Origin of the sequence: Aeromonas sp. MaB10011B (genome assembly GCF_017939325.1) — a bacterium.
GTDB lineage: Bacteria > Pseudomonadota > Gammaproteobacteria > Enterobacterales > Aeromonadaceae > Aeromonas > Aeromonas caviae.
Window position 1 is genome coordinate 1 of the sequence record NZ_JAGKRK010000090.1, and the last position, 43,261, is coordinate 43,261.

The following is a 43,261-nucleotide window of genomic DNA, read 5'->3' on the forward strand; positions in this document are numbered from 1 at the left end:
GGCTGGGACTGACGGAACTTGACCCACGCCAGCCCGGCAGGCAGCTTCACGCGACCCTTTTCAAGGCGGCAATACTTGTCGAAGTTGACGAACCGGATAGCGTCGCGGTTGTCGCTTTTTTTCTTGAATACGGGTGCCTTGGCGGCAAGTTTCTTATCAAAGCAGCGCATCCACGCGCCATGCAAATCCTTGAGCTTCTGCTGGAGGTTGTCGGTATATGCCTCGGCCAGAAAGGCCATTTCTGGGTCTTTCTTCCAACTGGTGAGCATCCTGTTCAGCTCAAAGGCAGAAGGCAGTTTTTCGCCAGCATCCAGAATGCGTTTGGTTTCTGCCAGCCCGTGATTCCAGACATAACGAGCACAACCGCCCAACTGGCGCAGGCGTTGCGCTTGTTGTTCGGTCGGTTCGAGTCGGAATTTGTAGGCTTTCAGAATTTGCATTTAGCGCTCAGTGTGCAGCATTATTGCCATATCTATTAATGCCCGATTGAGTGACAGAATGCAATTCACTAAAATTAATAAATCACGCCATGCGGCCTACGTTTTGCACGTACATTTGGTGTTTATTACCAAGTATCGAAAGCCGATACTGGGGGATCTGCATCACGCTTCATTCGGTCAGTGTGCGGCAGAGGTTTGCAGAGGTTTTGGTGCGGAACTGAAAGAGTGTGACGGAGAGGCTGATCATGTTCACATGCTGATAGAGTACGCGCCAACGGTGCAGCTATCGGTACTGGTGAACTCGTTAAAGGCGGTCACATCAAGGCGACTGCGTAATGAATTTCTGGACTTGAGAGGTGCTTACAGCAAACCCGTACTCTGGTCACGCTCTTACTTTGCGGGCTCTTGCGGCGGAGCACCGTTGGAGGTGATCAAGCAATACATTCAAAACCAGCGGGGCTGACGCCCCGGCGAAATTCCCCTCCCACCTACGTCGGAGGGAGTCCCCTTTCGCATTTAAGATGGCCTGCCACTCGTCCGCCGGCAGCCAGCCGGGTTCGTCCCCGTCCCCCAGGGCGATGAACCCCTCGTAGTCGAGCTCGCCGATCAGCTCCCCTTCCCGGTAGAGGGGATCGTCGATGGCGATCACCAGGGACTGGCTGTCAATGAGAGAGAGCGCCTTTCGCACCACTGCGCCGAACTCCCGGTCCACCAGCACCACCTTGCTCTGGGCGTGCTGGAAGATGAAGGCCATTGCGTCCGCATCGAGCCGGGTGTTGATGGTGTTGAGCACAGCGCCGCTCATGGGTACCCCGAAGTGCGCCTCGAACATGGCCGGCACATTGGGGGCGACGATGGAGACGGTGTCCCCCTCGCCAATGCCGCGACGGCGCAGGGCCGAGGTGAGCTGGCGGCAACGGCGTTCGGTCTGGGCCCAGCTCTGGCGCAAGGGGCCGTGGATCAGCGCCGGATAGTCGGGATAGACCCGGGCGGCCCGCCCCAGAAAGCTCAAGGGGGTCAGCGCCTCGAAATTGGCGGGCGTCTTGCCAAGGCCGGCGTCGTACATGTTCTGCTCTGTCATCGGATCCTTCCTCACAGGGACACAAAACGGGGTGGCACTCGCGGTTCACCACGACCGGCATTGTGCCCTGATGCGGGGCCAGGATGCCGGCTGGAACCGGATGAAAGGGTATCAAGGGGGCCAGATCCCAGGTATTAGCGAAACGTCTTAGGGGCCCTCGGCCCTGCTCCCCCTGTCGCCAATCGCCGACGCTATTTTTGTGCGGTCACTTTTTGCGCAGTCAGCCCCTGTCGCGATCCCGTGGCCCTTGCCTTGAGCCTGCGGCGCAAAATGCCAAGAATGATCCCAAGCCCTCAACGGGTATGAGTACAAGGAGAAGAGTGATGAACAAATCCATGTTGGCAGGTGTCGGGATCGGTGTTGCCTCTGCGCTGGCATTGTCGGCGGTCGCCAGCGGATCCCTGTTTTCATCAGAGCCCCAGTTTGCCGAGGTGCTGGCCAGCAAGCCGGTGACCGAGACCATCAAGACGCCACGTCAGGAGTGCCGCAACGTCACCCTGACCCACCGCAAGCCGGTGCAGGACGAGCACAAGATCCTGGGTACCGTGGTTGGCGCGGCCCTGGGCGGCGTGGTCGGCCACCAGTTTGGCGGTGGCAGCGGCAAGAAGGTGGCCACCGCCGCCGGTGCCGTGGCAGGGGGTTATGCCGGGAATCAGGTGCAGGGCAACATGCAGGCCGGTGATACCTACACCACCACGGAGCAGCGCTGCAAGACGGTGCAGGAGAGCAGCACCCGCACCATCGGCTATGACGTCACCTACCGCCTCGCCGGCCAGGAGGGGGTGGTACGCATGGAGAAGCAACCCGGCCCCACCATTCCGGTCAAGGATGGCAAGCTGGTACTGAGCAACGCGCAGGGTTGATACTCCGTTAGGAGCGCCCTGCCATGAGGAAGGCCCGCCATGACGGTGGGCCTTTTTCATCTTCGCAACCCAACCTGTCTGCAACAAGTCTTCCCAACAAAAGTCTTCCCAACTAAGAAAGGGGCCCGCAGGCCCCTTTTTATATTGAGACGTCATCCTCAGTGGCGACCGAAGGGCCACCAGGACTTGTCGTTGTCCTGGATGTCGACCCGGGTCTGCTGCAGGGCGCCGGGCTGGCCCCCTTCCACCCGATCGAGGCTCACCCTGAACTGCTCGGTGGGCTCCACAAACCAGTCATCGATGATCAGCACCTTGACCGACTTGCTGCCCCCCTCGCCCGCAGCCCAGCTCACGGTCTGGCTGAACCAGGGCAGGAAATCCAGCCCCCAGCGCGCCGTGACTCCGTCAAGGGCCACCCGGGCCCGGGCCGGCTTGCTCAGATCGCCGCTGCGCACCAGGGGGATCTCGGCAAACCACTGCCCCTCGTTCACCGTCATGCTGGCGCGCGCCAGCGAGATGGTGGACGGCGCCAGCTTGTCCTTGATGGTCACCAGGGTCTGGTGCTGATCCCCCAGGGCCGCGCCGCTCGGGTCAAACAGCTCCAGGGTAAAGGTCTCGTCCCCCTCGTGCAGGGTGTCGCTCTTCACCGGAATGCTGATGGTCTGGGGCTCGCTCTGCCCGGCGGCCCAGTGCAGGGTGCCGGTGAGGGGCGCCACGTCGCTTGTGTCCCCGCTGCCGTAGACGATGCGATAGCTGACGCTCGCCTCCCCGTGGCTGCCATCGCTGCGACTGACACTCAGGGACAAGGTATTCCCCTCCTCCACGTTCGCAGCGGCGCTCTCGAGACTCAATACCCCGGCGGGTGGCTGCGGATACTGGATGGCCACCAGCACCGGATCGTGATCCGAGGCGCTGAAGGGCCCTTCGGATTTCGCCAGCTGACCGCTGTACTTAGTGCCGTACTCGAAGAAGTTGCTCTCGGCGGAGTTGATGTGCCAATCCTCGATGCCGATCACCTTGGCCGCGAGGCTCGGGTTTGCCAGGGCGTGATCCAGGTTGCCGAGCTCCCCTTCGTAGCTGTAGGAGTAGGTGTCGGTGCCATGGAAGCGGGTATTGAGGTTCACCAGACCATACCCCTTGCCAAGGGCGCTGCCGCTCTCCTCGAAGGGCTGACCCGCCAGAGTGGTGAAGGAGGCGCTCATGATCTGGCGCGCCTGGGCGGCCGGATCATAGTCGGTCAGCACCCGGATGGGATCCTCCATGCCATAGGCGTTCATGTCGCCGATAAGCAGCAGATCCCCGGCCAGATCCTTGAGGTGCTCCCCCAGCACCTTGGCGGCGGAGACCCGCAGCGCGTTGCAGTGGCCCTGGCCATCCAGCGGATCGGCGCTGGCGTAGTCGGGGTAATCCTCGAAGCAGGCGGAGCCCTTGGACTTGAGGTGGTTGACCACCAGGGTCAGGGGCGCATCCCCCTTGGGCGAGCTGAAACGCTGCACCAGCGACTCGCGCATCCCCTGATTGATGGTCACCGGTTTGCCGCTGGCGTCCACCGCCTCGGCCTGCTGCACCGGCAGCGCGATAAGGCTGGCGGCCCCCTCCGGGGTCACTTTGGCGGGTCGGTAGATGAGCCCCACCGTGATGGCGTCGGTGCCAATGGGCTTGCCATCCGGCGAGGCAATCCAGCGGTAGTGATCCGCCTCGTCCGGCTGGGCGGCGTTGAGGGCCGTAACCAGATTGGCGATGGCGGAGTTGTCGCCATAGCCGTTGTTCTCGATCTCCATCAGCCCCACCACGTCGGCATTGAGGCGGGTGATGGCGCTGACTATCTTGGTGCGCTGCAACTCGAACTCCGCCACCGTCAGGGCGCCCCGGTTGCTGCCGGTGGGGTTGGCATCCCCGCCCACGACCGTGGTGAAGAAGTTGAGCACGTTGAAGCTCGCGACCCGCAGATCCCCCGCCTCGGCGAGCTCGGGGGTTTCCACCCGATCCCAGCCACTGTGATCTATCTGGCTCGCGTCGATGCGATTGCTGGCCACCAGCCTGAACAGGTTGTAGGAGTAACCAAGCGCCCCCTCCAGCCCGTTGAGCTTGTCGCCGATGCGCAGGTAACCGTCCTCGGCGTTGAAGCCGGGGAACCAGGGCAGCACACCGTCCGGCGCCTTGGCGTCGGTCTCCACCACCAGCTGGTTCTGCTGGTTGCGAAGGGCCCAGTCGCTCGCCTCCTGGCTCATGGCGGCAAATTTCTGGGTCGACTTGATGAGCGGCGCGCCATAAGAGAGCACCAGGTTGTTGCGCTTGCCGTCGTAATCGAAGCTGAAGTTGCGGGTCACCACCAGGCTGGAACCGGGCACCAGCCGTACCTGCATCCCCTCGTGACGCTCCAGCAGCTGGCTCAGGCTCTCGCCCGCCACCGGCAGCAGATCCACCGCAGCCGGGATGGCCCCTTGCGGCCGGGTCACCACCAGCTCGTCTGCGTTGATCTGGGTCTGGTTGAAATACTCCTTCACCTTGCCAGACACACACACCTCGGCCCCCGGCACGACGGCAGCGTTGGCCTTGGTGGTGTAGACGAAGAGGCCGTCGGAGGTAGCCGCATTCCCGTCCCCCTGCTCGTCCTGAATGAAGAAGCCCTTGTAGAGGCCGCTCACTACCTGGGTCACCACGCCGCGGGTGGCGTAAGCCTGTTCCGATTCGAACTTGCCGGCTGGCACCAGGGGGCTGCTGGTGCCGGGGCCCTGAATGGCGGGCACCGGCACCAACTGATCCACCGGGCAGACGAAGGCGGGCGGCTGGGTGCCATCGCAGGGACCATCGCCACTGCAACCCAGGCCACTGGCGTCATCTTTCGGGGCGGCCACGTATTCCTGCGCCGGATCAAAAGGCGACGTCGCATCAGTGCGGCCCATGGTGACGGTGGCCTTGCGGCGCAGGGTCATGTCCAGGGTCGAAACGTTGCCGGAGACCCAGGACGTGCCCGGATCCACCCCTACCTGGCCGAAGCTGTCGATTATCTCGCTGCCGCGATAGAGCACCAGGGCATCGTCGCCGTTGAACACCAGGTTGCCGCTGGTCTGATTGGCCTTGGCCAGGATCTCGGCATTTGCGGAGGGGTTGGCCAGCACCAGACTGGCGCCCGGGGCCAGGGTGCCTTGCAGCGCCAGGCTGTTGGTGGGGGATTCGCTGATGGGTTTGCCGTTGGCGTAGAGGGCCAGCCGGTATTGTGAGAGATCGACGGCGTCGCTGCCGAGGTTGCTCAGCTCCACCGCCTTGTTGTTGCCGGACCCTTCCAGGTATTCGGTGATGAGCAGTTGTGCCTGTGCCTGTCCAGCGAGCGCCAGCCCGACGGCCAGCGCCACCAGAGAGTGTCTTCCTGACATGGTCAGTTTCCTTTTTTATTTGCAGATCATGTTATTGGCGCCCCGCACAAGGCGGGCCGCAGCACCTTGGATGCAGCCATCAGCGGGAGGCATGTCAGCCCCCGGCCGAAACTGCGCGCCCACTCTGCCCCGTCGACGCCGGGGCTGCTGCGAGCTGGCTAACAATGACAACAAAATGTTGCGCCAAGGTGACGGGCAATACCCGAATGGGCAGTGTCTGCCATCGCTGCGCAGGAAGTTGTCGCCCCCCAGCCCCTGCTGGCTGCCTCCGTCAGGGAGCGACATCGGCTCCGGGGCAGACGGGGGGAACACTACGGCGGCCTCTGCCCGGTACCATTTCGTGAACAGCGCCACTCACAGACTCCGAATCATGGGCAAATCCATGGGTGCCATACCGGGCGCCACCCCCTTCGTGGCCCGAGAAGGCAGAAAACCGCGGGATGAGACTCTCTCCTGGTGCTCTTGTGGAACCGGTTTCAGTAATGACAGAAATAACAAGAGAGGGGATGACACAAACGTTTGTTGCTTTTGCGCTCGCGAATGGCAATAGTTCTCACTTTCTTTTTTGACCGTCTCTATTCTCGAGGTGCTACAAGATGTTTCGTCACCCCCTGGCAAAGTTGCTGCTGCTCGGCCAGCTCGTCCTGGTGAGCTGGATGGCGCAGGCCGCCCCCCCCGTTGAAGTGGAAGATGTGATGGGCCGCAAGGTCTCCCTCAGCCTTCCGGCAAGCCGCATCGTGCTCGGTTTCTATCCCGAAGATTACCTGGCGGTGGCCGGTGAAGGCGGGGCCGAACGCCTGGTGGGCATGTCCCTGGGCTGGTTCATGAAGTCCCGTCCCGCCATCTGGTCTCTCTACGTGGCCAGCCAGCCACAACTGGCCAAGGTCCCCGACCTTGGCAACGTACAGGATCAGAGCTTCTCCATCGAGAAGACCCTGGCGGTCAAGCCCGACCTGGTGATCCTGGCGAAGTGGCAATATGAGGCCCTGGCCGCCGACCTGCCACGCCTTGAGCAGGCGGGGATCCCGGTGGTGGTCATCGACTACAACGCCCAGACCCTGACACAGCACATGGCGAGCACCCTGCTGCTTGGCAAGCTGACCGGCCAGGAGGCCCGCGCCCGGAAGATGGCCGACGAGTACAAGGCCAAGATTGACACCATCACCTCCCGCATCGCCGCCGCGAAGCGCACGCCGCCCCGGGTCTACATCGAGCTGGGTGACAAGGGTCCGGCCGAGTACAGCTACACCTATGGCAAGGACATGTGGGGCGCCATGGCCCTGCTGGCCGGTGGCGACAACGTGGCCGCCCCCTTCGTCGATCGCTGGGGCCCCATCCACCCGGAACAACTGCTGGCGAGCAAGCCCGAGGTGATCCTGATGGCGGGCTACGAGAGCGTGAGCACTGCCGTCGCCATGCAGGTGGGCCAGGATGTGTCGGCAGAGACCGTGCGCCAGCGTCTGCAAGGCTTTGCTGCCCGTCCGGGCTGGAGCGAGCTGCCTGCGGTGAAGGAGGGTCGCCTCTACGCGGTCTATCACGGCGCCACCCGCAGCATCATGGATGCCGCCCTCATCGAGTTCATGGCTAAGGCCCTCTATCCGGACCTTTTCCAGGATCTCGCTCCCCTGGCCACCTATCAGGCGTTCTACCAGCACTACCTGCCCATCCGTCCCCAGGGCACCTTCATGCTGGGCATCAAGCAGGATGACGCAAGCTAACCCCGGCAATTCGGGTGCGGCCCACCTCGGCCACGCCCTCTTCAGCAACCCTCTTGGATTGTGTGGGCGCCTCTTGCGGCGCCCGTTTCAGGATTGACATCATGAATGATTTGGCTGCCCTGCAGCAGACCCTCGCCCGGCAGCGGCAACGGGAGCGCCGTCGCTGGCACTGGCTCCTGCTGCTCACCCTGGTCCTGTGCATTACCCTGGTGCTCGACATCGCCACCGGCCCCTCCCTGTTGGCCCTGCACGACGTGATCGATGCCCTGGTTTCCCCCGCCCAGGCCGATCCCATGACCCGCACCATCGTCCACGACATGCGCTTGCCTATCGCCCTCATGGCCCTGGTGGTCGGCGCCTCCCTCGGCCTTGGCGGCGTGCAGATGCAGACCCTGCTGGACAACCCCCTCGCCAGTCCCTACACCCTGGGGCTCGCGGCGGCGGCGGGCCTGGGCGCGGCGCTCGCCCTCTACACCGGCGGCCTCGGGCTCTCCCCCCTAGTGGCCATCCCGGCCGGCGCCTTCATTGTGTGCATGTTTGCCGCCTGCCTGCTGTTTGGGCTGGCCATGATGCGCCATGTCAGCAGCCAGACCCTGATCCTGGCGGGCATCGCCCTGCTGTTCCTGTTCCAGTCCCTGCTCTCCCTGCTGCAGTTCCTCTCCTCCCCCGAGCTCAACCAGCAGATCCTGTTCTGGCTGTTTGGCAGCCTGATGCGCACCACTTGGGACTCCCTGATCATCACCGCCGTCGTCACCCTGATCTGCACCCTGCTCATCTACCGGGATGCCTGGGCCCTCACCAGCCTGCGCCTCGGGGAAGCCCGTGCCCGCAGCCTCGGAGTCAACGTCGACAGGCTGCGCATGAAGACCCTGGTGCTGGTCGCCCTGCTCACCGCCACCGCCACCAGCTTCGTCGGCGTGATCGGCTTCGTCGGCCTGGTGGCCCCCCATATCGCCCGCATGCTGGTGGGGGAAGATCAGCGCTTTTTGATCCCCCTCTCCGCCCTGTGCGGGGCCTGCATGCTCTCGGCGGCCTCGGTGCTCTCCAAGTCCATCATTCCGGGAGCCCTCTTCCCCATCGGCATCGTCACCGCGCTCATTGGCGTGCCCTTCTTCATCTGGTTGATCCTCGGCAGGGGGCGTAAACGTGCTTGAAATATCCCGACTCTCCCTCTCCCTCGGCCAGCAGACCCTGCTGCGGGATCTCAGCCTCACTCTGCATCCGGGTCAGGTCCATGTGATCATCGGCCCGAACGGGACCGGCAAGACCTCCTTGATGCGCACCCTCTTCGGCGAGCTGACCCCGGACAGTGGCGACATCCGCCTCGGGGACCAGAGTGCCCGCCAGATGACGCAGGCCAGGTGGCGCCAGCAGTTTGGCTACATGCCCCAGAACATCCAGCTGGAGCTGGATCTCAGCGTCATCGAGGTGGTGGTGCTCGGGCGCCTCGACAGCCTCTCCATGCGCCTCGCGGACGAGGACATACTGGCGGCCGGCCGCGCCCTGCATGCGCTCGGCATCGCCCATCTGGCGGATCGCCCCCTCTACTCCCTGAGCGGCGGCCAGCGGCAGATGGTGCTCTTCGCCCAGGTGCTGCTGCGCGATCCCCGCATCATGATGCTGGACGAGCCGGTCAGCGCCCTGGACCTGCACCACCAGATGCAGCTGATGGAGCACCTGTGCCAGCAGACCCGGGATCAGCAGTGGATCACCCTGGTGGTGCTGCACGATCTCAACCTGGCCGCCCAGTTTGCCGATCAGCTGATCGTGCTGGCAGGGGGGGAGCTCCAAGCCTTCGGCCCCCCCGCCCGGGTGCTCGACGCGGCCCTCATCGAGCGCCTCTACCAGGTGCCGGTGGAGATAAGCCACGATCAGCGCGGCATCCCCTTCCTCAGAACCCTGCGAAAGACGTCATGACACAGTGCTGCGCCACCCCGGCGACCTCCTCCCGACACGGTGGCGGGAGGCGACCATGAACGGCGCCTCCTACTGGCGGGACTGGCAGGGTATGAGCCCGGCCGCCCGCCTGCTCATCACCAATGGGCTCGCCTTCAACCTCGGCTTCTACATGATGATGCCCTTCCTCGCCCAGCACATGGGCAGCGGCCTGGGCCTGGCCGGCTGGGCCTGTGGCCTGGTCATGGGGATGCGGGTCTTCAGCCAGCAGGGGCTGTTCCTGCTAGGGGGGACGCTTGGGGATCGCATCGGCTATCACCCCGCCATCGTCTGGGGTTGCCTGGTGCGATCGGTCGGCTTCCTGCTGCTGGGCTGGGCCGAGTCCCTGCCCATACTGCTGCTGGCGGCGACCCTGACTGGCTTTGCCGGGGCCCTGTTCACCCCCTGCGCCCAGGCCTATCTGGCGAGCGAATGCCACAATCCGAGCCAGCGCCAGCGCGCCTTCGCCCTGCACAATCTCGCCAGCCAGGCGGGCATGCTGCTCGGCCCCCTGGTCGGCCTCACCCTGACCCAGCAGAGCTATGCCCTGACAGGGCTCTTGGCGGCGAGCCTCTTCGCCCTGCTCGGGGTGCTGCAGTATCGGGTGCTGCCCAAACGCCCGGTGGCCAACCAGAGACCGCGCGGCGCCATCTTGCGCCAGTGGGGGGACATCCTGCGCCAGCGCCCCTTCATGGGGTTCACCCTGCTCGCGGGCAGCTACCAGATCCTGTTCCACCAGCTCTATCTGGCCCTGCCCGCCCATATCCAGAGCCTGCCGGACGCCACCCGGCTGCTCGGCGGCGTCTTCACCCTCTCGGCGGTGATCGGCGTCCTGCTCCAGCTGCCGGCATCGCGCCTGGTGGAGCGCCGTCTGGGGGTGCCGCTCGCCATGGGGCTCGGCATAGGGCTGATGGGGCTGAGCTATCTCGCCCTGCCCCTGCTCTCCCCCTGGCCGACGGCAGGCGTGTTGACGCAGGTGGCCCTGCTTTCCCTGGGCTCCATCCTCTGCTTCCCGCTCTTTGCCGCCCAGCTGCCCCGCTACGCTCCCCCTGACCAGCTCGCCAGCTACTACGGCTTCTATGCCAGCGCCGGCGGCTGCATGGCACTCTTTGGCAACCTGCTTATCGGTTTTATGCTGGGGGACGCGGGCACCCGCCCCACCACCGCCATCTGGACACTGCTGGCCCTCGCCGGCCTGCTGGCTGGAGTTGGCCTCTATACCCAGCTGCGCAAGGATGGCCAGGTTCAGCCGGCCACCCATCAATAAACAGGGCGGCCTTGGCCGCCCGGTTTTATTCCCTTTCCTCCCCCTTCCACTTTCTGCCTTATCCGGCTAACCAGAACCTGTTTCAAGACCTTGCCAGATAAGCGAGCAAGCTCGGCTGTGCTCGATGAGCAAAGCAACATCGGACATGCACGATGGCGATAAAAAGGACGCCATCAGGCGTCCTTGCAGGTGAAAATAAGACCGGGTCAACTCCCCAGATGCAGCGCCAACCAGACCGCCAGCGGGATCACCACTATCGAGAGCGCGTTGCCGCCCAGCACTATGCTGGCCACCTTGTCGGGCTGGCACTGGTACTGCTCGCACAGGATGTAATTCAATACCGCCGGGGGCAGTGCCACCGAGAGTGTCAGCAGCGGGATCCAGGCAGGCTCCAGGGGCAGCAGCCAGACGGCGAGCCCAAGGGAGAGGCCCCCCGCCAGCAGATAGAGCAGGTTGCACTTGAGGGCCAGCCCCAGATGGCTCAGATCCCCCTCCATCAGCCTCACCCCCAAGGCAAACAGCATCAGGGGCACCGCTATCTGACCGAGCAGGGCGGCGCTGGTCACCAGGTATTCCGGCAGCGGGATATGCAGGTTGGCCACCAGCAGGCCGGCGAAGGCGGCACAGAGCACGGGGCTTCTCAGCCAGCCCCAGCGGGAGCTACTGGCCGAGAGGATAAACATGCCCACCGTGAAGTGGAGCAGGTTGGAGAGCACGAACAGGATGACGATGGCGCCGAGCTGCTGCTCGCCAAAGGCGAGCACCATCAGCGGAATGCCGAGGTTGCCCGTGTTGCGAAACATGGCGGGCAGGATCAGGGCCGCCCGCGCTATCTCCTTGAGCCTGAGCAGGGCGAGCAGCAGGCCAGGGAGCAAAATCACCAGGGCGCCAGCCGCGACAAGCGGCAGGTGCGCCGCCAGATCCAGCGGGTATTTCACCAGGGCCGAGAAGACCAGCGCCGGGGTAAAGAGCTCGATATTGGCCCGGTTGATGTAACCCAGGTCGCCACCCGGTCGCAGCCGCCCATAGAGGGCGCCGAGGCCCGCCACCGCAAACACCGGGATGACGATATTGAGCAGGGCGCTGAACATGGGGGCTCCCGATCAGAGTTCGCGGGCCGGACGTCCCATCAGCACCACGGGATCCAGGGTGACCTCCTGGCTGCCGTTGCTGACCCAGAGCTGGCCGTCGGAGATGGTGCAGGTGAGCTGCATGGTGCGCTCCACCATGGCCGCCAGCGGCAGGGTCTGGCTGTCGGAGAGCTCGATGACGCTCAGGTTGTCGTGCAGACCGAGCTTGCCCTGGTTCTGCTTCCACCAGACGCTGGTGCCACGGCCGCCGTAAAGGTAGAGCACTACCTGGCGGGAACGGTTGCACGCCTTCTTGAGGCGCTTCTCGTCCGGCTGGCCCAGCTCAATCCAGAGTTCAATCTCGTCGGAGTAGTTCTTGCGCCAGAGCTCGGGTTCGTCGTCGGCAGAGAGCCCCTTGGTGAACTCCAGCCGCTCGGCGGCATGCCAGGCGAAGGCCGCGAGGCGGATCATCATGCGCTCGTCGGTCTCGGAGGGGTGACGGGCCAGGGTGAGGGAGAAGTCCTGATAGAGATTGCGATCCATGTCAGACAAGCTGATCTGGGCCTTGAAGATGGTTGCCTTGAGCGCCATAGAAGTCGTGAACACCTGATAAAAGAGAAAGGGGCGGACATGCCGGGCGTCAGTGTAATCAAAATGGCCGCCGGGTTCGACCGTCTTGCGCTCCCTTTACCCTATCAGGGTCGGGATAAGTGCTTCAGGAGACACAAAAAACAAATGCCAGTCCGAGGACTGGCATTTGGCGGCATGAACGAGAGTGACTCACTTCTCGGCGGACTTGACCCCGAAGGCATTGAGCAGCAGGCAGCAGGTGACTGCCACGGCCACGAAGCCACTCAGAAAGATAAAGGGCATGGCCCCGTATCCCAATATGTTCCAGATGGTTTGTTCGAGCAGACTCATAGTGTGTCCTTCATCCAGTGAAATGGGTGTCCCTTTCGCGACGGGGTAGTCCCCGCTCCTGATAAGGCTATTTGACCTCAACCCGCGCCTGAGTCCTATGCCACCAAAGTAATAAATGGGGCACCAGTTTGCGCCAGATCAATAATTTAGCCCCTTGTCACCCCGTTTTCCGCTCCCCGAGGCCCCTGGCTTGGACAAAAAAGGCGGGGCGACCCAGGGCCGCCCCGCCTGTTTGTCACGCAGACGCCTCAGCCGTAGAAGCGCTGCTGCTCCGCCGCCATCGCCTTGAGCCGCGCACAGGGGGCAAAGCGGTCGCCAAAGCGCTTCTGATGGTGCTCGAGGCGCCCCACCAGATAGTCGATGCCGAGGCTGTCCATGTAGCGGAAGGGGCCGCCCAGGAACGGCGGGAAGCCGATGCCGAAGATGGCGCCGATGTCGCCGTCCCGGGCCGAGGCCACCACGCCGCTGTCGAGCGCCATGGCCGCCTCGTTGAGCATCAGCAGCACGCAGCGCTCGGCGATCTCCTGCCTGGCCAGCCTGGCCTGGGGCTTGACGCCGAGCACGTCGTAGACGCTCGCGTCCACCGTCTTCTTGCCCTCCTTGCCGGTGAGCCGGTTGCGCGGCGCCGCCTTGCCATAGAGGTAGAAGCCCTTGCCGTTCTTGCGCCCCTTGCGATCGTCTTCCAGCAGCTTGTCAAACGCCTTGGGGGCCTGGAACTGCTCACCACCCAGCTCCTTTTCGAGGATGGGGGAGATCTTGGCCCCCACGTCGATCCCCACCTCGTCCAGCAGGGTGATGGGGCCCACCGGGAAGCCGAAGTCGAGCAGGGCGCCGTCCAGCACCTCCACCGGCTCCCCTTCCAGCACCAGGCGGGCCGCCTCGTTCATGTAGGGGGCCAGGATGCGGTTGACGTAGAAACCCGCCTCGTCCTTCACGACGATGGGGGTCTTGCCCTGGGCCCGGGCGAACGCCAGGGTGGTGGCCACCGTCTCGGCGCTGGTACCCGCGTGGGGAATGATCTCGGCGAGCGGCATCTTGTCCACCGGGCTGAAGTAGTGCAGCCCCACCACCCGCTCCGGATGCGTCGCCGCCGAGGCGATCTGGTGGATGGGCAGGGAGGAGGTGTTGGAGGCAAACACCGTGTGCTCAGCGCACTCGCGCTCCACGTCCTGCACCATCCGGTGCTTGAGATCGATATCCTCGAACACCGCCTCCACCACCATGTCGACCCGGTGGAAGCCGGAGTAGTCCAGGGTGCCGGTGAGCAGGCTCATCTGTTTCTCCAGTTCGCTGCGCAGCAGTTGGCGACGCTTGAGCTTCCTCGCGAGGATGTCGTAGCTGTAGCGCATGGCGTTGCCGATGCCGGCGCTCGCCACATCCTTGATCCGCACCGGCACCCTCGCCTTGGTGGCGGTGACGAAGGCGATGCCGCCCCCCATCAGGCCGCCCCCCAGCACGGCGGCATGACCCACCTTGCGCGGCTCGGCCCCCTGATAGCTCACCTCTTTCTTCATCTCCGTGGTGGCGAAGAAGAGGGAGCGCAGGGCGGCGGATTCCGGCGTCATCACCAGCTCGCCGAAGTGGCGGGCCTCGGCCTGCAGGCCGGCCTGCATCCCCTCCTCCACGCCGATGCGCACCACCTCGATGATACGCTCCGGCGCCGGGTAGTTGCCCCGGGTCTTGGCCTTGACCCCCTTGCGGGCCTGATCGAACAGCACCTTGCGACCAAATTTGTTGGTCTCCAGCACCTTGCCCTGCAGATCCCGTTTCAGGTGGTGGCGCGGCTTGCCCTTCTTGGCAAGCTTGATGGCGGCCTCCAGCAAAATGGACGGGGGCACCATGTCATCCACCAGCCCGAGCTTCCTGGCCTGTTTGGCCCGCACCTGCTTGCCGGTCAGCATCAGATCCAGTGCCTTGGCCACCCCGATGAGGCGCGGCAGGCGCTGGGTACCGCCGGAGCCTGGCAGCAGGCCGAGCTGCACTTCCGGCAGGCCCAGCACGGTTTTACCGTGATCGGTCACCACCCGGCCATGACAGGCGAGCGCCAGCTCCAGCCCGCCGCCAAGGCAGGGGCCGTGAATGGCGGCGATCACCGGGATCCCCAGGGCTTCGATCTCGGCGAACACGTCCTGTCCGGCCCGGGACAGCGCTTCGGCATCCTGGGCGCTGGTGCAGGCCGCCAGCATGGCGATGTCGGCCCCGGCAACGAAGGAGTCCTTCTTGCCGGAGACGATCACCAGGCCGATCAGATCCCCGTTCCCCTTTACCTCGGCCAGCAGAGTGCGGATCTCGTCCGCAAAGGAGGCCTTCAGGGTGTTCATGCTCTCACCGGGCACATCCATGGTGAGGATGCCGATGCCGTCTTTGCGAATATCCAGAGAAAAAGTCTTGGCACTCATCATTCCACCTCCAGCACCATGGCCACACCCAGCCCACCCGCCGCACAGGCGGTGTTGAGCCCCAATCCCCCACCCCGGCGCCGCAGTTCATGCAGGGTCTGGGTGATCATGCGCGCCCCGGTGGCGGCAAAGGGGTGACCAAAGGCCAAAGAGCCGCCGAGCACGTTGAACTTCTCCATGTCCACCTCACCGATGGCCTGATCCCGGCCCAGCTTGTCACGGGCAAATTCGGCGCTTGCAAACATCTTGAGGTTGGCGAGCGTCTGGGCGGCAAAGGCTTCGTGCATGTCGATGAGGGTCAGATCCCCAAGGGTGATGCCGGCACGGTCCAGCGCCAGCGGCGTGGCATAGGAGGGGCCCATCAGCATGTCCTGCCAGACATCGATGGCGGAAAACGCGAAGCTGCGGATGTAACCCAACGGCTCCAGACCCAGCTCGCGGGCCCGCCCTTCGCGCATCATCAGCACGGCGGCGGCGCCGTCGGTAAGCGGAGTGGCGTTGGCGGCGGTCACCGAACCGTGAGCCCGGTCAAAGACCGGTTTGAGCTTGGCGTAACTCGCCAGATCCGAGCTTTCGCGGATGTTGTTGTCCCGCTCCAGCGGCGACTTGTAGGGGGGCACATGGGCAGTGAACACCTCGCCACTCAATTTGCCCTGGGCCCAGGCTTCGGCCGCCAGGGTGTGGGAGCGGTGGGCCAGCGCATCTTGCGCCTCGCGGCTGATCTGGTGGGTCTTGGCCATCTGCTCGGCGGTCTGCCCCATGGAGAGACCGGTGGAATACTCGGCCACGGCCGGGGGCACCGGCAGCAGGTCCTTCAGACGCAGACGGCGCAGAATATTGAAACGCTGCTGGAGGTTGCGCGCCTTGTTGAGATCCACCAGGGCGCGGGCCAGAGACTTGCTGACTCCGATGGGCAGCACGGAAGAGGAGTCGGCACCGCCGGCGATGGCGATGTCCACCGTGCCGGCCATGATGGATTCGGTGACATTGGCCACCGCCTGGAAACTGGTGGCGCAGGCGCGCGACACGCTATAGGCATCGGTGCTGACGCTCATGCCAGTGCCAAGCACGATCTCCCGGGCGATGTTTGGCGCTTCCGGCATCTGCACCACCTGGCCGAACACCAGCTGGTCGATGAGCTTGGGGTCGAGATCGGTGCGGGCGAGCATCTCGCTCACCACCAGTTTGCCCAGATCCACCGCAGGCACGCCGTGAAAAGCGGTGGCCTGCTTGGCAAAGGGGGTGCGCAGACCCGCCACGACGGCTATCCGTTCGCCCTGGCGAGTCGTCAGTTTCAATGGCTGTTTCATCCTGGCTCCTTGGGTTAAAAAGGCAGAGGTCTGACCTCATTGCGCCACATCTTAACAATCCAATCACAAATTTCATACGGCTGATTGAAACTAAATTGTCCCCATCTTGCCACCCTCCCTCGCCCTTGTGAGCCAACTGGGGTATAAAAAGATCAACTTCCATAAAAACAACGGGTTTATCGCATGGCAGCGGCCGAGTTCAGAGCACTTGGAGACTATCTGGGCAGCCAGATCCTGGGACAGGGCCCCCTCATCGAGGGGCTGCTGATCGCCCTGTTATGTGAAGGACATGTGCTGATCGAGGGGGCCCCCGGTCTTGCCAAGACCCGGGCGGTCAAGGCGCTGGCCGGCGCCGTGGAGGGGCGCTTTGCCCGTATCCAGTTCACCCCGGATCTGCTCCCTGCCGATCTCACCGGCAGCGAGGTCTTCCATCCCCAGGATGCGAGTTTCGTGTTTCAACCCGGCCCCCTGTTCAATCACCTGGTGCTGGCGGACGAGATCAACCGGGCGCCGGCCAAGGTGCAGTCCGCCCTGCTGGAGGCCATGGCCGAGCACCAGATCACCGTGGGCAAGAAGAGCTGGCGCCTGCCCTCCCTCTTCATGGTCGCCGCCACCCAGAACCCCATCGAACAGGAAGGGACCTATCCCCTGCCGGAGGCCCAGCTCGATCGCTTCTTGCTCAAGCTGCTGGTGGATTACCCCAGCCCCGCCATGGAGCTGGCCATCCTTCAACTCAACGCCCGCGGCGACGCCCTGCCGACGCCGCCGGTCACCCTCAGCCAGTCCGACCTGCTGGAAGCCCGTACCACCGTTCAAGGGGTACAGATGCAGGGGCGCCTCGAACACTATCTGGTGCAACTGGTGTGCGCCACCCGCCCCGGCAGCGGCCTGTGCCCCGAGTTAGACCCCCTGGTCGCGGTGGGGGCCAGTCCCAGAGCCAGCATCGGCCTCGCAAGAGCCGCACGGGCCCGGGCCTGGCTCGCCGGGCGCGACTTCGTGTTGCCCGAAGACATCCAGCAGCTGGCGCCTACCGTGCTGCGCCACCGCCTCATCCCGAGTTATCAGGCGCTGGCGGACAACCTCGATAGCGAGGCGCTCATCGCCCTGCTGCTGGATGCCATTCCATGCCCCTGAGCCGACCCCCGCAGGCAGCCCTATCGCCATGACCCCCGTCGCCGAGCCCCGGGATCACCCCGACATCGCCCTCACCCTCGAGCGGCTGCTGGCGGTGCGCCTCTGGACGCGCCAGGGCGAGCGTGCTCACATTCATCAGGCGGCCCAGGGGCGTATCGGGCGCCAGCCCGGGCTCCATTTCAGGGAGCTTCGCCTCTATCAGGCCGGTGACGAGGTACGTCACATCGACTGGCGGGTCACCGCCCGCCTCGGCCGCCCCCACACCCGCCTCTACGGGGAAGAGCAGGATCAAGCCCACTGGTTGCTGCTGGATCTCTCACCCGCCATGTACTTTGGCTCCCGCGCCCAGCTCAAGGCCCGCCTTGGCTGCGAGCTGGCCGCAGCCCTGTTCTGGCAGGGGGAGAAACAGGCCAATACCTTGATCTGCCAGGGCGCAGTCCCCCACACAGAGCACCAGCGCGGCTCTCTCATGCCTCTGCTGGAAGCGCTCTGCCGCCATTACGAGGCAGGGCTGGATCGCGCCCCCCCGCCCTGGACGCTGGCCCAGACCCTGGCACGACTCACCCTGCCCCACGGGGCCAGATTGACCCTGATAAGCCATCACCAGGCACCGGACCAGGCACTCTGCCAGCAGTTGCAACGTCTTCGCCTGCGCCACGACATCCACTACTGGCAGATCCGCGATCCCCTGGAAGCCGCGCTGCCCGAGCAGGGGCAACTGGCAGTGCAGGCAGGCAGACACAGCGGTTGGCTCGCGGGAGAAGACCCCCACTTTCGCGCCCGCTACCAGAGGGCGGCCGACGAACAGGCCGAGGCCTGTCGCCAGCAGTTACTGCCCCTGGTGACGCGCCTCTATCGCCTCGACAACGGCGCCACCCTGCAACGCCAGTGGCAGGAGGGCGGATGCCGTCTGTTTTGAAGGGGGAGCAGGGCGTGCCCGCACCGGATGCATATCGCCAGCCCTCGTCCAGTGAGGCCTTGCAAGCCATCCGTGCCGAGCTGCGCGACATCCACCAAGGCCCCGCTCTCGAGCCTGCACAGGATCCTCGCCTGATGGCCCTCGGTGGGCTGCTGATCGCAGCGACCGCCGCTTGCCTGATCGCCATGACGGCCCTCACCCTGTGGCGCCAGCGCCGCTGGGCGCACCGGATAGACTGGCAGGCCGACGATCTCGTCCCCAGGCTGCAGGATGCCCTGCGAGAAGCGGCCATGGCCCGCTGGCCCGAGGCGGCCCCCCTGCAAGGGGAGGCCTGGCTCGCCTGGCTGGACAGCAAGGGGGGGAGCGATTTTTCCCAGTTTGCCGCCCAGTGGCCACTCTGGCTCTATGGGGGCAGCGTGCCCGATGAGGCGCAGCGCAAAAGATTGCGCCTCGCCTATCTCGCCTGGGGGCGACGCTGCGTCAGCGCGCCGCGATTCCCGGCAAGCAAGCGAGGGGCACCTCCCCCGGAGGGTACGCGATGATCCTCGCCTGGCCCTGGTTTTCCCTCGCCCTCGCCTTGCCGCTGCTGGTGCGCTTCGGCCTGCCTCCCATGAAGGGGCGCAAGGGAGGAAACCGGCTCGTTCATGGAGGTTTTCCCCTGCTCCAGCCCCAGACGGGGCAGCCCTTGTGGCGTATGATGCTCTGCTGGTGCGCCCTGGTACTGGCCCTGTGCCGCCCCCAGTGGCAGGAGCCCCCGATCATTCACTACCAGAGCAGCCGGGACCTCATCCTGGCGGTGGATCTCTCCGACAGCATGCGCACCCAGGACATGCTGGATGACGGAGAGCAAACGGACAGGCTTGCCGCGGTGCGCCAGCAGATAAGCAACCTTGTCGCCTCCCGCCCGGGGGATCGCATCGCCCTCGTCGTCTTTGCCGATCACGCCTATCTGCTCTCCCCCCTCACCCAGGAGACCGGGGCCCTGCTCACCCTGGCCAGGGAGCTCGATTTCGATCTGGTGGGGCGCACCACGGCCCTGGGGGAAGCCATCCTGCTGGCACGCCAGCACGCCGACCCCACCCGCCCCACCGCCCTGCTGCTGGTGACGGACGGGCGCAATACCTCGGGCAATGCGGATCCCCTGACCGAGGCCCGGCTCGCCGCCAAAGCAGGCATCCGTCTCTATACCCTGGGGGTGGGCGCCGACCCCGACACCTTCGCCGCGCCCGCAGGGGATGCCGATCCCAGTGCCGAACTGGATGAAGCCCTGTTGCAGCAGCTGGCGACACTGGGAGGAGGCCGCTATTTTCGCGCCCGCAACCGGGGCGATCTCGCCGCCATCAACCAGGCCATCGACACCCTGGAGCCCCTCGCCCGGCCCCAGACCCTCTCCCGGCCCCACCAGGAGCTCTACCCCTGGCCACTGGCCCTGGCCTGGCTGCTGCTCTGCTGGCCAGCCCGCTGGCGCATCCCCCTGTCACACAGGCCATCCCATGAGTAGGCTGGTCATGACGGTGGCACCATGGAGCTGACCTTGCTGCGCCCCCTCTGGTTGCTGGCCCTGATCCCCTGGCTGTGGCAGGGGTGGCGCCGCCGCCGCGATCCCGGCTTGCTCTCCCCGGCCATGCAGGCCTATCTGCTGCCGAGCCGCCATCGGGCCATCCCCTGGCGCTGGCTTGCCTGTCTGCCGGTGATCCTGGCGCTCTCGGGCCCCGCCCTGCGCCAACAGAGTCTCCCCATGCCGAGCCCGGCCCTCGATATCTGGCTGCTGGATCTCTCCGACTCCATGCTGGCGCAGGATCTGGCGCCGGACCGGGCAACCCGGGTGAGGCTGGGATTGCAGGAGATGCTGGCCGACATAGCGCGGCAGGACGCGGCCCATCCCATCGCCCTCATTCTATTTGCCGGGGATGCCTACCTCGCCATGCCTCCCACCCGGGATCATCAGGCCATCGCCCTGCTGCTGCCGGACCTGCGCCCGGCCATCATGCCTGTCCAGGGCAGCGCCCCCGAGCGCGCCGTGGCCCTGGCCCTCACCCTGATCCCGCCGGGCCAGTCCGCCCGTCTACTGCTCGTGACCGACGGCCTCTCCGGGACAGCGCGCGATCGCATCGCCGCCCTCTGGCCCTGCCTCAACGACCTGTTCTGCAAGGCAGGCTCGGCCCCGCGGCTCGACATCTTGCTGGCCAGCGGGGGCAAGGAGACCCGGTTGCCCGACGAGGAGGCCATGACCGCCCTTGCCGCCAGTACCGGAGGCAGGCTGGCCTGGCTTGATTCCGGCCTGCCCCGCTTTGCCCCCTTGCCCATGGGCCAGACCCTGACGCAGGGGCAATCCCGGGATCTCGGCCCCTGGCTGCTCATCCCCTTGCTCCCCCTGGCGCTGCTGGCACGGATCGGCGCCCACTGGCTGCTGGTGATCCTCGTCATTGGCGTCGCGCCCCCTTCCCTGCAGGCGGCCTCCCGACAAGATGAAGCAGGCTGGCAGGCTTATCGCCAGGGACACTATCGGGAAGCGGCCAACGCCTTCCAGGATCCGGTCTGGCAAGGCAACGCCTGGTATAGAGCCGGGGATTACGCCAGGGCCGTCGCCGCCTATGGCAGGGCAAACAGCGCCACCGCCCACTACAACAGGGGCAATGCCCTGGTCTGGCTCGGGGACCTTGCCGCCGCGGAGCAGGCCTATCTGAGCGCCCTTCGCCTTGAACCTGGGCACAGGGATGCCTTGCACAACCTGGCCCTGCTGCGGGCCAACCCGCCGCAGACAACTCCCTCGGCAAATGCCCCGGAGCAGGCCGACACTCCCGACCCCGTCCGCGCCTCAGAGGCTCCCCGCCCCCCGGCGCCCCCCGTGCTGCTGCTGGAGCAGCGCCTTCGCAAGGAGGCCCTGCGCCGCCCCCTGATCAAGGTGGAGGAGCCCTGGTGATCCTCGTGCAGCGCTTGCTCTCCCCCCGGATCGGCTGCTGGCTGCTGCTCGCCCTGTGCGCCATGCGGGTGCAGGCCGCCCCTGTCGAGGCCGAGCTGTTGCCGGGGGCGAGCGAGCGCGACTGGCTGCTCGTCATCGAAGCCGACGGGCTGCACCGCGATGAGGATCTCAACCTGCAACCGCTGCTGCGCCAGTTTGCGGTCGGGCGGGTCAGCATACAGCGGGTCAGTGCCCAGAGCCGCAGCCTGACCCGCTGGCAGATCCCCCTGCACCTGCTCGATACCAGCCCGCGCCAGGTGCCCTCCCTGCCCCTTGGCGCCGATCTCACCCCCTCCCTGGCGGTGCCGACACGTTCCCTGGACGGCACCCTGATGCCGACACAAGACCCGGTATTCTCTCCGGTCGAGCTGCAGGCCCGGGTGCTCCATGAGGGGAATCTCTACCCCGGCCAGCCCTTCATCTATGAGCTGACCCTCTGGCTGCCTGCCAACCTGGAGGCCCCCAACCTCGGCGAGCCCATCACCCCGGCCTTTACCATTCGCCGCCTTGGCGAGGACCGCTGGGACTCTCCCACCAGCCCCGGCCTGCCCGGGCGTCTCACGCGAAAATGGCTGCTGCAGGCCAAAGGACCCGGGCTCCATCCCGTCGAATCCCCCCGCTTTCAGGGGCGGTTGCCGCCCCAGGACCAGGCCGGTGCGACCGCGCCGGGCAACGCGGGGGATCTGCTGTCCGCCAGGGCGGCGACCCTCTTCATCAAGGTGGACAAGGCCCCCCTGGAGCCGGTGGCGAGCAGCCTGGTGTTGCGCCAGCAGTTCAGCCCGGCCCAGGCCAGGGTGGGTGAGCCGGTGATCCGCACCCTCACCCTGGTGATGGAAGGGGGGGATGGCAACCGCCTGCCCCCCTTGCCGGCCCCGCCCCTGCCCGCCGGCCTCTCCATGAAGCCGGACGGCGAGCAGCAACAGGAGCGATTCGTGGCCGAGGGGGCGCTACGCTTCGAGCGCCAGTGGCGCCAGGCCCTGACCGCCGACGAGGCGGGGCGCTATGTGCTGCCCCCCCAGACCCTGCGCTGGTTCAACACCCAGAGCGGTCGCATCGAGGAGGCGCGCCTGCCCGCACATCCTCTGGTGTTCACGGCAAGGGAGAGCGCCACTCCCGCCTCCCCCGCACCAGGGGTCCAGTATCTCTATTGGGTGCTCCTGGCCATCCTGCTGCGGGCATTCATGCGCCGCTGGCCGCGCTGGCACGCCTTCTATCGCCTGCAACGGGCCCTCGCCACGGGCTCTCCTGACGAGGCCAGGGAAACCCTGCTGACCTGGGCCGTCCTGCGCTGGGACACCCCCTGTCTGCATCTGGCCAGGCTGCCCTGTCACCGCGACCCCGCCATGGGGGCGCTGCTGGACGGCCTGGATCGGGCCTGTTTTTCCCCCAAGCGAGTCCCTGGCGAACACCTGCCCAGGCAGGCGCTCGCCAGGGAGTTGTGCACCTGGGAGAGCTTTGCGATAGCCTATGGTCTTCGAATACTGGCGTGGATGCGTGCATGATGCGCCCCTCATGAAACAGGACACCCCTTTATGGCGTTAGGTTTTTTCAGAAGAAAAAGGGCCGACACGGGAAAGGATCCCTGCGCTTCTCCGGTCTATGGGGAGATGGCAGACAAACAAACCAAGTACGAAGCCCTGGTGCACGCCCTGCACGGAGACATCTACCGCTACGCCTACTGGCTGTGCCGGGATCCGCAAATCGCCGAGGATCTGGTGCAGGAGACTTTCCTGCGCGCCTGGAAGGCGATAGATACCCTGCTGGACGACAAGGCTGCTAAGGCGTGGCTCATCACCATATTGCGGCGGGAGAATGCACGCCGCTTTGAGCGAAAGCAGTTCGATCTCGTCGACCTCGACGAGCACCCCCTGCGGGATCAGGGTGTCCTGCCAAGCGAGCAGGAGATGGAGCACGAATGGCTCAGGCGCCACATCGCCCGCCTGCCTGCCGAGTATCAGGAGCCGCTGCTGCTGCAGGTACTGGGGGGATTCAGCGGGGAGGAGATCGCCGAGCAACTCGGCCTGAACAAGAACACCGTCATGACAAGGCTGTTTCGCGCCCGCAACCAGATAAAAGAGGCCATGGAGTCTGCGAAACAACAGAGAGGACACACCAATGGATGAGCTTGAATTTCGCCGCCGGGCCATCACTCACCCCTCGGACAGGGATCCCGCCTTCCTGAAAGCCGCCGAGGCGTCACCGGCCAATCGCAAGCATCTGGACGAGATGCAGCAGCTCGAGCGCCAGGTGCGCAGCACCCTGGAAGTGGACGTACCAGCCGGTCTTGCGGAGCGGATCCTGCTCAGGCAGGCGATGGCAGCCGAAGAGGAGCAGGTGGTCTCGCTACCCGTCACTCCTGCACGCACGCAATGGCGCGCTCTGGCCATCGCGGCCTCGGTCGCCTTCCTGCTCGGCATGAGCACCCGCTGGATCAGCTGGCCTGTGGCACCGGACACCCTGTCGCTGGCTCAAGTCGCCATGTCCCACGTTTATGGGGAAGAGCCCTTCATTCATGCGGTGGATGAGCGGGTCAGCCTGCACACCATCAACGCAAAAATGGAGAAATATGGTGCCACCCTGAGCGAGATGCCGGGCATGAAGGTAACCTATGTCAACCACTGCGCCTTCTACCAGGGACCGGCCCTGCACATGGTGCTCCAGGGCAAGATGGGACCGGTCACCCTGTTCCTCGTCCCCAAGCATCTGCCACTGACGATCCAGCCCGATTTTGCAGACGGGACCCTCAAGGGGGAGATACTGCCGCTCAAGGGGGCCAACATGGTGCTCATCGGAGACATGCAGGAGCCCCTCGCCCCGGTTGCCCGCCAGCTTGAGTCACGCCTGCACTGGTCCATTTAACAGACCTTGACCCAAGCTGACTCGTCCTCCGCCTCAGCCACATCACAGGCAGACATCCTCATTGTCTGCCTGTTCATCCCCACATCCCCGCATGTTCCCGCCCATTGCCCGCGCGAAGTCACATTTCTACCATTAATTTTAAATGACTCAAATGGCACCATTGTGCTTTATTTATCCAATAATAGATAAATCAGCCTAATAAAACGGCAAGTTAAAACAAATGATTAACACAATGGAAACTTTTATGTATTCTGCTGTCACTGGTCTGATTTCTTACCTCCTACCAGATCCATAGAATCACGCCAGCAATGAATGGGAAGAAGCTGACATAACAACAGATCATGTCGTCAATAGCCGCCAAAGAGCCGCGATGTCGACAGAAAATCTGCTTACAAAGAGAGAACACTATGACAACTGCCTTTTTCAAGAAAAGCCTGATCGCTGCGGCCGTGACCCTGGCCAGCACCCAGACCTTCGCCGCCGCGTTCCAGCTGAACGAGCACTCGGCCTCCGGTCTGGGGCGCGCCTACGCAGGTGAAGCAGCCATCGCCGACAACGCGGCCGTGCTGTCCCGCAACCCGGCGGCCATGACCACCTTCGACAAGATGGCACTGTCTGTATCCGGCACCTATATCAAGCCCGACGTGGACGTGGCTGGCGACATCTATGCCGGCTCCACCAAGCTGGCTCCGTCCAGCGAGAGCGACATCGCCCCCGATGCCTTCGTGCCGGCCACCTACTTCATCCAGCCCCTGAACGATCAGTGGGCCTGGGGGATCGGCCTCTTCTCCAACTACGGCCTCTCCACCGAATATTCCAAGACCTTCGCGGCCGGTGCTGGCGCCGGTGACACCGAGCTGCTGACCTTCAACATCAACCCCAACATCGCCTATCGCATCAACTCCAGCTTCAGCGTCGGTGCCGGCATCAATGCCGTCTACGCCGCCGCCGAGCTGAACCGTTATGCCGGTGCGCTCTCCGCTGCCATTCCAGGTGCCAACTCCGATACCCGTCTGGCTCACCTGAAGGGCGACACCTGGGGCTTTGGCTGGAACGTCGGCACCCTGTACGAGATCAACGACAACAACCGTCTCGCCCTGACCTACCGCTCCCAGGTGGACTTGAGCTTTGACGGCGACTTCCAGGGTGCCACCTCCGGCAACCGCGTCGTCGATGGCAACCTGAAACTGGATCTGCCGGCCCAGGCCGAATTCGCAGGCTACCACCGCCTGAACCAGCAATTCGCTGTCCACTACTCCGTGAACTGGACCGACTGGAGCGCCTTCCAGGAGCTCAAGGCCACCAGCAGCAACTGCGCCGGCGGTGTCTGCCTGCAAAAAGACGAGAAGTTCAAGGACTCTGCCCGTTACGCCCTGGGCGGTACCTGGTACGTCAACCCGTCCTGGGAAGCCCGTATCGGCTTCGCCTACGACAACAGCCCCATCGAGCCGGAATACCGCAGCCTGAGCATTCCTGACTCCGACCGTATCTGGTACAGCGCCGGTGCCACCTACCACATCAACCCGGACATGAGCCTCGACTTCGGCATGGCCTATCTGGACGGCAAGGAAGTGGACGTGAACGAAGGCCTGCGCAACCACAGCGATGCGCTGCGCTGGAAGGGCACCTCCCATGGCAACGCCCTGCTGGCTTCCGCCCAGTTCAACATGAAATTCTGATTTTCACGTCATCATCGAGAGCGCCCCAGGGCGCTCTTTTTTTATCCAATTTCGCCAATTGAGCGCACAGCTGTAGTAAACAACTGTACTCTTTTCTTTTTTTATCAAGCTGTTATGGGTATTTCTTTCAGCATTTAATCCCGTTTTGCTGCACGTTCCGCTCTCCCCGTTGCCTTGCTGGTCATACCATATAAAATCCCGGCCCCAACCGAATAACAGAATGAACACCCAGTTCATCCCGAGGAAAGACCATGCATCCGACGTTCAAACCCTCCCTCATAGCCCTCTTGCTGCTGTCGAGCCAGGTGCAGGCTGCCGGCTTCCAGCTCGCGGAGCAATCCGCCACCGGCATGGGGCGAGCCTTCGCGGGTGAAGCCGCCATCGCCGACAATGCCAGCGTGCTCTCCCGCAATGCCGCCGCCATGACCCGGTTCGATACCCTGGCCTTCTCCGGCGGCGTCATCCATGTGCACCCCGACGTCAACATAGAGGGCACCACCCGGGTGCCTACCCCCCAGGGGCCGGTCAGTCTGGATGCCGGAGCCCACGACATTGCGGGTGACGCCTGGGTACCCAACGCCTATCTCATCGTGCCCCTCAACGAGCAATGGCGCCTCGGGCTTGCCGCCACCTCCTATTACGGACTCGGGGTCAAGATGCCGGACAACTACAACGCCGGTCACTTCGGCAACGTCTCCGACATCAAGACCATGGATCTGGGGGCCTCCCTGGCCTATCGCATCAACCGCGTCTGGTCCGTCGGGGCCGGTCTCTCCGCCATTCAGGGGGAAGGGGAAGTGGGCGGCACCTTCCCCTCCAACAACCAGATAGCCAAGCACCTGAAAGGGGATGGCTGGGCCATGGGCTGGAACCTGGGCACCCTGCTTGAGTTGTCGCAGGCAACCCGCATCGGTCTCTCCTATCGCCACGACATCACCCTGACCCTCTCCGGTGACGCCATCGGCATCGATCAGAAGGGCCAGCCCTTCACCGATACCGGCAGCCTGGATCTGCCCCTGCCCGCCACCGCCGAGCTGGCTCTGTTCCATCAACTCACCCCGGCCCTGGCGCTGCATTCGAGCATCAACTGGACCAACTGGAGCAAATTCGTGCAGCTCGAATCCGAGCTCGACCACCACGGCACCATGCACATCAAGGAGGAGCACTGGGAAGACAGTTGGCGCTATGCCCTGGGGATGACCTACCAGCTGGCCCCCCAGTGGCAATTGCGCTCCGGTATCGCCTACGACCGCAGCCCGGTCCCGGCGGATCGCCGCACCATCTCCATCCCCGACTCGGATCGGGTCTGGTACAGCGCTGGCGTGGGCTACCAGATTGACCGCCACCTCTCGCTGGATCTGGGGCTGACCCTGATCGACGGCAAGAAGGTGGACGTGAGCGAAACCATGCAGCTCAGGCCCGGCATCCCGCAGACCACCTCCACCTTCAATGGCACCTCGGAAGGGGATGCCTGGCTCGCCGGCCTGCAGCTCAACTACCTGTTCTGACACCCCGGGTTTCCTGACAAATAGTATGCCAGTTGTTGACCTTCCCGACCGGTCGGCACTGGCATAGTGATCCGCTTCACCATAGAATCAAGCCTGTAACCATGGTGGAGAGATGCATGTATTCCTATGTAGCAAGGCAGCCCATTCTGGATCGGGAGTTGAACACCCAAGCCTATGAGCTGCTGTTTCGCGACAGCCTGGACAATGTATTTCCCTCCGTCTCCGCACAGCAGGCCACTTCCAGGCTGGTTGCCGAGCAGTTCTTGCAGCAGAACATCGATCAGCTCATCGGGGATCACCCCTGCTACATCAATTTCCCCCACTCCCTGTTGCTGGACGGATTGGCCGAATGCCTCCCCCGTGACAAGGTGGTGATCGAGATCCTGGAGGATGCCGAGCCCGACGATGCGCTGCTGGAGAAAGTGATCCAGCTCTATGGGCTGGGCTATCGGTTAGCGCTGGATGACTTCACCATGGTCTCAGACTGGGACAGGTTCCTCCCCTACATCCATATCATCAAGTTCGACCTGCGCAGCACGCCGCAACCCTGCATCGAGCACTTCATGGCGAATCATCGCCACCTGCCCCTCACCTATCTGGCCGAGAAAGTCGAGGATCAGGCCGAGTTCGAGCGGATGAAGCAGCTCGGCGTCACCCTGTTCCAGGGATTTTTCTTCAGCCGCCCCCAGATGGTGCAACAGCCCACCATACCGCCGGCCCAGCTGGTGGTGATGCAGCTGCTCGAGGTGGTCAATCAGACCGAACCGGATCTGGACAAGATTGGGCAACTGCTCAACCAGGATCTCACCCTCTCCCTCAAGCTGTTGCGCTACATCAACCACCTCAAGCGCTTCCCCCAACCCATCGCCTCGTTTCGCCAGGCCGCAAGTTCCCTGGGGCACGCCCAGCTCAAGCGCTTCGTCGCCCTGATCGCCGCCACCAGTGCGGGGAGTGAAAAGAGCGCCGAGCTCCATCAGATGTCCCTCATCCGAGCCCGGTTCTGCGAACTGCTGGCCCAGACCCATGCGCCCGCAGAGCAGGCACAGCAAGCCTTTGTCACCGGCCTCTTCTCCCTGCTGGACGTGCTCATGGGAGAACCGCTGGATCAGCTGCTCGGCTCCATTCCCCTGACCGACGACATTCGTGCCGCCCTGCTCACCCGCAAGGGCAAGCTCGGGTTCTACCTGGCGTTCTGTGAAGATTTCGAGAAAGCCGACTGGCAGCGGGTCGCCGCCAACACCGTCCGGCTCGGCCTCAACGAAGAGAAGGTCAGCCACCTCTATCTGAGCGCCACCGCCTGGGTCAACCAGCAGCTTCAGGCCATGGAAGAGTAACCGGTCCACTCCCGCCAGACATGACAACGTCCCTCTTGAAGGGACGTTGTCATGTCATCAACCCGCAGCAATCTCACCCACGCATTCAGCCTGCCTCGATGGCGATGGCCGTTGCCTCCCCTCCCCCGATGCACAGGCTCGCCACCCCTCGCCTGAGCCCGCGGGCACGCAGGGCATGGATCAGGGTCACCAGGATGCGGGCGCCACTGGCGCCAAGAGGGTGCCCCAGCGCACAGGCCCCGCCGTTCACGTTCAACTTGTGATGGGGAATGCCGCACCCGGCCATCGCCAGCATGCTCACCATGGCGAATGCCTCGTTCACCTCGAACAGGTCCACCTCCTCCACCGACCAGCCCACCCGGGCCAGCAACTTGTCGATGGCGCCGACGGGGGCACTGGTAAACTCCGCCGGCAAGGCGGCGTGACTCTGGTAACCCACTACCCTGGCCAGCGCCGGCAATCCGAGCCGGGCAGCGCTCTCGCCCCGCATCACTACCAGGACTGCCGCCCCGTCCGAGATGGAGCTGGCATTGGCCGCCGTGATGGTACCGTGCTTGCTGAAGGCCGGCTTGAGGCCGGGGATCTTGTCGGGCCTGGCCTTGCCCGGTTGCTCATCCTCGGCCAGCAGCAGGGTGTGGTCAGCGGTCATGACGGGAGCCAGTTCCGCGGCAAAGGCACCGCTGCGCTGCGCCGTCAGCGCCCGCTCCAGGGAGGCGATGGCAAAGGCATCCATGTCGGCCCGGGTCAGTCCGCTGCGATCGGCACTCAACTGGGCGTAATGACCCATCAGATAGCCTTCGTAGGCATCCTGCAAGCCGTCCAGGAACATGTGATCGAGCACGCTCTGGTGCCCCATGCGAAAACCGCTGCGCGCCTTGTCCAGCAGATAGGGTGCGCGGCTCATGCTCTCCATGCCCCCCGCCACCACGACCTCGGCCTCCCCCAGGCGCAGGCTGTCCGCCGCCAGCATCACCGCCTTCATGCCGGAGCCGCACACCTTGTTGATGGTGGTGCAGGGCACGCTGTCCGGCAGCCCCCCCTTGAGCGCCGCCTGACGGGCTGGCGCCTGGCCGACCCCTGCGCTCAACACGTTCCCCATATAGACCTCATTGACCTGCTCCCCCGTCATCCCGGCCTGCGCCAGCGCGGCGCGGATGGCGCAAGCGCCAAGCTCGGGGGCACCGAGCCCGCTCAGGGCCCCCTGGAAGGCCCCCATGGGGGTACGTTTGGCCGCCACAATCACGATATCCATCGATAGCACTCTCCTTGTTACATCGGGATAACATATGTCGCGGCCGCGACGGGAACAAGACTTGCGGGGAAGTTGACGTTTGGGTAAGGTGCCAGCCTGCATTGACAACCAGATGGCAGCCAAGACAGCCCCATGACCAAATCCAGGGACGACACCCGCACCTTCAGCATCAGCGAACTGGCTCGCGAGTTCGATGTGACCACCCGCAGCATCCGCTTCTACGAGGATCAGGGCCTGCTCAACCCCACCCGCCAGGGACAGCACAGGATCTACAGCCGTCAGGACAGGGTGCGGCTCAAGCTGACCCTGCGTGGCAAGCGTCTGGGCTTCAGCCTCGCAGAGATCCGGGAGCTGTTCGATCTCTACGATGCGGACAAGAGCAGCCGCTCCCAGTTGCAGACCATGCTGGGGCTGGTGGCCGACAAGCGGGAGACCCTGCAGCAACAGCTGGAAGATATCCAGATGGTCCTGCTGGAGCTGGAGGCGGCCGAACAGCGCTGCCGCCAGGCCCTGGCACACCTCTCCCCCTGAGTCACGCAGACGGGTGAGGCAAACGGGGATCACCGCCAGCAAATAGACACAAATGAAAGAGGGAGGCTTGAAGCCTCCCTCTTGTCATGCACGGTGGACGACCCGATATCAGGCCTCCTTGCTCCAGCGGTTCGGATCGTAATCCGGGCTGTAGCGATCGACGATGATGGCACAGGCCGCATCGCCGGTGATGTTCAGCGCGGTGCGGATCATGTCGAACAGACGATCCAGCGCGAACAGCAGCGGCAGACCCTCGATGGGAATCCCGGCCGCCAGCAGCACGGCAACCACCAGGAAGCTCGGGCCCGGTACACCGGCCTGACCGATGGCACCCAGGGTGGAGGTGACGATGATCGCCGCCCAGGCACCCATGGAAAGATCGATGTTGTAGACCTGGGCGAAGAAGATGGCGACCAGGCCGTAATAGATGGCATTGCCGCTCATGTTGATGGTGGCACCCAGCGGCAGCACGAAGGAAGCGGTGGCGTTGGTCACCTTCAGATCGCGCTCGCAGGTCTCCATGTTGACCGGCAGGGTCGCCATGGAAGAGGCGGTGGAGAAGGCCACGATCTGCGGTTTCTTCATCGCGGAGAAGTACTTGCGTACCGGCGTGTTGGAGAAGAACGCGATCAGCAGCGGATAGACCACGAAGCCGAAGATGAGGATGGCGGCGACATAGACGACGAACAGCTTGAGCACCAGGGTCAGCACGTCGAAGCCGTAGGTGCCGATGGCGTCGGCCATCAGGCCGAAGACGCCGATGGGGGCGATCAGCATCACCTTGTTGATCATCCAGACGAAAGCGTCCACCAGGGTGTTGAGCCCGTCTACCAGCGGCTTGGCGCGCTCACGGGGCTGCTTGGCCAGGGCGATGCCGAGGAACATGCAGAACACCAGGATCTGCAGGATGTTGGCCTCGTTCAAGGCGCTGAACACGTTGGTCGGGATCATGCCAAGCAGGGTGGCCACCGCATCGGGCAGTGCACCCTTGTCGGCGTAGTCGCCGGAGAACATGGCCGCAGTGGCGCCAAAGTCAACGCCCACACCAGGTTTGAACACCTGACCCATCACCAGCGCCAGGAACACCGCCAGTGCGGAGGTGCCGAGGAAGAAGGCGAGCGTGGTGACGCCAATCTTGCCAGCAGCGGGGCTGGCCCCCAGGTTGGCGGCCCCGGACAGGATGGCCACCGCCACCAGCGGAATCACCAGCATCTTGATCAGCTGGATAAACAGGGTGCCAAGCGGCGCAAACACTGTGGCTTGCTCTCCCATGAGCGCCCCGACCAGCGCGCCCAGCACCATGGCCACCACTACCTGGAAGCCGATGTTTTTGATTAATCCTTTTGTTAACACAGAATGTTCCTTTATTTAGCAATTACTCACACTTTTACAGCGTAAATGACCACCCAGAGCGTCAAATCCTCTCCATTGCTCTGGCGGTGCGCTTTATCTCATATTTGCACCCCGTTTTACATCAGAACCCGTTAACGAAATGCATTGATAACTTTATGAGAAAGTAAAGCCTCAAAAGAGACACGGCTGTTTTTGCTCCTTTTACCATGACAACATCCAAAACAGTGTGCTACGTTGGCTCTGCAAACGTGCATACAGGGAAGAAAAGATGCTGAAAGTTAACGAGTATTTTGACGGAAATGTTAAATCCATCGGTTTCGAGCAAAAAGGTGAGAAAGCTACCGTTGGTGTGATGGAAGCGGGCGAGTACCTGTTCAATACCGCCGCCCCGGAGCGCATGACGGTGATCAAGGGCGCCCTCACCATCCAGCTGGCCGACGAAGATGAGTGGCACACCTACCAGCAGGGGGAATCCTTCGACGTGGCGGGTCACTCCTCCTTCAAGCTGGAAGTGAAGATCGCCTCCGCCTATCTGTGCGAGTTCCTCGACTGATCTATCACGGCGCCATGGGATGCCGAGCGGCTCCCCCATGGCGCATCTCTCCCGCGCCCATTTCCCTACCGCCATCACACCCCGCTATCTCCCCCCTTTTCAACGACTACAAAAAATTTACAATGTTTAGACGAAATCCATAATTGGAGTACGTCATGATCAGTGTCTTCGACATGTTTTCCATCGGGATAGGCCCCTCCTCCTCCCATACCGTGGGACCGATGCGGGCCGCCTGCGCCTTCATCCAGACCCTCAAAGCGAACGCACTCCTCTCCCGTACCGGACGCGTCGTCGTCGAGTGCTACGGCTCACTGGGCCAGACCGGCAAGGGGCACGGCACCGGCAAGGCCATCATCCTGGGACTGGCCGGATTTGAACCCGAATCCGTGGACATCGAGGCCATTCCCGCCTTCCTCGCCCAGGTAGAGCAGACCCAGACCCTCTGCCTGGGCGGCGAGCAACCCAGCGAATTTCCCCGCATCGGCGCCATCCTCTTCAACCGGCGCAAGACCCTACCCGCCCACTCCAACGGCATGACACTGCGCGCCTATGAGGGTGACACCCTTGTGTTCGAGCAGACCTACTACTCCATCGGGGGCGGTTTCATCATCGAGGAGAGTCACTTCGCCAACGCCCGGGAAGAGGCGGCCCGCTTCGATGCCGCCCACCCCATCCCCTATCCCTTCGAGAGCGGCGCCGAACTGCTGGCCCAGTGCCAGGAGAGCGGCCTCTCCATCTCGGGACTGATGCTGGCCAACGAGAAGGTGTTTCGCTCGGAAGCGGAGATCAAGGCCGGGCTTCGCAAGATCTGGCAGGCGATGCAGGGGTGTGTGGAGCGTGGCTGCAAGAGCGAGGGGGTGCTGCCAGGCGGTCTCAAGGTCAAGCGCCGGGCTCCCGCCCTCTATCGCCAGCTCTGTGGCGAGACCAATTTCAACAAGGATCCGCTGATGGTGATGGAGTGGGTGGATCTCTTTGCGCTGGCCGTCAACGAGGAGAACGCCGCCGGGGGCCGGGTGGTGACGGCGCCGACCAACGGCGCAGCGGGCATCATCCCCGCCGTGTTGCACTATTACGATCGCTTCGTGCGCAAGGTGGATGACGAGCTGCTGATGCAGTACTTCCTCACTGCCGCGGCCATCGGCATCCTCTACAAGAAGAATGCCTCCCTCTCGGGGGCCGAGGTGGGCTGTCAGGGCGAGGTCGGCGTGGCCTGCTCCATGGCCGCTGGTGCCCTGGCCGAGCTGCTGGGCGCCAGCCCCGCCATCGTCGAGAACGCCGCCGAGATCGGCATGGAGCACAATCTCGGGCTGACCTGCGATCCCGTCGGTGGTCTGGTGCAGGTGCCCTGCATCGAGCGCAACGCCATGGGCGCGGTCAAGGCGATCAATGCCGCCCGCCTCGCCCTGCGCGGCACCGGTGAGCACAAGGTGTCGCTGGACAAGGTGATCAGAACCATGTGGGAAACCGGCAACGACATGAAGACCAAGTACAAGGAGACCGCCCGGGGCGGCCTTGCCGTCAACATCACCGAGTGTTAAGCCGCTGTGATAAAGCCGCATATGGCACTCGAATACCCGGCATCGCCGGGTATTTTTTTGCAAAACGTTTGTCTGGCGCTTAACAAAATGGATAACCATCAAAATAAATTTTATACTCGCGCCACGAATTCAACAAAAATAGATCTGTTTCAACTTTTTTTAGGCATTGAACCGTTACACTGTGGTTATCCGGTTCCCTGGCCTTTGTGACGACAGACCCGTCCCATGGATCCCTTTTCTGCGAGTGGGCATGGCGCCCCCTTCTACCCTGAGGTAATTGTTACATGATCAGCGTTTTTGATATCTTCAAAATCGGTGTTGGCCCCTCCTCTTCTCACACTGTCGGCCCCATGAAGGCAGCCAAACAGTTCGTGGATGAACTGCGTGCTGGCGGCAAGATCCGTGACATCACCCGGATCCAGGTCGATGTCTATGGTTCCCTCTCCTGGACCGGCAAAGGCCACCACACGGATACCGCCATCATCATGGGTCTGGCGGGCAACCTGCCGGAGAACGTCGACATCGACGCCATCCCCGAATTCATCTCCCGCGTGGAGCAGACCGGTCGTCTGCCCATCGGCCTGCACTGCCACACCGTCAGCTTCCCCAAGGGCGCCATGATCTTCCATGACGAGGCCCTGCCCCTGCACGAAAACGGCATGAGGCTGACCGCCTTCATCGAAGATGACGCCGTCTACAGCAAGACCTACTACTCCATCGGCGGTGGCTTCATCGTCGACGAAGAGAACTTTGGCAAGGGTGACAGCGGCGACATGTCCGTCAGCTATCCCTTCAAGAGTGCCGCCGAGCTCATCGCCCACTGCAGCCAGAGCGGTCTCTCCATCTCCGCCCTGATGATGGAAAACGAGAAGTGCTTCAACACCCCGGAAGAGATCTACAAGAAGCTCGGCAAGATCTGGACCACCATGCGGGAAGGGATCGAGCGCGGCTGCCGCACCGAGGGCGTCCTCTCCGGCCCGCTGCGCGTACCGCGCCGCGCCGCGCCGCTCTACCGCCAGCTGACCACCAACGAGAACCTCTCCAACGATCCCATGAACATCGTGGACTGGGTCAACATGTTCGCCCTGGCGGTGAGTGAAGAGAACGCCGCCGGTGGCCGCGTCGTCACCGCGCCGACCAACGGCGCCGCCGGCATCATCCCGGCCGTGCTGGCCTACTACGACAAGTTCATCCAGCCGGTGGGCCGCGACGAGTACACCCGCTTCTATCTGGCCGCTGCCGCCGTCGGCATGCTCTACAAGATGAACGCGTCCATCTCCGGCGCCGAAGTGGGCTGCCAGGGTGAAGTGGGCGTCTCCTGCTCCATGGCCGCCGCCGGCCTGACCGAGCTGATGGGCGGCAGCCCCGAGCACGTCTGTGAAGCCGCCGAGATCGGCATGGAACACAACCTGGGTCTGACCTGCGACCCGGTGGCCGGCCAGGTACAGGTACCCTGCATCGAGCGCAACGCCATCGCCGCCATGAAGGCGGTCAACGCCTCCCGCATGGCCCTGCGTCGCACCTCCAAGCCGCGCGTGTCGCTGGACAAGGTGATCGAGACCATGTACATCACCGGCAAGGACATGGACTCCAAGTACCGCGAGACCTCCCGCGGTGGCCTGGCCATCAAGGTGATGCAGGTTGCCTGCGACTAACGCCGAGTCGCGATGACATGAAAAAAGCGGGATATATTCCCGCTTTTTTTTGGTCGCGATTTAAAGGGCGACGTTCCTGAATAAAGGGAGGCCGACAAGGGATAAAAAGAGACGGGCATATCACCTCCACCCGTTCGCCGTGACAGGAGAACGGGGGAGAGCTATTTCACGATGCGATCGGCCAGGGTGCCGACGGCCACCACGAAATAGGGGGAGCGATTCCAGTGACGCAGTACCCGGTAATTGTCATAGGCAAGGTAGCTTCGCCCGTGAATATCGTCAGGGCGGATGAGGGAGGCCTGCATGTCGACCACAGGCAGAGGTGAGCCGTCCTGCTGGCGAACCCCGAGGGCCTGCCAGGTCGCCAGGGACTTGCGGGTATCAAGCCCCAGCAAGGCGGGGTCCAGGCGTTCTGGCACCCTCACCCGCCGTCCCCAGGTCTGGTCTTCACGCCAGCCGTTCTGGCTCAGATAATTGGCAGCCGATCCAAATACATCCGCGAGATTGCCCCAGAGATCCTTCTTGCCGTCCCCGTCCTGATCCACCGCGTATCGCAGGAATGACGAGGGCATGAACTGCACCTGTCCCATGGCCCCCGCCCAGGATCCCTTGAAGTTGGCGGGGTTCACATGTCCCTGCTCCAGAATGCGCAGGGCATCGAACAACTCGCCTTTAAAGAAGGCTTCACGGCGACCGTCCCAGGCCAGGGTCGAGAGAGAAGAGATAAGGGGATAATGGCCGGTTATTTTGCCGAAATTGGTTTCAATTCCCCACAAGGCAACAATAAAGCGGGGTTGAACCCCATATTCCCGGCCTATTTTTGTAAGCAGCGGCAAATGCTGGCGATATAAGGTTTGGGCTTGCTTGACTTTCCATTCCGGCACCGCCCGGGGAATATATGTGTCCAGGGTCAGTTTGAATTCCGGCTGATTTTTGTCGTGCCTGATGGCAGCATCGACAAGATGTACATCCGCAAAGGCCGCACTCACCGTCTCGGGCAACATGCCCGCCGCCAGCGCCTGCTCTTTGAGGCTCGCCACGTACTGGTCAAAATCGGGGCCGGCCTGCACCGGCGATCCCGACAGGGCGCCTGACAACAGCAGTGCCAGCCGCCCAGCCCTCATCGTGCACCCTTTAATTGCGCCTTGTGCTGCTCCAGCAAGTTTTCCGGTGGCGGTGGCACCTGCAGATAAAAGCCCTGGCTCTTCAGGGCGGCCATCACCCGCTCCGTGGAGGCCAGCCCCAGGGGCTTGGCCGGGTCCAGCTTGGTCATCAGGACCAGTTCGGGACGCCCGAAGGTACTCATCAGCACCTCGGGAACACGGGAAAAGTCCTCTCTTCGTTCAATAAAGAGATAGGTCTCGGCTTTTTTGCGACTTTTATAGACTGCACACAACATGGAAATTGATATAATCCGACGGGTTTATTGCCTCTGGTGGTGGCAAACTATAACATCAGGAATTGAATAACAATAACGTATTACCGTCTCGGTTCGGGGAAGATTCATGGTTGAACGCGATAACGAATTGAAAGGGACCACCTTCACTATTTCTGTGTTGCATCTCAGCGATGGCAATCCGGCCCGGATCCGACAACTGCTGGAGGCCAAGGTCGCGCAGGCCCCCCAGTTTTTTAATTGTGCCCCCCTCGTCCTCAATGTGGAACGCCTCGAGGCGATCCCCGATTTCGAACAGCTCAGGGAGCTGGTCGAGTCGGAAGACTTCGTGCTGGTCGGGATCACGGGGGCGCGGGACGAGGCGATGAAGACGGCCGCCAAGGCGGCAGGCCTCGCCGTCATGGTGTCAGGCAAGAGCCGCAAGGCAGAACCTGAGCCGACGCCGCCAGCACCTGAGCCCAAGCCAGTGGAGGCCGCACCGGTTCCCCCGGTGCCAGCGCCCGTGGAGGCAAGCAAGGTCCACGTGGGCCCGGTGCGCTCCGGTCAGCAGATCTATGCAGCCGGCACCTCGCTGGTGGTGCTGGGCTCGGTGAGCCCTGGCGCCGAAGTCATCGCCGATGACAGCATCCATGTTTATGGTGCCCTGCGTGGCCGAGCCATCGCAGGGGCCAAGGGCAATCCCAAGGCCCGCATTTATTGCCAGCAATTGCAGGCCGAGCTGCTCTCCATCGCGGGCACCTTCCAGCTCAGCGATGCATTGCCTGCAGGCGTGATACAAGAGCCGGTCCATATCCGGCTCGACAATGAACAACTTCGTATAGACCGAATCAAATAGAGTTACAAGGAAGCGAGAATGGCGCGAATCATAGTCGTTACATCGGGCAAGGGTGGCGTTGGCAAGACGACAACCAGCGCGGCACTGAGCACCGGTCTGGCCCAGCGTGGCCACAAGACCGTGGTCATCGATTTTGACATTGGTCTGAGAAACCTGGACCTCATCATGGGTTGCGAGCGGCGCGTGGTCTATGACTTCGTCAACGTCATCAACGGGGAAGCCAACCTCAACCAGGCCCTCATCAAGGACAAGCGTTGCGAAAACCTGTTCATCCTGCCCGCCTCCCAGACCCGGGACAAGGATGCCCTGACCCGTGAAGGGGTGGAGAAGATCCTGGATCAGCTGGCGGAGATGCAGTTTGACTACATCGTCTGCGACTCCCCCGCTGGTATCGAATCCGGCGCCCTGATGGCGCTCTATTTCGCCGACGAGGCCATCGTCACCACCAACCCGGAAGTCTCTTCCGTGCGTGACTCGGATCGCATCCTCGGTATCCTGGCCTCCAAGTCCCGCCGTGCCGAGCGCGGTGAGGATCCCATCAAGGAGCACCTGCTGCTGACCCGCTACTGCCCGACCCGCGTCAACCGCGGCGACATGCTGAGCGTGCAGGACGTACAGGAGATCCTGGCCATCAAACTGCTCGGGGTGATCCCGGAGTCCCAGGCGGTGCTGCGCGCCTCCAACTCCGGCGAGCCGGTCATTCTGGACAAGGAGTCCGATGCCGGTCAGGCCTACGAGGACGCCGTCGCCCGCCTCTTGGGTGACACCAAGGATTTCCGTTTTCTGGAAGAAGAGAAGAAAGGCTTCTTTAGCCGACTGTTCGGGAGTTAAGCATGTCATTATTGGATTATTTTCGTTCCAACAAGAAACAGAACACCGCACAACTGGCCAAAGAGCGGTTGCAGATCATCGTGGCTCACGAGCGTTCATCCAGAGGGGGGCCGGATTACCTGCCCCAGCTCAAGCAGGACATCCTCGACGTGATCCGCAAATACGTGCAGATCGACCCGGACAAGATCACCGTCCAGCTTGATCAGAAGAGTGACGAATTGTCGGTGCTGGAGCTCAACATCACCTTCGCCGACGACCAGAAGAAGGGATGAGCTGACGCACCATGCGCGACCCCTTCCCCCAATGAAGACCGGATCCTTTCCCAGGATCCGGTTTTTTAATGCCTGGCGTCCCGGCATCTCGCCAAGGGCATCAGGGCCAGCTAGAATACCGCGCACCCCGAGGCGCTGCCGACGGACTTTCCCTCCCCCCTTATCTGGAACACGGCTTTTATGTCTTTGAATGACGAAATGCACAGCGTCGAGGAACTGCTCGACACCGCCCTCGAACTCTTCATGGAGCTGGCCTCCGACAACCTGCCCGAGCAGGAGATCGTCCGCTTCAATCAGGAGTTCAACGACCGCGGCCTGCTGGCGGAGACCGATCCCGCCGACGACTGGGCGGCCGACGTGGGATTTGAGGTGAGCGACGCCGACTATGCCGAGATCTGGGTCGGCCTTGGCAACGAACAAGAAGAGTACGAGCACCTGTTTGCCCGCATGCTGCTCTCCCGCCGCGTCGACGAGAAGTTCTGCCACATCGAATGGCTGCCCCAATAATTCCGGATCCCGATGATCCTGGCCACTATGACTGGGACGGCGGGCCCGAGCCCGTGAGGCCTTCGCGCAGACGGCGACTGCAGGGCTGGCTCGGCAAGCTGCTGCTGGCCGCCTTTGCGAGCACCATCGTCTCGGTCGCGCTGCTGCGCTTCATCGACCCTCCCATGTGGACCTGGCGCCTCGAACGCGCCCTGTTTCCCCCTGCCAAGATGGCCGAGGTGAAGCACGACTGGGTGCCGCTTGAGCAGATTTCCCGGGAGCTGCAACTGGCGGTGATCGCCGCCGAGGATCAGCGCTTTGCCGAACATCACGGTTTTGACATGGACGCCATCAGCTCGGCCCTCAGGCACAACCAGCAAAGCGGGCGGGTGCGCGGTGCCAGCACCCTCAGCCAGCAGACCGCCAAGAACCTCTTCATGTGGAGCGATCGCAGCTTCCTGCGCAAGGGGATAGAGGCCTGGTTCACCCTGTTGATGGAGCTGGGCTGGGACAAGTCCCGCATTCTCGAGGTGTATCTCAACATCGTGGAGTTCGGACCCGGCATCTATGGCGCCGAGGCGGCCGCCAGGCACTACTTCGGCAAACCGGCGATACGCCTCACCCGCTACGAGGCCTCCCTGCTCGCCGCCGCCCTGCCCAATCCCTGGCGTTATCGGGTCAAGCCCCCCTCACCCTATGTGCAACAGCGCTCGGCCTGGATCCGTCGTCAGATGGGTCAACTCGGGCAAGTCACCCTGAACCGGGTCCACGGCACAGAGTAGCGCCATCCTGCGGATCAGAGGCGGGCCCCAGATGGCCGCCGACGGTTTCCCGATGAAGGGGCAGATAGTGCCACCACCAGGTTTCGCGCCGCCGCTTGATCTGCCTTCTGTACTGTCGTCGCTTCATCTTGCCAGGCCGCCCCGTCACGCCGCCCCTGCTGGCGGCTCTGTTAACCTTATCCCCTGATCCCGCCATTTGACAGCACGGCGTCACCGCCCCCGGGCTGGCTGCCCATCCCAATACTTGTTAAAGTGGCGAACCTGGACGTATCTGGAGTGATTTCATGGAACAACGTAGCCCGGATCAGCTGGTCGAGTGGGCCTATGATCAGTTTCTGGAGCAGGCCGCCGACATGCTGGCACCCGAACAAATCGTCGACATCACCCTCGAGTTCGAGCAACGTGGCGCGGTGGAGGCAACCCTGCCCAATGCCGACTGGTCGACCGAACTCGGCGAGCCGGTGGACATGGCACGTTGGGCCGAGGTCTGGGTCGGCTTGCTGGATCATCAGGACGAGTTCGAGGTGATCTACGCCACCTTCCTCCTCCCACGGGATCAGAGCGAGCACGACGTGCATATCCGCTGGCACCGCCAGCAACAGGCATAAGAAAAGGCGCCCCAGGCGCCTTTTTCGTTTTTTGCGCTGCCCGAGTCAGGGGCGTGCCGAGATGGCCTTGGCCAGACAGCGGCGACACCAGCAGGCGCTGGCATCGCTCATGGGCAACGCGGGAAGCTGGTTGCACCAGCAGCGCTCGATGGGTTCCCCCGCCGACACGGCGCAGAACGCCGGCTCGCCGCAGCCCGGGCAGGCATGAGTGCTCTTCGAGCCATCGAGTTCGGCCATGCGGGCCAGCTGGGCCTCGCTGTCCATGGTGGACCACTGGCCTATCTCGGTCACGGTGCGGCCACAACCGAGGCAGAGCCCCTCTTTGGCCCGGCAGTCACCGATGCAGGGACTCGGCAACTTATTCGTCCCCTGCCGGCGTGTCGGAGCCCACGAGGCGGATGCTGTGCTCCTCGATGACGATCTTGCCCTGCTTGTAGAGGCCGCCGATCGCTTTCTTGAAGGTGCCCTTGCTCATGCTGAACATCTTGTAGATGACGTCAGGCTCGCTCTTGTCTCCCACCGCAAGGCTGCCCCCCTGCTTTTGCAGGCGCAGCAGGATGCGCGCACCAGCGTCATCCATCCGGGCCAGCCCCGGCTTTTGCAGGGTCAGGTCCAGTTTGCCATCTTCGCGCACCTGCTTGACCCAGGCGGTCAGCGGCCGGCCCGTCATCACGCGGCCGAACACCTCGTTCTTGAACAGCATGCCGGCGTACTGGCCATTGACCACGGCCTTGATGCCAAGGGGGGTGTGTTCCCCCGGCAGCACCGTCACCTCGTCACCGCTCTTGAAAGGGGGGTCGATGCGCAGGAAGCGCTCCAGACGGCTGGTACCGACCATGCGCCCTTCGTTGTCCAGCATCAGGTGCACCAGATAGACATGGCCCACCTGCATCGGCTTGTTCTGCTCGCGGCTTGGTACGAAGAGATCCTTCTTCATGCCCCAGTCGAGGAAGGCACCAATCTTGTTGGCATTGACCACCTTGAGACCGACGATGTCCCCCACCATGGCGAAGGGCTTGTCGGTGGTGATCACCGGCTCGCAATCCGCATCCAGATAGAGGAAGACGGACACCTCGCTCTCCTCGGCAACGCCTTCCGGCAACTGGCGCCTGGGCAGCAGCAGCTCGCCGTATTCCCCCGCCGCCAGCCAGGCGCCGCGCTCCTCGATCTCGACGACGGTCAGGGTGTTCATCTTGCCAATCTGTAACATGGTGATCTCTTCTTTCAATATCCGGATGGGCCCATCTCATGGAAGACCCGTCATATAGAGGTGCATCGCCTCCGTCGGATGAGAGAGGACGGGGCCGATTTATGTCATGCAGGCGCGCATGTTACCCCAGAGCGGCAGCAGGACCTAGCCCCTCCCCCCTGTGTCTGACCTCTTTTCCCGCTACCGGGCGGCCAGATTGACGATATTAGCAGCATTCAGTTCCCCCTTTGCTGCAAATAACCCCACTTTTAGGTAGACTTCGCGGCCGTCAAATCCAGAGGAAGCGTCGATGAACCCAGCCACTCGTACCCGTCATCTCAATCATTGACATCCTCCCCCACCTTAGCGCTTCGCGTCACAGGAGGGGGATCCCCATTACTGGGTGATAGCTGCTCGCGCAGTACCGGGTTCCTGCTTCATCGGGCGGCCTGATTGCACCGCGCCTCCACAGGCTAAAACGGCGTGTCCCGCCGCTAAAATATTGCGAGCGCCATTCACATCGGCGTTCGCCTCATAACCACACGCAGCGCATTTAAACTGGCTTTGCGTCTGGCGGTTATCCTTCGCAGTATGCCCACAACAGGCGCACTGCTGGCTCGTGTAGGCCGGGTTTATCGCCAACACCTGACCGCCTCGCCATGCCTGCTTATATTCGAGCTGGCGGCGCAGCTCAAACCAGCCCTGATCTAATATCGAACGATTCAGCCCTGATTTTGCCCGGACGTTGCGCCCCGGCTGGCTGGTCGTGCCCGCTGCTGATTTTGACATGCTGGCAACCTTCAAATCCTCAATGACGATCATCGCGTGGTTTTTGCTGATAGTCGTTGTGACCTTGTGAAGGTAATCGCGGCGGGTATTGGCGATATGTGAATGCAGCCGCTGGATCTTGGCTTTTTGTTTCTTCCAGTTGCTGCTGAACTTGACCTTTTTGCTCAACTGGCGTTGGAGCCTTGCCAGCTTGATCTGATTGGTTTTGAAGCTGTTGACGGGCTCAAACACCGTGCCATCTGACAGGGTTGCGAGCTTGGCGATCCCCACATCTAGCCCGACCATTGAGCCGGAGGGGTGAATTGGCTCAAGCGTCTCCTGCTCGACCTGAAAGGAGATATACCAGTGCCCGGCTGCTTGGCTGACGGTCGCGTTTTTAATTTTCCCTTCAACTGGCTGGGACTGACGGAACTTG

41 protein-coding genes and 1 pseudogene are annotated in these 43,261 nt (G+C 63.2%); 27 read left to right on the forward strand and 15 right to left on the reverse strand.

Annotated elements, in window-relative coordinates; genetic code table 11:
- A partial coding sequence (locus J9893_RS20525) for a helix-turn-helix domain-containing protein (protein ID WP_210621941.1) occupies window positions 1-440 on the reverse strand: 440 nt, incomplete at its 3' end.
- Window positions 441-498: 58 nt separating this feature from the next.
- On the opposite strand from J9893_RS20525, the gene tnpA reads away from it, so the two are divergent.
- Window positions 499-903 (forward strand): IS200/IS605-like element ISAs26 family transposase, encoded by a 405-nt coding sequence (tnpA, locus tag J9893_RS20530; protein WP_102948427.1) that lies wholly within the window; start codon window positions 499-501, stop codon window positions 901-903.
- 57 nt (window positions 904-960) lie between these two features.
- Here tnpA and J9893_RS20535 read toward each other — a convergent pair.
- Window positions 961-1,521, reverse strand: a pseudogene (locus J9893_RS20535) (AMP-binding protein); the annotation flags it as partial.
- A gap of 323 nt (window positions 1,522-1,844) precedes the next feature.
- Here J9893_RS20535 and J9893_RS20540 point away from each other — a divergent pair.
- Complete coding sequence (locus J9893_RS20540) at window positions 1,845-2,384, forward strand: glycine zipper 2TM domain-containing protein (RefSeq protein ID WP_010674678.1); 540 nt, start codon at window positions 1,845-1,847, stop codon at window positions 2,382-2,384.
- A gap of 158 nt (window positions 2,385-2,542) precedes the next feature.
- On the opposite strand, the gene J9893_RS20545 is transcribed toward J9893_RS20540, so the two are convergent.
- A complete protein-coding gene (locus J9893_RS20545) occupies window positions 2,543-5,761 on the reverse strand; it encodes an ExeM/NucH family extracellular endonuclease (protein WP_052815032.1) in 3,219 nt (1,072 codons plus the stop codon).
- 596 nt (window positions 5,762-6,357) lie between these two features.
- Between J9893_RS20545 and J9893_RS20550 the strand changes: the two genes are divergently transcribed.
- From J9893_RS20550 to J9893_RS20565, 4 genes are all read left to right on the forward strand, one after another.
- Complete coding sequence (locus tag J9893_RS20550) at window positions 6,358-7,479, forward strand: ABC transporter substrate-binding protein (protein ID WP_210600746.1); 1,122 nt, start codon at window positions 6,358-6,360, stop codon at window positions 7,477-7,479.
- 101 nt (window positions 7,480-7,580) lie between these two features.
- On the forward strand, window positions 7,581-8,633 hold the full coding sequence (locus J9893_RS20555) for an iron ABC transporter permease (protein ID WP_053288212.1): 1,053 nt from the start codon (window positions 7,581-7,583) through the stop codon (window positions 8,631-8,633).
- Window positions 8,626-9,396 (forward strand): ABC transporter ATP-binding protein, encoded by a 771-nt coding sequence (locus J9893_RS20560; protein ID WP_143237503.1) that lies wholly within the window; start codon window positions 8,626-8,628, stop codon window positions 9,394-9,396. Before J9893_RS20555 ends, J9893_RS20560 begins: the two co-directional genes overlap by 8 nt.
- 55 nt (window positions 9,397-9,451) lie before the next feature.
- Window positions 9,452-10,681, forward strand: a complete 1,230-nt coding sequence (locus J9893_RS20565; RefSeq protein WP_052815036.1) for an MFS transporter — start codon at window positions 9,452-9,454, stop codon at window positions 10,679-10,681.
- A gap of 206 nt (window positions 10,682-10,887) precedes the next feature.
- Here the strand turns inward: J9893_RS20565 and J9893_RS20570 are convergent, their stop codons facing one another.
- The 5 genes from J9893_RS20570 to fadI all read right to left on the reverse strand — a co-directional run bounded on the left by J9893_RS20570 (window position 10,888) and on the right by fadI (window position 16,381).
- On the reverse strand, window positions 10,888-11,772 hold the full coding sequence (locus J9893_RS20570; protein WP_052815037.1) for an AEC family transporter: 885 nt from the start codon (window positions 11,770-11,772) through the stop codon (window positions 10,888-10,890).
- 12 nt (window positions 11,773-11,784) lie between these two features.
- Window positions 11,785-12,342 (reverse strand): YaeQ family protein, encoded by a 558-nt coding sequence (locus J9893_RS20575; protein ID WP_052815038.1) that lies wholly within the window; start codon window positions 12,340-12,342, stop codon window positions 11,785-11,787.
- A 189-nt stretch (window positions 12,343-12,531) separates the two neighbouring features.
- Window positions 12,532-12,672 (reverse strand): TIGR02808 family protein, encoded by a 141-nt coding sequence (locus tag J9893_RS20580; protein WP_005325161.1) that lies wholly within the window; start codon window positions 12,670-12,672, stop codon window positions 12,532-12,534.
- Between the two features lie 248 nt (window positions 12,673-12,920).
- Window positions 12,921-15,071, reverse strand: coding sequence for a fatty acid oxidation complex subunit alpha FadJ (gene fadJ / locus J9893_RS20585; RefSeq protein WP_143237501.1), 2,151 nt, complete (start codon window positions 15,069-15,071; stop codon window positions 12,921-12,923).
- Window positions 15,071-16,381, reverse strand: coding sequence for an acetyl-CoA C-acyltransferase FadI (gene fadI / locus J9893_RS20590; RefSeq protein ID WP_010674668.1), 1,311 nt, complete (start codon window positions 16,379-16,381; stop codon window positions 15,071-15,073). The genes fadJ and fadI overlap by 1 nt, the downstream gene beginning before the upstream one ends.
- 183 nt (window positions 16,382-16,564) lie before the next feature.
- Here fadI and J9893_RS20595 point away from each other — a divergent pair, with 183 nt between their 5' ends.
- The 11 genes from J9893_RS20595 to J9893_RS20645 all read left to right on the forward strand — a co-directional run bounded on the left by J9893_RS20595 (window position 16,565) and on the right by J9893_RS20645 (window position 28,776).
- Complete coding sequence (locus J9893_RS20595) at window positions 16,565-17,515, forward strand: AAA family ATPase (RefSeq protein ID WP_104455903.1); 951 nt, start codon at window positions 16,565-16,567, stop codon at window positions 17,513-17,515.
- Between the two features lie 28 nt (window positions 17,516-17,543).
- Entirely contained in the window at window positions 17,544-18,434 is an 891-nt protein-coding gene (locus J9893_RS20600; protein WP_182721843.1) for a DUF58 domain-containing protein, read from the forward strand.
- Window positions 18,419-18,976, forward strand: coding sequence for a DUF4381 domain-containing protein (locus J9893_RS20605; RefSeq protein ID WP_223925064.1), 558 nt, complete (start codon window positions 18,419-18,421; stop codon window positions 18,974-18,976). Before J9893_RS20600 ends, J9893_RS20605 begins: the two co-directional genes overlap by 16 nt.
- The gene (locus J9893_RS20610; RefSeq protein ID WP_069784735.1) at window positions 18,973-19,935 is read left to right on the forward strand and encodes a VWA domain-containing protein; all 963 of its coding nucleotides are present in this window, start codon (window positions 18,973-18,975) and stop codon (window positions 19,933-19,935) included. Before J9893_RS20605 ends, J9893_RS20610 begins: the two co-directional genes overlap by 4 nt.
- A 21-nt stretch (window positions 19,936-19,956) precedes the next feature.
- Window positions 19,957-21,357, forward strand: a complete 1,401-nt coding sequence (locus J9893_RS20615; RefSeq protein WP_143237500.1) for a tetratricopeptide repeat protein — start codon at window positions 19,957-19,959, stop codon at window positions 21,355-21,357.
- Between the two features lie 62 nt (window positions 21,358-21,419).
- A complete protein-coding gene (locus J9893_RS20620; protein ID WP_182721871.1) occupies window positions 21,420-22,898 on the forward strand; it encodes a BatD family protein in 1,479 nt (492 codons plus the stop codon).
- A 30-nt stretch (window positions 22,899-22,928) separates the two neighbouring features.
- A complete protein-coding gene (locus J9893_RS20625; protein WP_080769901.1) occupies window positions 22,929-23,519 on the forward strand; it encodes a sigma-70 family RNA polymerase sigma factor in 591 nt (196 codons plus the stop codon).
- Window positions 23,512-24,255: a DUF3379 domain-containing protein gene (locus J9893_RS20630; protein ID WP_143237499.1), complete on the forward strand. Its 744-nt coding sequence runs from the start codon at window positions 23,512-23,514 to the stop codon at window positions 24,253-24,255. Before J9893_RS20625 ends, J9893_RS20630 begins: the two co-directional genes overlap by 8 nt.
- A gap of 407 nt (window positions 24,256-24,662) precedes the next feature.
- Window positions 24,663-25,934 (forward strand): outer membrane protein transport protein, encoded by a 1,272-nt coding sequence (locus J9893_RS20635; RefSeq protein WP_045524818.1) that lies wholly within the window; start codon window positions 24,663-24,665, stop codon window positions 25,932-25,934.
- 251 nt (window positions 25,935-26,185) lie between these two features.
- Complete coding sequence (locus J9893_RS20640) at window positions 26,186-27,442, forward strand: outer membrane protein transport protein (RefSeq protein ID WP_182721842.1); 1,257 nt, start codon at window positions 26,186-26,188, stop codon at window positions 27,440-27,442.
- Window positions 27,443-27,558: 116 nt separating this feature from the next.
- On the forward strand, window positions 27,559-28,776 hold the full coding sequence (locus J9893_RS20645; RefSeq protein WP_103858714.1) for an EAL domain-containing protein: 1,218 nt from the start codon (window positions 27,559-27,561) through the stop codon (window positions 28,774-28,776).
- An 85-nt stretch (window positions 28,777-28,861) separates the two neighbouring features.
- On the opposite strand, the gene J9893_RS20650 is transcribed toward J9893_RS20645, so the two are convergent.
- Window positions 28,862-30,028, reverse strand: coding sequence for a thiolase family protein (locus J9893_RS20650; protein WP_182721841.1), 1,167 nt, complete (start codon window positions 30,026-30,028; stop codon window positions 28,862-28,864).
- 132 nt (window positions 30,029-30,160) lie between these two features.
- Here J9893_RS20650 and J9893_RS20655 point away from each other — a divergent pair, with 132 nt between their 5' ends.
- Window positions 30,161-30,559, forward strand: a complete 399-nt coding sequence (locus J9893_RS20655) for a MerR family DNA-binding transcriptional regulator (protein ID WP_010674655.1) — start codon at window positions 30,161-30,163, stop codon at window positions 30,557-30,559.
- A 108-nt stretch (window positions 30,560-30,667) separates the two neighbouring features.
- Here the strand turns inward: J9893_RS20655 and J9893_RS20660 are convergent, their stop codons facing one another.
- Entirely contained in the window at window positions 30,668-31,912 is a 1,245-nt protein-coding gene (locus J9893_RS20660; RefSeq protein ID WP_041215213.1) for a dicarboxylate/amino acid:cation symporter, read from the reverse strand.
- 268 nt (window positions 31,913-32,180) lie between these two features.
- Here J9893_RS20660 and J9893_RS20665 point away from each other — a divergent pair, with 268 nt between their 5' ends.
- The 3 genes from J9893_RS20665 to J9893_RS20675 all read left to right on the forward strand — a co-directional run bounded on the left by J9893_RS20665 (window position 32,181) and on the right by J9893_RS20675 (window position 35,658).
- Window positions 32,181-32,465, forward strand: coding sequence for a pyrimidine/purine nucleoside phosphorylase (locus J9893_RS20665; RefSeq protein WP_010674653.1), 285 nt, complete (start codon window positions 32,181-32,183; stop codon window positions 32,463-32,465).
- Window positions 32,466-32,620: 155 nt separating this feature from the next.
- Window positions 32,621-34,003 (forward strand): L-serine ammonia-lyase, encoded by a 1,383-nt coding sequence (locus J9893_RS20670; RefSeq protein ID WP_010674652.1) that lies wholly within the window; start codon window positions 32,621-32,623, stop codon window positions 34,001-34,003.
- Window positions 34,004-34,287: 284 nt separating this feature from the next.
- Complete coding sequence (locus J9893_RS20675; protein ID WP_039039104.1) at window positions 34,288-35,658, forward strand: L-serine ammonia-lyase; 1,371 nt, start codon at window positions 34,288-34,290, stop codon at window positions 35,656-35,658.
- Between the two features lie 161 nt (window positions 35,659-35,819).
- On the opposite strand, the gene J9893_RS20680 is transcribed toward J9893_RS20675, so the two are convergent.
- Together J9893_RS20680 and J9893_RS20685 are read right to left on the reverse strand one after the other, a co-directional pair.
- The gene (locus J9893_RS20680) at window positions 35,820-36,782 is read right to left on the reverse strand and encodes a lytic murein transglycosylase (protein ID WP_052816494.1); all 963 of its coding nucleotides are present in this window, start codon (window positions 36,780-36,782) and stop codon (window positions 35,820-35,822) included.
- Complete coding sequence (locus J9893_RS20685; protein WP_029314494.1) at window positions 36,779-37,057, reverse strand: YcgL domain-containing protein; 279 nt, start codon at window positions 37,055-37,057, stop codon at window positions 36,779-36,781. The genes J9893_RS20680 and J9893_RS20685 overlap by 4 nt, the downstream gene beginning before the upstream one ends.
- A gap of 106 nt (window positions 37,058-37,163) precedes the next feature.
- On the opposite strand from J9893_RS20685, the gene minC reads away from it, so the two are divergent.
- The 6 genes from minC to J9893_RS20715 all read left to right on the forward strand — a co-directional run bounded on the left by minC (window position 37,164) and on the right by J9893_RS20715 (window position 40,868).
- Window positions 37,164-37,889, forward strand: coding sequence for a septum site-determining protein MinC (gene minC, locus J9893_RS20690; protein ID WP_029314493.1), 726 nt, complete (start codon window positions 37,164-37,166; stop codon window positions 37,887-37,889).
- Window positions 37,890-37,907: 18 nt separating this feature from the next.
- A complete protein-coding gene (minD, locus tag J9893_RS20695; RefSeq protein ID WP_010674647.1) occupies window positions 37,908-38,720 on the forward strand; it encodes a septum site-determining protein MinD in 813 nt (270 codons plus the stop codon).
- Window positions 38,721-38,722: 2 nt separating this feature from the next.
- The gene (gene minE, locus J9893_RS20700; protein ID WP_010674646.1) at window positions 38,723-38,992 is read left to right on the forward strand and encodes a cell division topological specificity factor MinE; all 270 of its coding nucleotides are present in this window, start codon (window positions 38,723-38,725) and stop codon (window positions 38,990-38,992) included.
- Between the two features lie 180 nt (window positions 38,993-39,172).
- Window positions 39,173-39,499 carry an HI1450 family dsDNA-mimic protein gene (locus J9893_RS20705; RefSeq protein WP_029314491.1) on the forward strand — a complete coding sequence of 109 codons (327 nt, stop codon included), beginning with the start codon at window positions 39,173-39,175 and terminating at the stop codon, window positions 39,497-39,499.
- Between the two features lie 53 nt (window positions 39,500-39,552).
- Complete coding sequence (gene mtgA / locus J9893_RS20710) at window positions 39,553-40,260, forward strand: monofunctional biosynthetic peptidoglycan transglycosylase (protein WP_210600749.1); 708 nt, start codon at window positions 39,553-39,555, stop codon at window positions 40,258-40,260.
- A gap of 284 nt (window positions 40,261-40,544) precedes the next feature.
- Window positions 40,545-40,868, forward strand: a complete 324-nt coding sequence (locus J9893_RS20715) for an HI1450 family dsDNA-mimic protein (protein ID WP_010674643.1) — start codon at window positions 40,545-40,547, stop codon at window positions 40,866-40,868.
- Window positions 40,869-40,913: 45 nt separating this feature from the next.
- Here the strand turns inward: J9893_RS20715 and J9893_RS20720 are convergent, their stop codons facing one another.
- The 3 genes from J9893_RS20720 to J9893_RS20730 form a co-directional block, all read right to left on the reverse strand.
- Window positions 40,914-41,225: a DUF1289 domain-containing protein gene (locus tag J9893_RS20720; protein ID WP_010674642.1), complete on the reverse strand. Its 312-nt coding sequence runs from the start codon at window positions 41,223-41,225 to the stop codon at window positions 40,914-40,916.
- Window position 41,226: 1 nt separating this feature from the next.
- Window positions 41,227-42,096, reverse strand: coding sequence for a S1-like domain-containing RNA-binding protein (locus tag J9893_RS20725; RefSeq protein ID WP_010674641.1), 870 nt, complete (start codon window positions 42,094-42,096; stop codon window positions 41,227-41,229).
- Window positions 42,097-42,453: 357 nt separating this feature from the next.
- The coding region (locus J9893_RS20730) for an RNA-guided endonuclease TnpB family protein (protein WP_210600748.1) at window positions 42,454-43,261 on the reverse strand (808 nt) is incomplete at its 5' end.

What these genes read in the sequence shown, in the direction of transcription:
- tnpA (WP_102948427.1), top strand. Translation starts at nt 499, where the DNA reads ATGCAATTCACTAAAATTAATAAATCACGCCATGCGGCCTACGTTTTG.
- J9893_RS20540 (WP_010674678.1), top strand. Translation starts at nt 1,845, where the DNA reads ATGAACAAATCCATGTTGGCAGGTGTCGGGATCGGTGTTGCCTCTGCG.
- J9893_RS20545 (WP_052815032.1), bottom strand. Translation starts at nt 5,761, where the DNA reads ATGTCAGGAAGACACTCTCTGGTGGCGCTGGCCGTCGGGCTGGCGCTC.
- J9893_RS20550 (WP_210600746.1), top strand. Translation starts at nt 6,358, where the DNA reads ATGTTTCGTCACCCCCTGGCAAAGTTGCTGCTGCTCGGCCAGCTCGTC.
- J9893_RS20555 (WP_053288212.1), top strand. Translation starts at nt 7,581, where the DNA reads ATGAATGATTTGGCTGCCCTGCAGCAGACCCTCGCCCGGCAGCGGCAA.
- J9893_RS20565 (WP_052815036.1), top strand. Translation starts at nt 9,452, where the DNA reads ATGAACGGCGCCTCCTACTGGCGGGACTGGCAGGGTATGAGCCCGGCC.
- J9893_RS20570 (WP_052815037.1), bottom strand. Translation starts at nt 11,772, where the DNA reads ATGTTCAGCGCCCTGCTCAATATCGTCATCCCGGTGTTTGCGGTGGCG.
- J9893_RS20575 (WP_052815038.1), bottom strand. Translation starts at nt 12,342, where the DNA reads ATGGCGCTCAAGGCAACCATCTTCAAGGCCCAGATCAGCTTGTCTGAC.
- J9893_RS20580 (WP_005325161.1), bottom strand. Translation starts at nt 12,672, where the DNA reads ATGAGTCTGCTCGAACAAACCATCTGGAACATATTGGGATACGGGGCC.
- fadJ (WP_143237501.1), bottom strand. Translation starts at nt 15,071, where the DNA reads ATGAGTGCCAAGACTTTTTCTCTGGATATTCGCAAAGACGGCATCGGC.
- fadI (WP_010674668.1), bottom strand. Translation starts at nt 16,381, where the DNA reads ATGAAACAGCCATTGAAACTGACGACTCGCCAGGGCGAACGGATAGCC.
- J9893_RS20595 (WP_104455903.1), top strand. Translation starts at nt 16,565, where the DNA reads ATGGCAGCGGCCGAGTTCAGAGCACTTGGAGACTATCTGGGCAGCCAG.
- J9893_RS20600 (WP_182721843.1), top strand. Translation starts at nt 17,544, where the DNA reads ATGACCCCCGTCGCCGAGCCCCGGGATCACCCCGACATCGCCCTCACC.
- J9893_RS20605 (WP_223925064.1), top strand. Translation starts at nt 18,419, where the DNA reads ATGCCGTCTGTTTTGAAGGGGGAGCAGGGCGTGCCCGCACCGGATGCA.
- J9893_RS20610 (WP_069784735.1), top strand. Translation starts at nt 18,973, where the DNA reads ATGATCCTCGCCTGGCCCTGGTTTTCCCTCGCCCTCGCCTTGCCGCTG.
- J9893_RS20615 (WP_143237500.1), top strand. Translation starts at nt 19,957, where the DNA reads ATGGAGCTGACCTTGCTGCGCCCCCTCTGGTTGCTGGCCCTGATCCCC.
- J9893_RS20620 (WP_182721871.1), top strand. Translation starts at nt 21,420, where the DNA reads ATGCGGGTGCAGGCCGCCCCTGTCGAGGCCGAGCTGTTGCCGGGGGCG.
- J9893_RS20625 (WP_080769901.1), top strand. Translation starts at nt 22,929, where the DNA reads ATGGCGTTAGGTTTTTTCAGAAGAAAAAGGGCCGACACGGGAAAGGAT.
- J9893_RS20630 (WP_143237499.1), top strand. Translation starts at nt 23,512, where the DNA reads ATGGATGAGCTTGAATTTCGCCGCCGGGCCATCACTCACCCCTCGGAC.
- J9893_RS20635 (WP_045524818.1), top strand. Translation starts at nt 24,663, where the DNA reads ATGACAACTGCCTTTTTCAAGAAAAGCCTGATCGCTGCGGCCGTGACC.
- J9893_RS20640 (WP_182721842.1), top strand. Translation starts at nt 26,186, where the DNA reads ATGCATCCGACGTTCAAACCCTCCCTCATAGCCCTCTTGCTGCTGTCG.
- J9893_RS20645 (WP_103858714.1), top strand. Translation starts at nt 27,559, where the DNA reads ATGTATTCCTATGTAGCAAGGCAGCCCATTCTGGATCGGGAGTTGAAC.
- J9893_RS20650 (WP_182721841.1), bottom strand. Translation starts at nt 30,028, where the DNA reads ATGGATATCGTGATTGTGGCGGCCAAACGTACCCCCATGGGGGCCTTC.
- J9893_RS20655 (WP_010674655.1), top strand. Translation starts at nt 30,161, where the DNA reads ATGACCAAATCCAGGGACGACACCCGCACCTTCAGCATCAGCGAACTG.
- J9893_RS20665 (WP_010674653.1), top strand. Translation starts at nt 32,181, where the DNA reads ATGCTGAAAGTTAACGAGTATTTTGACGGAAATGTTAAATCCATCGGT.
- J9893_RS20670 (WP_010674652.1), top strand. Translation starts at nt 32,621, where the DNA reads ATGATCAGTGTCTTCGACATGTTTTCCATCGGGATAGGCCCCTCCTCC.
- J9893_RS20675 (WP_039039104.1), top strand. Translation starts at nt 34,288, where the DNA reads ATGATCAGCGTTTTTGATATCTTCAAAATCGGTGTTGGCCCCTCCTCT.
- J9893_RS20680 (WP_052816494.1), bottom strand. Translation starts at nt 36,782, where the DNA reads ATGAGGGCTGGGCGGCTGGCACTGCTGTTGTCAGGCGCCCTGTCGGGA.
- J9893_RS20685 (WP_029314494.1), bottom strand. Translation starts at nt 37,057, where the DNA reads ATGTTGTGTGCAGTCTATAAAAGTCGCAAAAAAGCCGAGACCTATCTC.
- minC (WP_029314493.1), top strand. Translation starts at nt 37,164, where the DNA reads ATGGTTGAACGCGATAACGAATTGAAAGGGACCACCTTCACTATTTCT.
- minD (WP_010674647.1), top strand. Translation starts at nt 37,908, where the DNA reads ATGGCGCGAATCATAGTCGTTACATCGGGCAAGGGTGGCGTTGGCAAG.
- minE (WP_010674646.1), top strand. Translation starts at nt 38,723, where the DNA reads ATGTCATTATTGGATTATTTTCGTTCCAACAAGAAACAGAACACCGCA.
- J9893_RS20705 (WP_029314491.1), top strand. Translation starts at nt 39,173, where the DNA reads ATGTCTTTGAATGACGAAATGCACAGCGTCGAGGAACTGCTCGACACC.
- J9893_RS20715 (WP_010674643.1), top strand. Translation starts at nt 40,545, where the DNA reads ATGGAACAACGTAGCCCGGATCAGCTGGTCGAGTGGGCCTATGATCAG.